This is a genomic window from Georgenia sp. H159, from assembly GCF_035607575.1.
In the GTDB taxonomy this organism is placed as follows: domain Bacteria; phylum Actinomycetota; class Actinomycetes; order Actinomycetales; family Actinomycetaceae; genus Oceanitalea.
This window is the reverse complement of sequence record NZ_JAYDZY010000007.1, coordinates 1-56,187: the sequence shown is the minus strand read 5'-3', so window position 1 is coordinate 56,187 and position 56,187 is coordinate 1. Positions and strand designations below refer to the sequence as shown.

55 protein-coding genes and 1 pseudogene (1 of these 56 only partly in view) are annotated in these 56,187 nt (G+C 70.6%); 33 read left to right on the top strand and 23 right to left on the bottom strand.

Features of this window, described 5'->3' with window-relative positions; genetic code table 11:
* The 5 genes and pseudogenes from VR894_RS10950 to VR894_RS19120 form a co-directional block, all read left to right on the top strand.
* Positions 1-1,856 carry the 3' portion of a bifunctional aldolase/short-chain dehydrogenase gene (locus tag VR894_RS10950; RefSeq protein WP_324651516.1) on the top strand. Its footprint begins 193 nt before the window's first position, so only the last 1,856 of its 2,049 coding nucleotides appear in the window; its start codon lies beyond the left edge, outside the window; the stop codon is at positions 1,854-1,856.
* Positions 1,857-2,146: 290 nt separating this feature from the next.
* Positions 2,147-3,607 (top strand): rhamnulokinase, encoded by a 1,461-nt coding sequence (locus VR894_RS10945; RefSeq protein WP_324651514.1) that lies wholly within the window; start codon positions 2,147-2,149, stop codon positions 3,605-3,607.
* 57 nt (positions 3,608-3,664) lie between these two features.
* Complete coding sequence (locus tag VR894_RS10940; protein WP_324651512.1) at positions 3,665-4,495, top strand: class II aldolase/adducin family protein; 831 nt, start codon at positions 3,665-3,667, stop codon at positions 4,493-4,495.
* 29 nt (positions 4,496-4,524) lie between these two features.
* On the top strand, positions 4,525-5,766 hold the full coding sequence (locus tag VR894_RS10935) for an alpha-hydroxy acid oxidase (protein WP_324651510.1): 1,242 nt from the start codon (positions 4,525-4,527) through the stop codon (positions 5,764-5,766).
* A 141-nt stretch (positions 5,767-5,907) separates the two neighbouring features.
* Positions 5,908-6,728, top strand: a pseudogene (locus VR894_RS19120) (SDR family NAD(P)-dependent oxidoreductase).
* 83 nt (positions 6,729-6,811) lie between these two features.
* Here the strand turns inward: VR894_RS19120 and VR894_RS10920 are convergent.
* The gene (locus tag VR894_RS10920; protein ID WP_324651507.1) at positions 6,812-7,957 is read right to left on the bottom strand and encodes a class I SAM-dependent methyltransferase; all 1,146 of its coding nucleotides are present in this window, start codon (positions 7,955-7,957) and stop codon (positions 6,812-6,814) included.
* A 165-nt stretch (positions 7,958-8,122) separates the two neighbouring features.
* Positions 8,123-8,800 (bottom strand): helix-turn-helix transcriptional regulator, encoded by a 678-nt coding sequence (locus tag VR894_RS10915; protein ID WP_324651505.1) that lies wholly within the window; start codon positions 8,798-8,800, stop codon positions 8,123-8,125.
* A gap of 592 nt (positions 8,801-9,392) precedes the next feature.
* Between VR894_RS10915 and VR894_RS10910 the strand changes: the two genes are divergently transcribed.
* Positions 9,393-9,797, top strand: a complete 405-nt coding sequence (locus VR894_RS10910) for a hypothetical protein (RefSeq protein WP_324651503.1) — start codon at positions 9,393-9,395, stop codon at positions 9,795-9,797.
* A 73-nt stretch (positions 9,798-9,870) separates the two neighbouring features.
* On the opposite strand, the gene VR894_RS10905 is transcribed toward VR894_RS10910, so the two are convergent.
* Positions 9,871-10,695 carry a hypothetical protein gene (locus VR894_RS10905; RefSeq protein ID WP_324651501.1) on the bottom strand — a complete coding sequence of 275 codons (825 nt, stop codon included), beginning with the start codon at positions 10,693-10,695 and terminating at the stop codon, positions 9,871-9,873.
* A gap of 128 nt (positions 10,696-10,823) precedes the next feature.
* Here VR894_RS10905 and VR894_RS10900 point away from each other — a divergent pair, with 128 nt between their 5' ends.
* From VR894_RS10900 to VR894_RS10885, 4 genes are read left to right on the top strand one after another with little or no spacing between them, the layout of a single operon-like run.
* Positions 10,824-12,422, top strand: coding sequence for a S49 family peptidase (locus VR894_RS10900; protein ID WP_324651500.1), 1,599 nt, complete (start codon positions 10,824-10,826; stop codon positions 12,420-12,422).
* A complete protein-coding gene (locus VR894_RS10895; RefSeq protein WP_324651499.1) occupies positions 12,422-12,781 on the top strand; it encodes a hypothetical protein in 360 nt (119 codons plus the stop codon). The genes VR894_RS10900 and VR894_RS10895 overlap by 1 nt, the downstream gene beginning before the upstream one ends.
* Before the next feature lie 45 nt (positions 12,782-12,826).
* Positions 12,827-13,177, top strand: coding sequence for a YciI family protein (locus VR894_RS10890; RefSeq protein ID WP_324651498.1), 351 nt, complete (start codon positions 12,827-12,829; stop codon positions 13,175-13,177).
* 33 nt (positions 13,178-13,210) lie between these two features.
* Positions 13,211-14,416 (top strand): RNA polymerase sigma factor, encoded by a 1,206-nt coding sequence (locus VR894_RS10885; protein WP_324651496.1) that lies wholly within the window; start codon positions 13,211-13,213, stop codon positions 14,414-14,416.
* On the opposite strand, the gene VR894_RS10880 is transcribed toward VR894_RS10885, so the two are convergent.
* Positions 14,417-16,084 (bottom strand): BCCT family transporter, encoded by a 1,668-nt coding sequence (locus tag VR894_RS10880; protein ID WP_324651495.1) that lies wholly within the window; start codon positions 16,082-16,084, stop codon positions 14,417-14,419.
* A gap of 177 nt (positions 16,085-16,261) precedes the next feature.
* Here VR894_RS10880 and VR894_RS10875 point away from each other — a divergent pair, with 177 nt between their 5' ends.
* Positions 16,262-16,651 (top strand): PPOX class F420-dependent oxidoreductase, encoded by a 390-nt coding sequence (locus VR894_RS10875; protein ID WP_324651493.1) that lies wholly within the window; start codon positions 16,262-16,264, stop codon positions 16,649-16,651.
* 23 nt (positions 16,652-16,674) lie between these two features.
* Here VR894_RS10875 and VR894_RS10870 read toward each other — a convergent pair whose 3' ends face one another.
* Positions 16,675-17,451 (bottom strand): LysR family substrate-binding domain-containing protein, encoded by a 777-nt coding sequence (locus VR894_RS10870; protein ID WP_324651491.1) that lies wholly within the window; start codon positions 17,449-17,451, stop codon positions 16,675-16,677.
* Positions 17,452-17,522: 71 nt separating this feature from the next.
* Here VR894_RS10870 and VR894_RS10865 point away from each other — a divergent pair, with 71 nt between their 5' ends.
* Positions 17,523-17,894, top strand: coding sequence for a DUF5997 family protein (locus VR894_RS10865; protein WP_324651489.1), 372 nt, complete (start codon positions 17,523-17,525; stop codon positions 17,892-17,894).
* A 30-nt stretch (positions 17,895-17,924) separates the two neighbouring features.
* Here the strand turns inward: VR894_RS10865 and VR894_RS10860 are convergent, their stop codons facing one another.
* Positions 17,925-18,665: an ABC transporter permease gene (locus VR894_RS10860; RefSeq protein ID WP_324651487.1), complete on the bottom strand. Its 741-nt coding sequence runs from the start codon at positions 18,663-18,665 to the stop codon at positions 17,925-17,927.
* The gene (locus VR894_RS10855) at positions 18,662-19,633 is read right to left on the bottom strand and encodes an ABC transporter ATP-binding protein (protein ID WP_324651484.1); all 972 of its coding nucleotides are present in this window, start codon (positions 19,631-19,633) and stop codon (positions 18,662-18,664) included. Before VR894_RS10855 ends, VR894_RS10860 begins: the two co-directional genes overlap by 4 nt.
* 304 nt (positions 19,634-19,937) lie before the next feature.
* Here VR894_RS10855 and VR894_RS10850 point away from each other — a divergent pair, with 304 nt between their 5' ends.
* The 11 genes from VR894_RS10850 to VR894_RS10800 all read left to right on the top strand — a co-directional run bounded on the left by VR894_RS10850 (position 19,938) and on the right by VR894_RS10800 (position 28,579).
* Positions 19,938-20,663, top strand: coding sequence for a helix-turn-helix transcriptional regulator (locus tag VR894_RS10850; protein WP_324651482.1), 726 nt, complete (start codon positions 19,938-19,940; stop codon positions 20,661-20,663).
* The gene (gene sufB / locus VR894_RS10845; protein ID WP_324651480.1) at positions 20,663-22,093 is read left to right on the top strand and encodes a Fe-S cluster assembly protein SufB; all 1,431 of its coding nucleotides are present in this window, start codon (positions 20,663-20,665) and stop codon (positions 22,091-22,093) included. The genes VR894_RS10850 and sufB overlap by 1 nt, the downstream gene beginning before the upstream one ends.
* The gene (gene sufD / locus VR894_RS10840; protein WP_324651479.1) at positions 22,093-23,328 is read left to right on the top strand and encodes a Fe-S cluster assembly protein SufD; all 1,236 of its coding nucleotides are present in this window, start codon (positions 22,093-22,095) and stop codon (positions 23,326-23,328) included. Before sufB ends, sufD begins: the two co-directional genes overlap by 1 nt.
* Positions 23,325-23,672, top strand: a complete 348-nt coding sequence (locus tag VR894_RS10835) for a non-heme iron oxygenase ferredoxin subunit (RefSeq protein ID WP_324651477.1) — start codon at positions 23,325-23,327, stop codon at positions 23,670-23,672. Before sufD ends, VR894_RS10835 begins: the two co-directional genes overlap by 4 nt.
* Positions 23,673-23,704: 32 nt before the next feature.
* On the top strand, positions 23,705-24,463 hold the full coding sequence (sufC, locus tag VR894_RS10830) for a Fe-S cluster assembly ATPase SufC (protein ID WP_324651475.1): 759 nt from the start codon (positions 23,705-23,707) through the stop codon (positions 24,461-24,463).
* Positions 24,464-24,483: 20 nt separating this feature from the next.
* The gene (locus VR894_RS10825; protein ID WP_324651473.1) at positions 24,484-25,794 is read left to right on the top strand and encodes a cysteine desulfurase; all 1,311 of its coding nucleotides are present in this window, start codon (positions 24,484-24,486) and stop codon (positions 25,792-25,794) included.
* Positions 25,787-26,284 carry a Fe-S cluster assembly sulfur transfer protein SufU gene (gene sufU, locus VR894_RS10820; RefSeq protein WP_324651471.1) on the top strand — a complete coding sequence of 166 codons (498 nt, stop codon included), beginning with the start codon at positions 25,787-25,789 and terminating at the stop codon, positions 26,282-26,284. The genes VR894_RS10825 and sufU overlap by 8 nt, the downstream gene beginning before the upstream one ends.
* The gene (locus VR894_RS10815) at positions 26,281-26,625 is read left to right on the top strand and encodes a metal-sulfur cluster assembly factor (RefSeq protein ID WP_324651469.1); all 345 of its coding nucleotides are present in this window, start codon (positions 26,281-26,283) and stop codon (positions 26,623-26,625) included. Before sufU ends, VR894_RS10815 begins: the two co-directional genes overlap by 4 nt.
* 248 nt (positions 26,626-26,873) lie before the next feature.
* A complete protein-coding gene (locus VR894_RS10810; protein WP_324651467.1) occupies positions 26,874-28,193 on the top strand; it encodes a site-specific integrase in 1,320 nt (439 codons plus the stop codon).
* A gap of 30 nt (positions 28,194-28,223) precedes the next feature.
* Complete coding sequence (locus VR894_RS10805; RefSeq protein WP_324651465.1) at positions 28,224-28,436, top strand: helix-turn-helix domain-containing protein; 213 nt, start codon at positions 28,224-28,226, stop codon at positions 28,434-28,436.
* A gap of 5 nt (positions 28,437-28,441) precedes the next feature.
* Complete coding sequence (locus VR894_RS10800; protein WP_324651463.1) at positions 28,442-28,579, top strand: hypothetical protein; 138 nt, start codon at positions 28,442-28,444, stop codon at positions 28,577-28,579.
* Between the two features lie 199 nt (positions 28,580-28,778).
* Here VR894_RS10800 and VR894_RS10795 read toward each other — a convergent pair whose 3' ends face one another.
* The 7 genes from VR894_RS10795 to VR894_RS10765 all read right to left on the bottom strand — a co-directional run bounded on the left by VR894_RS10795 (position 28,779) and on the right by VR894_RS10765 (position 35,501).
* Positions 28,779-29,792 (bottom strand): hypothetical protein, encoded by a 1,014-nt coding sequence (locus VR894_RS10795; RefSeq protein WP_324651461.1) that lies wholly within the window; start codon positions 29,790-29,792, stop codon positions 28,779-28,781.
* Positions 29,792-30,424, bottom strand: a complete 633-nt coding sequence (locus VR894_RS10790) for a hypothetical protein (protein WP_324651459.1) — start codon at positions 30,422-30,424, stop codon at positions 29,792-29,794. Before VR894_RS10790 ends, VR894_RS10795 begins: the two co-directional genes overlap by 1 nt.
* 2 nt (positions 30,425-30,426) lie before the next feature.
* Positions 30,427-30,924 (bottom strand): single-stranded DNA-binding protein, encoded by a 498-nt coding sequence (locus VR894_RS10785; RefSeq protein WP_324651458.1) that lies wholly within the window; start codon positions 30,922-30,924, stop codon positions 30,427-30,429.
* Between the two features lie 243 nt (positions 30,925-31,167).
* A complete protein-coding gene (locus VR894_RS10780) occupies positions 31,168-32,934 on the bottom strand; it encodes a type IV secretory system conjugative DNA transfer family protein (protein WP_324651456.1) in 1,767 nt (588 codons plus the stop codon).
* Positions 32,931-33,467, bottom strand: coding sequence for a hypothetical protein (locus VR894_RS10775; protein WP_324651454.1), 537 nt, complete (start codon positions 33,465-33,467; stop codon positions 32,931-32,933). Before VR894_RS10775 ends, VR894_RS10780 begins: the two co-directional genes overlap by 4 nt.
* The gene (locus VR894_RS10770; protein ID WP_324651452.1) at positions 33,464-34,546 is read right to left on the bottom strand and encodes an ArdC-like ssDNA-binding domain-containing protein; all 1,083 of its coding nucleotides are present in this window, start codon (positions 34,544-34,546) and stop codon (positions 33,464-33,466) included. Before VR894_RS10770 ends, VR894_RS10775 begins: the two co-directional genes overlap by 4 nt.
* 601 nt (positions 34,547-35,147) lie before the next feature.
* Positions 35,148-35,501: a hypothetical protein gene (locus VR894_RS10765; RefSeq protein WP_324651450.1), complete on the bottom strand. Its 354-nt coding sequence runs from the start codon at positions 35,499-35,501 to the stop codon at positions 35,148-35,150.
* 194 nt (positions 35,502-35,695) lie between these two features.
* On the opposite strand from VR894_RS10765, the gene VR894_RS10760 reads away from it, so the two are divergent.
* From VR894_RS10760 to VR894_RS10750, 3 genes are all read left to right on the top strand, one after another.
* Positions 35,696-36,292, top strand: coding sequence for a TetR/AcrR family transcriptional regulator (locus VR894_RS10760; RefSeq protein ID WP_324651448.1), 597 nt, complete (start codon positions 35,696-35,698; stop codon positions 36,290-36,292).
* A gap of 143 nt (positions 36,293-36,435) precedes the next feature.
* Complete coding sequence (locus VR894_RS10755; RefSeq protein ID WP_324651446.1) at positions 36,436-37,587, top strand: ABC transporter permease; 1,152 nt, start codon at positions 36,436-36,438, stop codon at positions 37,585-37,587.
* On the top strand, positions 37,584-38,315 hold the full coding sequence (locus VR894_RS10750; RefSeq protein ID WP_324651444.1) for an ABC transporter ATP-binding protein: 732 nt from the start codon (positions 37,584-37,586) through the stop codon (positions 38,313-38,315). Before VR894_RS10755 ends, VR894_RS10750 begins: the two co-directional genes overlap by 4 nt.
* A 116-nt stretch (positions 38,316-38,431) precedes the next feature.
* On the opposite strand, the gene VR894_RS10745 is transcribed toward VR894_RS10750, so the two are convergent.
* The 6 genes from VR894_RS10745 to VR894_RS10720 form a co-directional block, all read right to left on the bottom strand.
* Complete coding sequence (locus VR894_RS10745) at positions 38,432-39,031, bottom strand: DinB family protein (protein ID WP_324651442.1); 600 nt, start codon at positions 39,029-39,031, stop codon at positions 38,432-38,434.
* Positions 39,032-39,207: 176 nt separating this feature from the next.
* A complete protein-coding gene (trxB, locus tag VR894_RS10740; RefSeq protein WP_324651440.1) occupies positions 39,208-40,242 on the bottom strand; it encodes a thioredoxin-disulfide reductase in 1,035 nt (344 codons plus the stop codon).
* A gap of 6 nt (positions 40,243-40,248) precedes the next feature.
* On the bottom strand, positions 40,249-40,659 hold the full coding sequence (locus VR894_RS10735) for an arsenate reductase ArsC (protein ID WP_324651438.1): 411 nt from the start codon (positions 40,657-40,659) through the stop codon (positions 40,249-40,251).
* 11 nt (positions 40,660-40,670) lie between these two features.
* Entirely contained in the window at positions 40,671-41,345 is a 675-nt protein-coding gene (locus VR894_RS10730; RefSeq protein WP_324651436.1) for a helix-turn-helix domain-containing protein, read from the bottom strand.
* A gap of 49 nt (positions 41,346-41,394) precedes the next feature.
* Positions 41,395-42,852 carry an arsenic transporter gene (locus tag VR894_RS10725; protein ID WP_324651434.1) on the bottom strand — a complete coding sequence of 486 codons (1,458 nt, stop codon included), beginning with the start codon at positions 42,850-42,852 and terminating at the stop codon, positions 41,395-41,397.
* A gap of 163 nt (positions 42,853-43,015) precedes the next feature.
* Complete coding sequence (locus VR894_RS10720) at positions 43,016-44,404, bottom strand: NAD(P)-binding domain-containing protein (protein WP_324651432.1); 1,389 nt, start codon at positions 44,402-44,404, stop codon at positions 43,016-43,018.
* A 117-nt stretch (positions 44,405-44,521) separates the two neighbouring features.
* Between VR894_RS10720 and VR894_RS10715 the strand changes: the two genes are divergently transcribed.
* The 3 genes from VR894_RS10715 (at position 44,522) to VR894_RS10705 (ending at position 48,742) form a co-directional block, all read left to right on the top strand.
* Positions 44,522-44,899 (top strand): metalloregulator ArsR/SmtB family transcription factor, encoded by a 378-nt coding sequence (locus VR894_RS10715; RefSeq protein ID WP_324651431.1) that lies wholly within the window; start codon positions 44,522-44,524, stop codon positions 44,897-44,899.
* A 259-nt stretch (positions 44,900-45,158) separates the two neighbouring features.
* On the top strand, positions 45,159-46,982 hold the full coding sequence (locus tag VR894_RS10710; RefSeq protein ID WP_324651430.1) for an ATP-dependent nuclease: 1,824 nt from the start codon (positions 45,159-45,161) through the stop codon (positions 46,980-46,982).
* Positions 46,983-47,233: 251 nt separating this feature from the next.
* The gene (locus VR894_RS10705) at positions 47,234-48,742 is read left to right on the top strand and encodes a hypothetical protein (protein WP_324651428.1); all 1,509 of its coding nucleotides are present in this window, start codon (positions 47,234-47,236) and stop codon (positions 48,740-48,742) included.
* A 293-nt stretch (positions 48,743-49,035) separates the two neighbouring features.
* Here VR894_RS10705 and VR894_RS10700 read toward each other — a convergent pair whose 3' ends face one another.
* Complete coding sequence (locus VR894_RS10700; protein ID WP_324651426.1) at positions 49,036-49,488, bottom strand: hypothetical protein; 453 nt, start codon at positions 49,486-49,488, stop codon at positions 49,036-49,038.
* Between the two features lie 461 nt (positions 49,489-49,949).
* Here VR894_RS10700 and VR894_RS10695 point away from each other — a divergent pair, with 461 nt between their 5' ends.
* A complete protein-coding gene (locus VR894_RS10695) occupies positions 49,950-50,297 on the top strand; it encodes a hypothetical protein (RefSeq protein WP_324651425.1) in 348 nt (115 codons plus the stop codon).
* A gap of 57 nt (positions 50,298-50,354) precedes the next feature.
* Here VR894_RS10695 and VR894_RS10690 read toward each other — a convergent pair whose 3' ends face one another.
* Positions 50,355-50,993 (bottom strand): hypothetical protein, encoded by a 639-nt coding sequence (locus tag VR894_RS10690; RefSeq protein ID WP_324651424.1) that lies wholly within the window; start codon positions 50,991-50,993, stop codon positions 50,355-50,357.
* A gap of 350 nt (positions 50,994-51,343) precedes the next feature.
* Here VR894_RS10690 and VR894_RS10685 point away from each other — a divergent pair, with 350 nt between their 5' ends.
* Positions 51,344-51,664 carry a hypothetical protein gene (locus VR894_RS10685; protein ID WP_324651423.1) on the top strand — a complete coding sequence of 107 codons (321 nt, stop codon included), beginning with the start codon at positions 51,344-51,346 and terminating at the stop codon, positions 51,662-51,664.
* A 378-nt stretch (positions 51,665-52,042) separates the two neighbouring features.
* Here VR894_RS10685 and VR894_RS10680 read toward each other — a convergent pair whose 3' ends face one another.
* Positions 52,043-52,510, bottom strand: coding sequence for an HNH endonuclease family protein (locus tag VR894_RS10680; protein WP_324651960.1), 468 nt, complete (start codon positions 52,508-52,510; stop codon positions 52,043-52,045).
* Positions 52,511-54,286: 1,776 nt separating this feature from the next.
* Here VR894_RS10680 and VR894_RS10675 point away from each other — a divergent pair.
* Both VR894_RS10675 and VR894_RS10670 read left to right on the top strand, forming a co-directional pair.
* A complete protein-coding gene (locus VR894_RS10675; protein WP_324651421.1) occupies positions 54,287-54,661 on the top strand; it encodes a hypothetical protein in 375 nt (124 codons plus the stop codon).
* Positions 54,658-55,794, top strand: coding sequence for a M23 family metallopeptidase (locus tag VR894_RS10670; RefSeq protein ID WP_324651419.1), 1,137 nt, complete (start codon positions 54,658-54,660; stop codon positions 55,792-55,794). The genes VR894_RS10675 and VR894_RS10670 overlap by 4 nt, the downstream gene beginning before the upstream one ends.
* Positions 55,795-56,187 lie beyond the last annotated feature (393 nt).

The window sequence follows — 56,187 nt, the reverse complement described above, 5'->3', positions numbered from 1 at the left end:
TGCTGCGCCTCGACCGCCTCCGGGCGCTCGTCGACGTCTACCCGGGCGTGGAGCGGGAGGACGAGATGGTGGCCGCCTTCGACTACTGCCTGCACGGCAGGGGCGGGGCGGCCCCGAGCATCGACACCGCGATGCACGGGCTGGTCGAGGTCGCGCACGTCGACCACCTCCACCCCGACTCCGGCATCGCGCTGGCCACCGCCGCCGACGGCGAGGCCCTCACCCGCGAGTGCTTCGGCGACCGCGTCGTGTGGGTGCCGTGGCGGCGTCCCGGCTTCCAGCTCGGCCTCGACATCGCCGAGGTCCAGCGCGCCAACCCGCAGGCCATCGGCTGCGTCCTCGGCGGGCACGGCATCACCGCGTGGGGGGAGACGAGCGAGGAGTGCGAGGCCAGCTCGCTGGAGATCATCCGCACCGCGGAGCGCTTCATCGCCGAGCGCACCGAGCGCCTCACCAGCGAGGGACGCCACCCCTTCGGTGCCGTCGTCGCCGGGAACGACCCCCTTCCCGACGACGTCCGGCGCGCCCGCGCCGCAGCGCTCGCCCCCGTCGTCCGGGGCCTGGCGAGCACGGACCGGCCGCAGGTCGGCCACTTCACCGACTCCGACGTCGTCCTGGAGCTCCTCTCCCGGGAGAAGCTCGGGCCGCTGGCCGAGCTCGGCACCTCGTGCCCCGACCACTTCCTGCGGACGAAGGTCAAGCCGCTTGTCCTCGACCTACCGGCCGACGCCACGCTCGAGGACGCCGTCGCCCGCCTGCGGGAGCTGCACGCCGCCTACCGCGAGGACTACGCCGCGTACTACGACCGGCACGCCGACGCCGGCTCCCCGGCCATGCGCGGCGCCGACCCGGCGATCGTGCTCGTGCCCGGCGTCGGGATGTTCTCCTTCGGCAAGGACAAGCAGACCGCGCGCGTCGCGGGCGAGTTCTACGTCAACGCGATCAACGTCATGCGCGGCGCCGAGGCCATCTCCACGTACGCCCCGATCCCCGAGTCGGAGAAGTTCCGCATCGAGTACTGGGCGCTGGAGGAGGCCAAGCTCCAGCGCCTCCCGAGGCCCAAGCCGCTCGCCACCCGCGTCGCGCTCGTCACGGGCGCGGCGTCCGGGATCGGCAAGGCGATCGCCGAGCGGCTGGCCGCGGAGGGCGCCTGCGTCGTCGTGGCCGACCGCAACCTCGAGGGCGCCCGGGAGGTGGCCGAGGAGCTCGGCGGACCGGACGTCGCGGTCGCCGTGGGTGGGGACGTCACCGACGAGGACGCCGTCGCCGCGCTCGTCGAGACGGCGAACCTCGCGTTCGGGGGCGTCGACCTCGTCGTCAACAACGCCGGCCTGTCGGTCTCCAAGCCGCTGCTCGACACGACGACGGCGGACTGGGACCTCCAGCACGACGTCATGGCCCGCGGCTCCTTCCTCGTCGCGCGGGAGGCCGCGCGGACGATGATCGCCCAGGGGATGGGTGGGGACATCGTCTACATCGCCTCGAAGAACTCCCTGTTCGCCGGTCCCAACAACGTCGCGTACGGGGCCGCCAAGGCCGACCAGGCCCACCAGGTGCGGCTGCTGGCCGCCGAGCTCGGCGAGCACGGCATCCGCGTCAACGGGGTCAACCCCGACGGCGTGGTCCGCGGCTCGGGGATCTTCGCCGGCGGCTGGGGCGCCAAGCGGGCGGCCGTGTACGGCGTGCCCGAGGAGGACCTCGGCAAGTACTACGCCGGGCGCACCCTGCTCAAGCGCGAGGTGCTGCCCGAGCACGTCGCCGCCGCGGTGTTCGCCCTCACCGGACCGGACCTCGTGCAGACCACCGGCCTGCACGTCCCGGTCGACTCCGGGGTCCCCGCCGCCTTCCTCCGGTGACCCCCGTGCCCCCACCCCCTCGCGCCGACGCGCCCCCACCCCCTCGCGCCGACGTGCCCCCACCCCCTCGCGCCGGCGCGCCCCCACCCCCTCGCGCCGACAGCGGAGTTGTATCCGGGCGCGACGCGTCCGGCACCGACGCGCCCCCAACCCCCGGCACCGACGCGCCCCCACCCCCTCGCGCCGACAGCGGAGTTGTATCGGCCCGCGAGGCGTCCGGCACCGCCGGGGGAGCCAGCACAGCTCCCGCCCGGAGCCGGACGCCTGACGCCGGCGGGCCGCCGACCTTCGTGGCCGTCGACCTCGGGGCCTCCAGCGGCCGCGTCATGGTCGGTCGGCTGAGCGACGGGCGGCTGGAGGCCAGCGAGGTGGCCCGCTTCCCGAACGGACCCGTCGCGGTCCCGGCGGGGGAGCGGGAGACCCTCCACTGGGACGTGCTGCGGCTGTACGACGAGGTCGTCGCCGGACTGCGAGCCGCCGCCCGGGAGCACGGGCCGCTGGCATCGGTGGGCATCGACTCGTGGGCCGTGGACTACGGACTGCTCGACGCCGACGGCGCGCTGCTCGGCAACCCGGTCCACTACCGCGACGCACGCACCGAGGGCGTGCCCGAGCAGGTCTTCGCGCACCTCCCGGCCCCGTGGCTCTACGCACGCAACGGCCTGCAGGTGCTGCCGTTCAACACCGTCTTCCAGCTGGCCGCCGCGACGGGCTCGGCCCAGCTCGCGGCGGCGGAGCGCCTGCTGCTCGTGCCCGACCTCCTCGGCCACTGGCTCTCCGGGGCGGTCGTCGCCGAGGTCACCAACGCCTCGACCACCGGTCTGCTCGACGTCACCACCCGCCGCTGGTCCGACGACGTCCTGTCGGCCTTCGCCGCCGCCTACGGGACGGACGTCACCCGCCTGCTGCCCCGGCTGGTGGAGCCGGGGACCGTCGTCGGACGGCTCCGGCCGGGCGTCGGGGCGGGCGAGGCGGCGCTGGTCGCGGTCGGGTCCCACGACACCGCCTCCGCCGTGGCGGCCGTGCCCGCCCGCACCGAGAACTTCGCCTACGTGTCGTGTGGGACGTGGTCGCTCGTCGGGCTGGAGCTCGACGCGCCGGTGCTCTCCGAGGCCGGCCGGCGGGCGAACTTCACCAACGAGCTCGGCGTCGACGGCACCGTGCGGTACCTGCGCAACGTCATGGGTCTGTGGGTCCTCCAGGAGTGCCTCCGCACCTGGGAGGAGGAGGGCCGCGCCGTCGGGCTGGCCGAGCTCCTCGCGGCGACCCGGGCACAGCCGCCCCTCGAGCGCGTCATCGACCTCGACGACGCCGCGTTCCTACCGCCGGGGGACATGCCCGCGCGAGTGGCGAAGGCGCTCGCGCGTACGGGGCAGCCGGCACCGCAGACACCGCCGGAGCTGGCCCGCTGCGTCCTCGACTCACTCGCGCTCGCCTACCGGCGCACGGTGCGGCAGGCCGCGGAGCTGAGCGGTCACCGCGTCGACGTGGTCCACGTCGTCGGCGGCGGGTCGCGCAACGAGCTGCTCTGTCAGCTGACGGCCGACGCGACCGGCCTCCCGGTGGTGGCGGGACCCGCGGAGGGCACCGCCGTCGGGAACCTCCTCACCCAGGCGCAGGCGGCCGGTGCGCTGTCTCCCGGTCTCGGCGCGCTGCGCGAGGTGGTCGCCGCCTCGACCCCGACCCGCCGGTACGAGCCGCAGGACGACCCCGCACGCTGGCGTGCCGCCGAGCAGCGACTGTGGGGCTGACACCGTGCCCACAGCCCAGTCCTCACCGCCCCGTCCCACCACACCGAAGGAGTAGCGATGCCACCACGCGAACCGTTCCCGGAGCTCGACGACCTTCTCGCGAGCATGGGGGAGGCAGGCTCCCGGGTCAGTGAGATCGACGCCAGCGAGGCGGGCGCGGGCAACGTCTCGGTGTACCTCGGCTGGGACGTCGAGCTGCGGCACCGCTTCCCGGTCCAGGAGGACATCGAGCTCCCGCTGCCGGCACCGTCGCTCGCCGGCCGGACGGTGCTGGTCACGGGGTCCGGACGGCGCCTGCGCCAGATCGCCGGGGACCCGCTCGCCAACGTCGGCGCGCTGCGGGTGCACGACGGCGGCCTCACCGGCACGCTGCACAGCTCGCCCCGGCGGCTGTTCGCCACCCTCACCAGCGAGCTCAACTCCCACCTCGCCGTCCACGAGGACCACGTCTCGCGGCGAGGGCTGCTGTTCCACGCCGTCGTCCACGCCCAGCCGCCACACCTCACCTACCTCAGCCACATCCCCGCGTACCGCGACGACGCGGCGTTCAACGCCCGGGTGCTGCGCTGGGAGCCGGAGTCGATCGTCGCGCTGCCCGAGGGCGTCGGCGTGCTCGAGTTCATGGTGCCGGGCTCGGAGGAGCTCATGGCGGCGAACGTCGCGGGTCTGCGCACGCACCAGATCGTGCTGTGGAGCAAGCACGGGGTCATGGCGCGGTCGGACGACTCGGTGACCCGCGCCGTCGACCGCATCGACTACGCGGAGACCGGCGCGCGGTACGAGTACATGGACATCGTCGCCGGCGGTCGGGCCGAGGGCCTCACCACCGCGGAGACCGCCGACGTCGCCGCCGCGTTCCACGTCGAGTCACCCTGGGTCCGGCCGTAGGGTCGGGCAGACAGCGAGGAGGTCGGTCCATGGTCAAGCGTCAGCTCCCCAATCCGCGCGAGGTGTTCGAGCTGGTCCAGTTCAAGCGGCCGAGCCTGGATGCGCGCGCGCGTCGCCTGGCCGGGGCGTTGACGATCGAGGACCTGCGTGCGATCGCCAAGCGCCGCACACCCGCGGCGGCGTTCGACTACACCGACGGCGCCGCCGAGGGCGAGCTGTCGCTCACGCGCGCGCGGCAGGCGTTCCGCGACGTCGAGTTCCACCCCTCGATCCTGCGCGACGTCTCCACGGTGGACACGACCAGGACCGCCTTCGGTGGCCCCTCGGCCCTGCCGTTCGGGATCGCGCCCACCGGCTTCACCCGGCTCATGCACACCGAGGGCGAGAGCGCCGGCGCCGCGGCGGCCGGCGCGGCGGGCATCCCCTTCACCCTGTCCACCCTGGGCACCACGTCCATCGAGGACGTCAAGGCCGCCAACCCCAACGGGCGCAACTGGTTCCAGCTCTACGTCATGAAGCAGCGGGAGATCTCCTACGGGCTGGTCGAGCGGGCCGCGGCCGCCGGGTTCGACACCCTGTTCTTCACCGTGGACACCCCCGTGGCCGGCGCGCGGCTGCGCGACACGCGCAACGGCTTCTCCATCCCACCCCAGCTGACCATCCGCACCGTGGCCAACGCGGTGCCGCGGCCGTGGTGGTGGGTCGACTTCCTCACCACCCCCAAGCTGGAGTTCGCCTCACTGTCCTCCACCGGGGGCACCGTGGGGGAGCTGCTCGACTCGGCGATGGACCCCTCGATCAACTACGACGACCTCGCCACCATCCGCGGCATGTGGCCCGGCACGATCGTCGTCAAGGGAGTCCAGACGGTGCCCGACGCGGTACGCCTGGCCGACCTCGGCGTCGACGGCATCGTGCTGTCCAACCACGGCGGCCGACAGCTCGACCGCGCCCCGGTGCCCTTCCACCTCCTGCCCGAGGTGGTCCGGGAGGTCGGCAACGACCTCGAGGTCACCATCGACACCGGCATCATGAACGGCGCCGACATCGTCGCCGCCGTCGCCCTCGGCGCCCGCTTCACCCTTGTGGGCCGCGCCTACCTCTACGGGCTCATGGCCGGGGGACGCCAGGGCGTGGACCGCGCCATCACCATCCTCGCCGACCAGGTCCGTCGCACCATGCAGCTCCTCCAGGTCACCTCCCTGGACGAGCTCGGCCCCCACCACGTCACCCAGCTCCAACGGCTCGTCCCACGCCGGCTGGAGAGCTGACCGGCCCGGCGCTGCGCGACACGGGCTGTTCCCGCCAGGACCATGGACCCGCTTCCGGGCATCTCACCCGGGGAGGATGAGGTCAGCCGGCAACCCCGGCAGCTACCCGGCCCAACGGCCACGAACTGAGGGAGAGGCGACATGGAGATCGCCGGCAAGGTGTTCGTCGTCACCGGTGGCGGCAACGGCATCGGTCGAGCCGTCGTCCTGGACCTGCTGGGACGCGGCGCCCGCGTGGCCGCCGTCGACCTCAGCGAGGCCGCCCTCCGCGAGACGGAACAGCTCGCCGCGGGAGCGGGGCGCCTGACCACCCACGTCGTCGACCTCGCCGACCGGGACGCCGTCGAGGCGCTGCCCGCGGCCGTCATCACCGCCCACGGCCAGGTGGACGGCGTCCTCAACGTCGCCGGCATCATCCAGCGCTTCGTCCCGTCAAGGACCTGTCCTACGAGGAGGTCGACAAGGTCATGGCGGTGAACTTCCTGGGCGTGGTCCACATGTCCAAGGCGTTCCTGCCGCACCTGCTCGAGCGGCCCGCGGCCAGCCTCGTCAACGTCGGCAGCATGGGTGGTCTCTCCCCGGTGCCCGGCCAGTCCGTCTACGGCGCCAGCAAGGCCGCCGTGAAGCTCTTCACCGAGGGCCTGTACGCCGAGCTGCTCGACACGCCCGTCGCCGTCACGGTGATCTTCCCCGGTGCTATCGCGACGAACATCAGCGCGAACTCCGGGGTGGGTGCCGAGCGCGACGTCGACGCCGCCGAGCCCGCGATGAAGATGACGACGGCGCAGGACGCCGCCCGCCAGATCACCGCCGCCGTCGAGAAGGGCTCCTACCGGGCGACCGTCGGCCGCGACGCGCGGATGGTCGACCTGCTGTCCCGGCTGATGCCGCGCCGCACCACCGAGATGATCACGAAGAAGATGAGCGCGATGCTCGAGAGCATGGCGCCGAGCAAGGCCTGACCGCCCACCCCCGGTGCACAGCGACGCCGGCCCCCCTCGAGGGCCGGCGCCGTGAGTGCGCTGCCTGAGGTGCCGTCGGTGGCTCAGGGCCGCGCGACGAAGTACGCGTTGAACGGGTCGGCCTCGACGTCCTTCTCCTCGATGTCGCCGAACCCGGCGTCGGCGAGCATGGTCAGCGCGAGCTGCCTGCCCCAGGCGGTCCCCAGCCCGTCGCCGCCGAGCCCGAGCGAGACGCTCATGCAGTGGAACGTCGAGATCGCGTAGAGGTAGCTGGCCCACGGGAGCGCGATGTTGTCCTCGAGGTTGCTCGACGCGTCGATGTCGACCATGAGGAACGTGCCTCCCGGTCGCAGCGCCCGCCGGATGTTGGCGAGCACCGTGGCCGGGTGGGCTTGGTCGTGGATCGCGTCGAAGGCGGTGACGGCGTCGTACCGTTCGACGGCGGTCAGCCGCGCCACGTCCACCAGCTCGAACCGGGCATTGGTCAGGCCGAGGCGCTCCGCCTCCGCCCGCGCGGCGAGGATCGCCCGCTCGGTGAAGTCGTAGCCGGTGAAGCGGCTCCGCGGGAAGGCGGTGGCCATGAGGTTGATCGCGTGGCCGCTGCCGCAGCCGATGTCCGCGAGGTCGATCCCGAACTCCAGACGCTCGACGAGCCCGGGCACGAGCGGCAGGATGCCCTCGATGAGGGCGGAGTCGTGGACGGCCGCGCTCGTCTCGGCCATGTTGCGGTGGAAGTGCGGGTAGTCGGCGTAGGTGAGCCCACCGCCGCTGCGGAAGCGGTCGATGGTGCGCTTCTCCACCTCACCCATCATCGAGATGTGCTGCATGAGCAGGGCCATGTTGTTCGGTCCCGCCGCTGCGGTCAGCACCGCCGCGTGCTCGGGCGGGAGGTGGTAGGCCGCTGCCGACGGGTCGTAGCGGACCACCCCGGCGGTGGTCATGCCCCCGAGCCACTCGCGTACGTAGCGCTCGTCCAGGCCGGCGGCGTCCGCGACCTCGTGGCTCGTAGCCGGGGGAAGCACGGCCAGTGCCTCGAACAGGCCGGTCTGGTGACCGACGCTGGTGAGGAGCGCCAGCGCGGCGTCGTTGAGCACGCCGAGCATGCGCCCGGCGAAGGCGGCAGCGGCGGAGTCGGGCCCGCCGTCGTCGTACATCTCGAGCTCCAGCTCGTCCCCGACGATGACGTCGTCGCCACGCTGCTCGAGGGTGGTGTGGTGGTGCAGGGTCATCAGCGTTCCTTCGGGTCGTCCGGGCCGTGGTGCCCGGTGACCCGACCGTAGGATCGGGGGAGTGCGGCCCACATCGGGCGAACACCCCGTCGTGCCCGCGCACGCATGGGGTGAACGGTGCAGACGGCTGCCCGTGGGTGCCGCACCCGCCGCATCCCGCGCTCCTCACCGCCGCGCGCGGAGCCTGTTCTCGTGGGCCCAGGCCGCGGCCGCCGTGCGCGTGGAGACACCGAGCTTGGTGAAGATGTTGGCCAGGTGCCGGCTCACCGTCTTCTCGCTGATGAACAGCGTCGCCCCGACCACCCGGTTGCTCGCACCGGCGGCGACCAGCGAGAGCACGTCGACCTCCCGCTCGGTCAGCCCGCCGGGCGGTGCCGCACCGTCGAGGCGGCGCACGTCGGGCACGGCACCCAGCGAGCGGTAGATGGTCAGCGCCGTGGCCCTGGCGGCGGCCGCCGCGCCGGGCTCGCCGAGCTCGCCGTGCGCCCGGGCCATCAGCTCGTACATCTGCGCGGTCTCGTAACGGGAGGGCAGCCTGCCGTGCTCCCTGAGCTCCCGCAGCACCCCGAGGGCCTCGCGGTGACGACCCCGGGCGACGAGGACGTGTGCTCGCGCCTGGGCGGCCCACGCCCGCAGACCGGCGGTGGCGAAGGCGTCCGCCGTCTCCTCGAGCCGGGCGCACAGGTCCTCGGCCTCCTCGTCGAGCCCGAGGGACAGTGCGATCTCCACGCCGGAGGCGAGCAGCCGGACGCACGCCAGGCGGTCGCGGCCCGCCAGTGCCGCGCACAGCGCCGTCCAGGCGGTGTCCGGCCGGCCCGTCGCGTGCCGCAGCAGCGACCTCACCGGGCTCGGGCTCGGTGCCCAGGGAACGTGCCCGCGCGTACGCGTCGAGGGCCCCGGGCCAGTCACCGCGCATCCGGCGCAGCTCGCCCAGCTGGTAGAAGGCCTCGCCGGCCACCCAGTTGTTCCGCCCGACGAGCTCGGTCCCGCTCTGCTCGATGAGGTCCTCCGCCTCCTCCCAGCCCCCCTCGAGGCTCTGCAGCTGCAGGCGGTGGATCCGGCAGATCGCCGAGTAGACGACCTCGCCGGGGAACTGCTCGCACCACTGCTCGGTGGCCTGAGTCCACGCCCGCATCCGGGGCAGGTCGGCCACCTCGTGGCAGGCGTGGATCACCGTGCAGTAGATCTCCCCGGCCCACTCCGGCAGCAGCCGCCCGGCGAGCACCGGCAGCATGGCCTCGTCGAGCTGGGCGAGACCGGCCTCCGTATCGCCGTCGTGCACGTCGGCCAGGCCGCTGAGCACGAGCGCGAGGGACGTGAGCTCGGGGGCCTGCAGGCGCCGGCCCAGCTCCTGCAGGCGGGCCGCCGTCTCGCGCGCGGACCGGAAGTCGCGCGCCGCCGCGGTGAGCGACGCCTCGAGGTAGAGGAGGTACCCGTGCTCCGCACGTTCGGGCAGGTCGCGCAGGATCCCGCGGGCGCGGTTGACCCAGCCGGAGGCGATGACGGAGTCACCGCGGATGAACCAGAGCAGCCCGAGGCTCAGCGCCTTCATCGCCGCGCCTGCGGGGTCGTCGTCGTGCTGGAGGCGGTGGAAGACCTCCTCGGAGATCACCAGGGACTCCCTGACCTCGCCGGCCCACCAGGCGGCACTGCCCAGCAGCCCGAGGTCCGCGGTGGTCAGCTCGGTCTGCTCCCGGACCTCGGTGAGGGCGCGGTGCGCGCGCTGCCAGTCACCGCGCCCGAAGGCCTCGCGTGCGCTGTCGAGCAGCGCGGTGTGCCCGTCCATCGCCACCTCGCGGGCCGCGCTCGTGCCAGAAGGCCACCGGTCCCGGTGAGCTGACCGGGACGGCGCCCCGCCCTGGACCCAGGGTACGCCTCACCCCCGGCGGGCCGGGAGCGTCGCCGGGGCGTGGTCAGAGCTCGAAGTCCACCTGGAACTCGACCTCGTCCCAGGCCGTGTACTCGTCGGTGGAGAGCATCTCCATGGTGATCGTCGCGTCGGACGCCACGTCGGTCGCGATGCCGGTCGCCGTCCCGACGACGGAGCCGCCGGAGAACAGCGTGGCCGTGATCGCCACCGAGTCCCGCGCCTGCCCGGTGTTGGTCATCCGGGTCCGGACCTCGAAGTCGCCGATGAAGTCCTCGGAGACCTGGACGTCGGCGAAGGTGTAGCTGCCGGCGGAGTACTCACCGTCGGCGGGCGCGGGTGCCGTCTCGGCCGGCTCCTCGCTCTGAGCGGGGGCGGCGGTCTCGCCACCGCCAGCGGCGAGCTCGTCGCGGGCGGCCTGGGCGTCGGCCTCGGCGGCCGCGAGGTCCTGCTCGGCCTGCTCGAGGGCGGCGTCGAGGGAGGCGAGCTCGCCGTCGCGGGACTGGATCTCGTCCCACAGCTCGTCGACCTCGGCCTCGAGGGCAGCGACGTTCCCGTCGTCGCCGCCTCCAGCCCCGATGCCGACACCGAGCCCGACGACGAGTGCCACGACCGCCGCGGCCGCCAGGTGCCAGCCACGCAGGCCCGTCCTCGGGCCCGGTCCGCCGGGGCGGTTCGGGCCGTGCGCCGGGCCGCCGGGGGAGCCCTGCGCATAGGGCTCAGGCGGTGCCGGGGGACCGTAGGGCTGGGACGTGTAGGGCTGCGGGGGCGCGTACGGGTCGTAGCCCCCGGCTGGGGGCTGCTGGCCGGCGGTGGCCGGTGGCGGGGGCGGGGCGCCCGTGCCGTAGGTGGGGTCGGGAGGGTAGGTCACGGGCTGGTCCATCTGCGAGGGCGGTGGAGGTCGGTCCGAGCGTATCGACGGCGCACCACCAGGTCCGCGGAACGGTCACCGTCCCCGAGGCAGGAGACGCGTGTCACACCGCCTCGTTAGGCTGCACCATGGCCTTCCTCCCCGAGAAGCTCCGTCTCGCCGTCAGCCGCAGCAACGGCGACTCGCACGCCGCTCCCGACTGGGTGGTCCTCGACCTCCACGGCAGCTACCCCACGCACGCCCCGGCGGGTACCGTGCAGGCCCTGCTGCAGCGTGACGAGACCTTCGAGGCGCTCACCGAACGGCTGGAGCGGCTCGCGGAGGCGGACTGGCTCTCCGGCGTCCTCGTGCGCGTCGGGGAGCTCCGCGTCGGGCTGAGCACCGCCCACGCGATCGGTGCGGCGCTCGGCCGGCTCGCGGCACACACGCGCGTGGTCGGCTACGTCCCGCAGGTCTCCATGCGCAGCCTGCTCGTCACCGCGGGTGTGAGCGAGGTCGTCGCGCCGGAGTCCGCCGAGGTCCAGCTGCCGGGCTTCGCCGCCGAGCAGGTCTTCCTCGGGGCGTTCCTCGCCAAGCGCGGCATCACCTTCGAGAACCTGCGCATCCGCGAGTACAAGTCCGCGCTCACCTCGTTCTCCGAGGACCGCATGGACGAGTACGAGCGTGAGCAGCTCACCGCCTACCTCGACTCGGTCGAACGGAGCTGGCTCGCCGACGTTGCGGACGGCGCCGACTCCGTCCTCGGGTCCGGGTTCACCAGCGCCCAGGAGCTCCTCACCGCTGGACTCATCTCACGGATCGCCTACGACGACGAGATCGTCACTGTCGTCGACCAGCACTGGGCGCGCACGATCGAGCTGCTCCTGCCCGACCTCGCGGCCCGCAGGAGGGCGAGGAAGGCCGACGGCGTCGCGGTGGTCCCCGTCGTCGGCGCCATCGTCTCGGGCCGGTCACGCGGGACGCCGCCGCTGCCCCTCGTCCCCGGCCCCCTGGCCGGGTCGGACAGCGTCGTCACGGCACTGCGCAAGGCCGACCGGGACGAGCACGTCAAGGCGATCGTCCTGTGGGTCGACTCCCCGGGCGGGTCCGCGCTCGCCTCCGACGTCATCGGTCGTGCCGTCGCCCGGTGCAGCACCCCCGTCGTCGCCGTCATGGGCGAGGTCGCCGCGTCCGGCGGCTACTACGTGCTCACCCATGCCGACCACGTGGTCGCGGCGCCGTACACGATCACCGGGAGCATCGGCGTCGTCGTCGGCAAGCCCGTGCTGGCCGAGCTGGACGAGCGGCACGGCCTGCGGCCGGAGACGGTCGGTCGGGAGGCCGCGCTGTTCGCCAGCCCGCACCGGCCGTTCTCCGCCCACCAGCGCGCGTGGGCCGAGAAGATGATGGAGGAGGTCTACGAGCGCTTCGTCGACCGGGTCGCCACCGGTCGTCACCTCGGCCGCGACCGCGTGGACGAGATCGGCCGCGGACGGATCTGGAGCGGCCAGGACGCCCTGGGCATCGGACTCGTCGACGAGCTCGGGGACTTCCACGCCGGCCTCGCGGCCGCCCGCCGGCTGGCCGGCCTCGACGACGACGCCCCCGTGCGCACCGTCTCCGCCGGCGTCACGCTGCCCGGGATGCCGACCTTCGCCACGCAGCCCGCCGGGGCCGTGGAGAGGCTGTGGCCCTTCGGTACCGAGACGGTCCTCACCTGGTTCGACCGATCGGTGCGGATCCGCTGATGCGTGCGACGACGAGAGCGACCAGGTGGTCCGCACTGGTCAGCGGCGTGCTGGTGGCCAACAGCGCTCCGCACCTGGCCAGTGCGGTCGCCGGCCGGCGCCACCTCACGCCACTTGCGGGACGGGAGTCCTCGCCGGCGGTCAACGGGGTGTGGGGTGCGGCCAACCTCCTCGGCGGGCTGGTGCTGCTCAGGCGCGTGGCGGGTGCGCCGTCGCCGTCGCGCTGGGACGGACGGCTGCACTGGTTCGAGGTCGGAGCCGCCGGGTTCGCGGCGTGGATGGCGGCCTCGGAGCTGGCGCTGAGGGTGAACACCCCGCGGGCTGTCGAAACCCGGGGTCCCCGTTCGTACAGAGGGTGAGGACGCCGGACGCGCCGGCGCCGCACACCACGGGAGAGAGCAGACATGAGCCAGTACCTGCTGAGCATCTACCAGCCCTACGGCGAGACCATGGACCAGTTCCCCGACCCGGACTTCCTCGCGCCGATCATCCGCGACGTGACGGCGCTCAAGGAGGACATGCACCGACAGGGCGTGTGGGTCTTCGACGGCGGCCTGCACGCACCCACGACCGCCACCGTCCTGCGGCCGCAGGGCGAGGACGTCCTCACCACCGACGGCCCCTTCGCCGAGGCCAAGGAGCACCTCGGGGGCATGACGGTCATCGACGTCGAGGACCTCGACGCCGCCCTGGCGTGGGGTGAGCGCCTGGCACGCGCGACCACCCTGCCCGTCGAGGTGCGGCCCTTCCAGTAGGAGGTGCGGCCCTTCCAGGAGGCAGGAGCGTCCATGGTCGCGGACGTCGACAGGATCTTCCGCGCCGAGTACGGCCGGGTGGTGTCGATCCTGGTCCGCGCCTTCGGTGACATCGACCTCGCCGAGGACGCGGCCCAGGACGCCTTCGTCGCCGCCGCCGGCACGTGGCCGACGTCGGGACTGCCCCCCAGCCCCGCCGGCTGGCTCGTCACGACGGCCCGGCGCAAGGCGATCGACAGGCTGCGTCGCGAGTCGTCGCGGCAGGACCGGCACGCGCAGGCGACGCTGCTGCACGCCGAGCAGGACTCCAGGGAGGTGGGACCGGTGCACGACGACCGGCTGCGGCTCATCTTCACCTGCTGCCACCCGGCGCTCGCCCCCGAGGCGCAGGTCGCCCTCACGCTCAAGCTGCTCGGCGGGCTGAGCACGGGCGAGATCGCCAGGGCGTTCCTCGTGCGGGAGAGCACGATGGCGCAGCGCCTCGTGCGAGCGAAGGGCAAGATCCGCGACGCCCGCATCCCCTACCGGGTGCCCGACGACGCGGACCTGCCCGAGCGGCTGCGGGCGGTGCTCGCCGTCGTCTACCTCGTCTTCAACGAGGGCTACGCCGCCACGTCCGGTGACGGGCTCGTCCGCGCCGAGCTCACCACCGAGGCCGTCCGGCTGGGCCGGCTGCTCGTCGAGCTCATGCCGGACGAGCCGGAGGCCTGCGGCCTGCTGGCGCTCATGGTGCTCACCGAGTCCCGGCGTCCGGCACGCGTGGACGACGACGGCCTGCTCGTGCCGCTGCCGGAGCAGGACCGCTCACGCTGGGACCGCACGCTCGTCGCCGAGGGGCAGGACCTCGTCCGCCGGTGCCTGCGCCGGGGGCGTCCCGGCCCCTACCAGCTGCAGGCGGCGGTCGCCGCGGTGCACTCCGACGCGCCGAGCGCCGCCGAGACGGACTGGCGTCAGGTCCTGGCCCTCTACGACCAGCTGCTCACGCTGGCCCCGAGCCCGGTGGTCGCGCTCAACCGCGCCGTGGCGGTGGCGGAGGTGCACGGCGCGACGGCGGCGCTCACGCTGGTCGAGGGGCTGGACCTGCAGGGGTACTACCCCTTCCACGCGGCGCGCGCCGACCTCCTGCGGCGGCTGGGTCGCCCCGAGGAGGCAGCCGCCGAGTACGTGCGCGCAGCCGAGCGGACCGGCAACGCCGCCGAGCAGGCGTTCCTCCGGCGGAGGGCGGCGTGGCTGGCGTGATCAGCCGGCCGGGTCGGCCTCGCGCTTCTCGGTGGCGCGGGACTGCTCCGGGTCGCTCAGCGGGCTGGAGCCGGTGACCTCCTCCTCCGAGGGCGCCGGTGGTGGGGCGATGATCCGCAGGCGTTGGATGCGTTCCTGCTGCAGACCCCGGGCCAGGGCGAAGGCCATGGCGAAGACCATGATGAAGATCGGCAGCCCGACCACGGTGATGACCTGCTGCAGCGCCTCCAGCCCGGTGTCGCCGGCGAGCACGATGAGCAGCGCGGCGAGCAGGCCCTCCGAGACGCCCCAGAAGACGCGCTGGCGGACCGGTCCCTCCTCGCCGTCGCCCGTGCACAGCATGTCCACCACCAGGGAGGCGGAGTCGGAGGACGTGGCGAAGAAGATGGCGACGACGACGATCGCGAAGCCCTGGACGAGGGTGGTCGCGGGGAAGTTCTCGAAGAACTCGAACATGGCCAGCGGGATGCTCTCCGCGACCGCTGCGGAGATCTCGCCGCCGTCACCGCCGATGCCGTCGAGGTCCATGGCCGACCAGCCGAAGATGGAGAACCAGACCAGCGTGAAGGCGGACGGTGCGAAGAGCACCGCGAGGACGAACTCACGGATCGTGCGGCCCTTGGAGATGCGCGCGACGAAGATGCCCATAAACGGTGCCCACGTCACGGTCCACGCCCAGTAGAAGACGGTCCACCCGCCCTGCCAGCCCCAGCCGTCGTCGTCGGTGTAGGGCGCCAGCGCGTCGTTCCAGAAGGACAGCGGGATGATGTTCTGCGCGTACAGCCCGATGGTCTCGATGATCTGCCGGGCCAGGAACACGGTGGAGCCGGCAAGGAAGACGAAGATGAGCAGCCCCACCGCCATGCCGATGTTGATGTTCGAGAGCCGCCGCACGCCGTTGTCCAGGCCGGCGACGATCGAGGTGACGGCGACCGCCGTGAGCGCCGCGATGATGATGACCTTGGTCAGCACCGAGTCCGGGACGTCGAGCAGCTCGCTCAGCCCGGCGTTGATCTGCGAGGTGCCCAGACCGATCGAGACGGCCAGGCCGAACAGCGTGCCGAGGATCGCGAACACGTCGATGGTCTTGCCGATCGGCCCGTAGATCCGCTCCTTGAGGAACGGGTAGAACACCGAGCTCACCCGGACGGGCAGCTTGTAGCGGTAGATGAAGTAGGCCAGCGCTAGCCCCGGCAGCGTGAAGATCGTCCAGGTGTGCAGCCCCAGGTGGTAGAGCGAGAAGCTCATCGCGTCCTGGGCGGCCTCCACCGAGTAGGGCTCCACACCGTCGATCGGCGGGTTGGAGAAGTGCGAGATCGGCTCGGCGACACCCCAGAACATGAGCACCGTGCCGATGCCTCCGGCGAACAGCATGGTGAACCAGGAGACGTTGCCGTACTTGGGGCGGTCGTCGTCGTCGCCGAGGCGGACGTTGCCCCACTTGCTGAACGCCACGAGCAGCAGGAAGAGCAGCCACAGCGAGACGCCCATGATGAAGAACCACCCGAGGTTGGTCACCACCCAGGACCTGCTGACCGTGAAGACGGCGTTCGTCTCTCCCGGGTACAGGAGCAGGATGATGAGGATGACGACCATGAGGGCGGCCGAGACGAAGAAGATGGTCGGGTTCGTCCGCAGACCGAGTCGTACGGCGAGTCGTTCGAGCATCGTTGCCCCTCCCTACGGTGTGCGCGACGTCGAACCGCGCAGGTCAGACCGTCAGCATGACGGTGATCCAGGTCACACACAACAAGGAGCGCCGCCCGCGTGTCGCCGACAGGGGGCGTGACGGCGGCGGGGACGTGGCCCTCCCGCGCCGGACGGAGTGCCGACTACCCTCCCCTCATGGCAGACATCCCCGCGGACCTCGTCGACCTCCTGGAGCACCCGGTCGTCGGTCACCTCGCCACCGTGCGCCCCGACGGCGCGCCGCAGGTCGAGCCGATGTGGTTCCTCTTCGACGGCGAGCACGTCCGGTTCACGCACACGACGACGCGCGCCAAGTACCGCAACCTCCAGCACAACCCGCGCATGGCGCTGACGGTCACCGACCCGGAGAACCCCTACCGGTTCCTCGGCCTGCGTGGGCGCCTCGTCGCGACCGAACCCGACCCCACCGGCGCGTTCTACCAGCAGCTGGACACCCGCTACACCGGCGCGGAGCACCCGCCGCCGCCGGACTCCGCCGACCGCGTCGTGCTCGTCATGTCGGTCGAGAAGGTCGTGCGCAAGTAGGCAGGGCCGCGCGGACCCCGGGCTCAGCGGCGCCGGCCGCCGCGCCTGGGGCCGGGCCCCTTCGAGCCCCGACGGCGGTTGCCGGCTGCACCCTGACCGCGCCGGGCACCGGGCTGCGTGCCGTCGCTGCTGCCACCTCGCCCGCGGGTGCCGTCGCCGCGAGCCGGGCGGGCGCCGTCGTCGTCCACCGTCGGCTGACGGGAGCTGCGCGGCGTGCGGCCACGGACGATGCCGATGAAGGTCTCCACCCGCGGGTCCTCGTTGCCGGCGAGCCAGGCGAGACCGACGTGCGACTCCGCCACGCCCGTCACCGGCCGGTAGCGCACGTCCTTGCGCTGGTGCAGGCGTGCCAGCGACATCGGCACGATGACGATCCCCGCGCCGCTCGCGGCGACCTCGATCGCCTGGGCCACCGTCATCGGCGGCGGTTCCGCGCGGGTCCCCGCGCGCACCTCGTCGGCGACGGCCGCCCACTCCGGGCAGTCGGCGGCGTCCTGGAGCAGGTGCTCGCCCGCGAGGTCGGTGACGTCGAGCTCGTCGAAGGCGCTGACCGGGTGGTCCTTCGCGGCGACGACCACCGGCGCCTCCGCGTACAGCGGGATGACGTGGAGCCCGTCACGGTCGAGCGGCAGGCGCACGAAGCACATGTCGAGCTCCCCGCCGGCGAGCAGGTCACGCTGGGCCTCGAGGTCCACCTGTCGCGGCTCGAGCGGGGAGTCGGGGAGCCGGTCGGCCCAGGTGCGCAGCCACTTGCCGGGGCTCACACCGGGTACGAAGCCGACGCGGAAGGGCTCGGCCATGGGGCTCCTCGGGGCAGCGGGGACGGACGCCGACGAGACTAGCGGCCGCCCGGGTGCTCTACCCTGCAGCAATGGCCAAGGCGCAGATGTTGAAACCCCTGACCGCCGCGCGGAAGCTCGGTGTGCTGCTCTCCGCGACCCCGGAGGACTTCCAGGGCCGTGGCGTCTCGCGGGACGAGCTCAACGAGCTCCAGGCGAACCCGCCCGAGTGGCTGCGGGACCTGCGGCGCAACGGCCCGCACCCGCGCCAGGAGGTCGCGCGCCGACTCGGTGTCTCGGTGTCGGGCCTCGCCCGCGCCGGCATCACCGAGCCGCTGACCACCGACCAGATCAGGGCGATCCTCGACGAGCAGCCCGCGTGGCTCGAGACGGAACGCGCCACGCAGGTCAAGGTGCGCGAGGAGGAGGCCCGCCTCAAGGAGCGCCGGGCCGCCAAGGCCTAGCCGCCCCTCGTCGTCGCCCGGCGTCCCGGCTCAGGCGTCCCAGCGGAAGGCGCGGGTGGCGAGCACGCCGCCCAGCACCGCCCACGCGGCGAGCACACCGAGGGCGACGAGGTCGACGGCCCCGTCGGTGAGGAGCGTCCGCAACGCCTCACCGAGGGCGCCGGGCGGGAGGTAGGCCAGCACGGCGTCGAGCGGCGCCGGGAGCATGTCCAGCGGGAGCACCAGCCCACCGCCGAGGACCATGAGCACGAAGAGCAGGTTGGCGATCGCCAGCACGGCCTCCGGGCGCAGCGTCCCGCCGACGAGCATGGCGAAGGCGACGAACACCGCCGCCCCCACGACCGCGAGCGCCGCGGCACCGGCGACCTGGGCGAGCCCGAGCCCGCCGGGGTCCCAGCCGACGCCGAGCGCGATGGCGCCGAGCAGCAGCACCTGGACGACGAGCACCGCGAGCACCGCCCCGAACTTCCCGGCGAGGAGGCCCCGCGGGCCGAGCGGGGTGGTCGCCAGCATCCGCAGCACGCCCCAGCGGCGGTCGAACGCGACGGCGATCGCCTGCGACGTGAACGAGGACGCCACCGCCATCGCCACGGCACTGCCCAGTGCCGCCGCCGGCCGTGGCTCCGGCAGTGCGACGACGTCGGTCGTCGCGAGCACGACGAGCGCGATCGCCGGCAGCAGGATCGTCAGGAGCAGCTGCTCACCGTTGCGGAGCACGGCGAGCGTCTCGAACCAGGTCTGGGCCCAGACCCGGCGCGTCGGTGCGCTCATGCGGCGTCGACCCGCAGCGCGCGGCCCGTCAGCGCGAGGAAGGCGTCCTCGAGGGTGGGCCGGGTGAGCGCCACCTCCGCGTCGTGGTACCCCGTCCGCGCCAGCGCACCGGCGACGACGGCGAGGGCAGCGGCGTCGAGGTTCTCGTCCGTCGTCGCCGGTCCGGCGACGACGACGACGGTCCCGCCCTGCGTCGTCGTCACCAGTCCCGGGTGGCTCGCGAGAGCCGCGTCGAGGTCGGCGGCGAGGGTGCGGGGGTCCGTGCCCCCCGGCGCGGTGATCCGCACGTGCGCGGTGCCGCGCAGGTCGGCAGGGGTGCCGGCGGCGACGACCGTGCCGCGGTCCACGACGACGACGTGGTCGGCGAGGTCCTCGGCCTCGGTCATGAGGTGGGTGGTGAGGACCATCGAGGTGCCGGCGGCGCGCAGCTCGCGGATGAGGTCCCAGACGGCCAGCCGGGCCTGCGGGTCGAGGCCGGCGGTCGGCTCGTCGAGGAAGACGAGCTCGGGCTCCCCGACGATCGCGCAGGCGAGCGCCAGGCGCTGGCGCTGCCCGCCGGACAGGTGCCGCACCCGGGTGCGGGCGACCTTGCCCAGACCGAGGCGCTCGAGGAGCGGCCCGGCGGCGTCGGGGCGGTCGTGGAGCCGGGCGACGTGCGCAAGGACGTCGCCGGCGCGCGGGGACATGGGCAGGCCGCCCTCCTGGAGCATCACACCCACCCGGTGGCGCAGCTCGGCGGCGGCCTCGGGACGCGAGCGGTCGAGGCCGAGGACCTCGATGTGTCCGCCGTCGGGACGGCGCAGCCCCTCGCAGCACTCGATCGTCGTCGTCTTCCCCGCGCCGTTGGGGCCGAGCACCGCGGTCAGCTCCCCGCGCCCCGCGCGGAACCCGAGGCCGTCGACGACGTCCCGGTCGCCGTAGCGCTTGCGCAGACCCTCGACGAGGAGGGCGGGGGAGTCGGGTGGCACGCCCCCAGGGTAGACCGGGCAGGACGGCAGCCCTGCGGCCGCCGGCCCGTCCACCACGGCGCCGCGACCGCGGCGCGGCCCGGGATCCGGGGCACCATCGACCCGAGCGCCCGGCCGACCTGCCGCGCGCGCCGTGACGCAGCGCACGGCCCACCGGACGGGGCGCAGCGTCGGGTTGACGCGGCGTGAACCTGCCCACGGTGAGGTATGCCTTGCTTGCCGGGAAGCATTTCAGCAACGAGACTGTTCCCTAATGTGTCGGGGCGTGCGAGTGCGCCCCTGAGGGACCGGAGAGGAGCGAGCCGTGAGCGACACCAGCGTCGAGTCCGACGTCACGACCCAGGATCGCGTCCTCCGCCTCGTCGTCGAGAACGGTCCGATCAGCGCTGCCGAGCTGGCCCGCCTGCTCCACCTCACGCCCGCCGGCGTCCGTCGCCACATCGCGGCCCTCGAGCGCGAGGACCGCATCGTCGTCCACGAGCCGAGCGGACCCGAGCAGCGGCGTCGCGGACGGCCCGCGCGCCACTACGTCGCCACCGACACCGGCCGCTCCGGCCTGTCCCACGCCTACTCCGACCTCGCCACCCACGCCCTGGACTTCATCGACGCCGTCGCCGGCTCGGGTGCCGTCGAGCTCTTCGCCAACCAGCGCGTGAGCGAGCTCGAGGAGCGCTACACGCCGGTCGTCGAGGCAGCCGGACCCGAGGTCGAGCACCGCGCCGAGGCCCTGGCCGCCGCCCTCACCGAGGACGGCTACGCCGCCACGGTCCGCAAGGTCGGCCCGCGCGGAGGCCTCGCCGTCCAGCTCTGCCAGGGCAACTGCCCGGTGCTGGCCGTGGCGGAGTCCTACCCCCAGCTGTGCCACGCCGAGACCAGGGCGTTCTCCCGGCTGCTCGGGGTGCACGTCCAACGGCTGGCTACCCTGGCCCGCGGCGGATACGTCTGCACCACCCACATCCCCACGACTGTTCCGATCGGCCGCCCCAGCACGACCACGTCACCGCGTGGTGACGACACGGAAGGAAACTGATGACGAGTACGACCGACACACCGATGACCCAGGACGAGACGATCGCCTCGATTGGGAACTACCGGTTCGGGTGGCACGACAAGGACGACGCCGGTGCCACCGCGCGCCGCGGGCTGAGCGAGGACGTCGTCCGCAACATCTCCGACCTGAAGGACGAGCCGGAGTGGATGCGCAAGCGTCGCCTCAAGGCCCTGCGGCTCTTCGACAAGAAGCCGATGCCGAACTGGGGCGCCGACCTCTCCGACATCGACTTCGACAACATCAAGTACTTCGTCCGGTCGACCGAGAAGCAGGCCACCAGCTGGGAGGACCTGCCCGAGGACATCAAGAACACCTACGACCGCCTGGGCATCCCGGAGGCCGAGAAGCAGCGCCTCGTCGCGGGCGTCGCCGCCCAGTACGAGTCCGAGGTCGTCTACCACCAGATCCGCGAGGACCTCGAGCAGCAGGGCGTCATCTTCCTCGACACCGACACCGCGCTCAAGGAGCACCCGGAGATCTTCGAGGAGTACTTCGGCACCGTCATCCCCTCCGGTGACAACAAGTTCGCCGCGCTCAACACCGCGGTGTGGTCCGGTGGCTCCTTCGTCTACGTCCCCAAGGGCGTCCACGTCGAGATCCCGCTGCAGGCCTACTTCCGGATCAACACCGAGAACATGGGCCAGTTCGAGCGGACGCTGATCATCGCCGACGAGGGCTCCTACGTGCACTACGTCGAGGGCTGCACCGCCCCGATCTACCAGAGCGACTCGCTGCACTCCGCGGTCGTGGAGATCATCGTCAAGAAGGACGCCCGCGTCCGCTACACGACGATCCAGAACTGGTCGAACAACGTCTACAACCTCGTGACCAAGCGCGCGACGGTCGACCAGGGCGGCACCATGGAGTGGATCGACGGCAACATCGGCTCCAAGGTGACGATGAAGTACCCGGCCGTCTACCTCATGGGCGAGCACGCCAAGGGCGAGACGCTGTCCATCGCGTTCGCCGGTGAGGGCCAGCACCAGGACACCGGCTCCAAGATGGTCCACATGGCGCCGCACACGTCCTCGTCCATCGTGTCGAAGTCGGTGGCCCGCGGCGGCGGCCGCGCCTCCTACCGCGGCCTCGTCCAGGTGCTCGAGGGCGCCGCGCACTCCAAGTCCACCGTGCTGTGCGACGCGCTGCTCGTCGACCTCATCTCCCGCTCGGACACCTACCCCTACGTCGACGTCCGCGTCGACGACGTCGAGATGGGCCACGAGGCCACCGTCTCCAAGGTGAGCGCGGACCAGCTCTTCTACCTCATGTCCCGCGGCATGGAGGAGCCCGAGGCGATGGCGATGATCGTCCGCGGCTTCGTCGAGCCGATCGCGCGTGAGCTGCCGATGGAGTACGCCCTGGAGCTCAACCGCCTCATCGAGCTGCAGATGGAAGGGGCCGTCGGCTGATGACCGCCCCGACCGACACGACCAAGGAGACGACAGACACCCAGATGAAGACCGACCACTCCCGCGCCACCACCGACGCCGCCCACACCCACGGCGGCGGCGTCGTCCCGGAGGCCTCGCGCGCCGACCGCGGCACGTCCTTCGAGCTCGCCGACTTCCCGGTGCCCACCGGACGCGAGGAGGACTGGCGCTTCACGCCGGTCGACCGCCTCCAGCGCTTCTTCGCCGGTGAGCTCACCGGCGCGGCCCCCGAGCTCACCGTCGAGGCCGCCGACGGCGTGAGCGTCGAGCGCGTCGGCCGCGACGACTCCCGCCTCGGCCAGGTCGGCGCCCCCGGCGACCGCACCGCCGCCGCCGCGTGGGCCTCCTTCACCGAGGCCGTCGTCGTCACCGTGCCCAAGAACCACGTGGCCGACGCCCCGACGATGGTCACCGTCACCGGCCGCGGCCGCGACGAGGTGGCGGCCCAGCACGTCCTCGTGCGCGCGGAGCAGCACAGCGAGGCGATCGTCGTGCTGGACCACCAGGGCCTGGCCGACCTCGCCCAGACCGTCGAGGTCGACGTCGCCGACGGCGCGCGCCTCACCGTCGTCAGCGTCCAGGACTGGGAGGACGGCGCCCTGCACCTGGCCGCCCACCGCTCCCGCGTGGGCCGCGACGCCTCCCTCAAGCACATCGTCGTCACCCTCGGCGGCGACGTCGTGCGGGTGACCCCGGACGCCGCCTTCGCGGGCACCGGCGGCAACGTCGAGATGCTCGGCCTGTACTTCGCCGACGCCGGGCAGCACCAGGAGCACCGCCTGTTCGTCGACCACAACGAGCCGAACTGCGTCTCCCGGGTCACCTACAAGGGCGCCCTCCAGGGGCAGGACGCCCACGCCGTGTGGATCGGTGACGTCCTCATCCGCGCGTCGGCCGAGGGCACCGACACCTACGAGCTCAACCGCAACCTCGTCCTCACCGAGGGCGCGCGCGCGGACTCGGTGCCGAACCTCGAGATCGAGACCGGGGAGATCGAGGGGGCCGGCCACGCCAGCGCCACCGGTCGCTTCGACGACGAGCAGCTGTTCTACCTGCGCTCGCGCGGTGTCCCGGAGGCCGAGGCCCGCCGTCTCGTCGTGCGCGGCTTCTTCGCCGAGCTCATCCAGCAGATCGGTGTCCCGGTCGTCTCCGAGCGCCTCATGCAGGCGATCGAGGAGGAGCTGGACCGCACGATGGAGCACGCGTCGGCATGAGTGCCCAGTACGTGTGCGACACCGGCGACCTCGAGCCCGGCGAGGCCATGCGCGTCGACCTCGAGGACGTCGACGGCCGGCCCGTCCCGGTCTCCGTCGTCCGAGACGACGACGGCCAGTACCACGCCATCTCCGACACCTGCTCCCACGGACAGGTCAGCCTGACGGACGGTGAGGTCGAGGACGGCACCATCGAGTGCTGGCTCCACGGCTCGCGCTTCGACCTGCGGACCGGCAAGCCGCTGAGCCTGCCGGCCACCCAGCCCGTGCCCGTCTACCACGTGTCCGTCGAGGGCGACTCCGTCCTCGTCGACGTCGACACCACCGTCCCGGCCAACGCCTGACCCCCCAACTCCAGGAAGAGAAGTAACGACGAATGTCCACGCTTGAGATCAAGAACCTCCACGTCAACGTCGAGACCAACGACGGCCCGAAGCAGATCCTCAAGGGCGCGACCCTCACCATCAACAGCGGTGAGATCCACGCCGTCATGGGCCCCAACGGCTCCGGCAAGTCGACCCTCGCCTACGCCGTCGCCGGCCACCCGAAGTACGAGGTGACCGAGGGTGAGATCCTCCTCGACGGGGAGAACGTCCTGGAGATGAGCGTCGACGAGCGCGCCCGCGCCGGCCTGTTCCTCGCCATGCAGTACCCGGTCGAGGTCCCCGGCGTCACGGTCTCCAACTTCCTGCGCACCGCCAAGACCGCCATCGACGGCGAGGCCCCCGCCCTGCGGACCTGGGTCAAGGACGTCAACGCCGCGATGGAGAAGCTGCGCATGGACCCCGTCTTCGCCCAGCGCGACGTCAACGCCGGCTTCTCCGGCGGTGAGAAGAAGCGCCACGAGATCCTCCAGATGGAGCTCCTGCGCCCCAAGTTCGCCGTCCTGGACGAGACCGACTCCGGCCTCGACGTCGACGCGCTGCGGATCGTCGCCGAGGGCGTCAACCGCGTCCACGGCGAGACCGACGCGGGTTTCCTGCTCATCACCCACTACACGCGGGTGCTGCAGTACATCAAGCCCGACTACGTCCACGTCTTCGTCGACGGCCGCGTCGCCGAGGAGGGTGGCCCCGAGCTCGCGGACCAGCTCGAGGCCGAGGGCTACGACAAGTACGTGACGGCCGCGGTCTGAGCCGCCCGGAGAGGATCCTCATGAGTGCACCGGTCACCGCCGGCTCGGGCGCGCTGAGTGCGGCCGAGCTGGCGGCCGTGCGCGCCGACTTCCCGATCCTGGGACGGACGACCCGCAGCGGGAACCCGCTGGTCTACCTGGACTCGGGGGCCACCTCGCAGAAGCCCCAGTGCGTCCTGGACGCCGAGCAGGACTTCTACGAGAAGCGCAACGCCGCCGTCCACCGCGGCGCCCACCAGCTCGCCGAGGAGGCCACCGAGGCCTACGAGGGTGCCCGGGCCGCCGTCGCCGCCTTCGTCGGGGTCGACCCCGACGAGGTCGTGTGGACGAAGAACGCCACCGAGGGGATCAACCTCGTGGCGTACGCGATGTCCAACGCGACCGTCGGGCGCGGCGGCACGCGCGCGGAGGAGCTGTTCGCGCTGCGTCCCGGTGACGAGATCGTCGTCACCGAGGCGGAGCACCACGCCAACCTCGTGCCCTGGCAGGAGGTCTGCGCGCGGACGGGTGCCACGCTGCGCTGGATCGGCGTGACGGAGGACGGCCGGCTCGACCCGGCCACCTTCGACGTCATCGGTGAGCGGACGCGGCTCGTGGCCTTCACCCACGCCTCGAACGTCACCGGCGCGGTCAGCCCGGTCGCCGAGCTCGTGCGCCGGGCCCGCGCGGTCGGTGCACTCGTCGTCCTCGACGCCTGCCAGAGCGTGCCGCACTTCGCGGTCGACCTGCGTGCCCTGGACGTGGACTTCGCCGCGTTCTCCGGCCACAAGATGCTCGGGCCCACGGGCGTGGGTGTGCTCTACGGGAAGCGCGAGCTGCTCGCCGCGATGCCGCCGGTGCTCACCGGCGGGTCGATGGTGCAGGTCGTGACCATGGAGCGCACCACCTACGCCGACGCGCCGCAGCGTTTCGAGGCGGGCACGCAGATGGTCGCCCAGACCGTCGGCCTGCACGCGGCCGTCGACTACCTCGCCGAGCTGGGGATGGACGCCGTCGCGGCGCACGAGCACGCGCTCACCGAGCGGCTGCTCGAGGGCATCGCGACGGTGCCGGGTGTGCGGGTCCTGGGGCCGACCGACTCGGCCGACCGGCTCGCCGTCGTCGCCTTCTCCGTCGACGGCGTGCACCCCCACGACGTCGGCCAGGTGCTCGACAACGCGGGCGTCGCGATCCGCGTCGGGCACCACTGCGCACAGCCGGTGCACCAGCGGCTCGGGGTGCACGCCTCGGCGCGTGCCTCGGCGTCGATCTACACGACCGAGCAGGAGATCGACACGTTCGTCACCGAGCTCGGCAAGGTCAGGAGCTTCTTCGGGGTGGATCATGGCTGACGCGATGGAACAGCTCTACCAGCAGGTCATTCTCGACCACTCGCGCGCACGGCACGGGGCCGGGGAGCTCGACCCCTTCGACGCGGAGTCCTTCCAGGTCAACCCGACGTGCGGGGACCAGGTGACCCTGCGGGTGCGGCTCGCTCACGACGACGGCGGCCCCCGCGTCGACGCCGTCGGCTGGGTCGGTCAGGGGTGCTCGATCTCCCAGGCCTCGCTCTCGGTCCTCAACGACCTCGTCGTCGGGAAGTCGATCCACCAGGTCGATACGCTGAACGAGACCTTCCGCGAGCTCATGCACGGCCGGGGAGTGGAGCTGGCGGAGGACAAGCAGGACGCCCTGGGGGATGCCAGTGCATTCACCGGGGTGGCGAAGTACCCGGCGCGCATCAAGTGCGCACTGCTGGGGTGGATGGCGCTTCGTGACGCCCTCGCCCACGCACTGACCAGCGAGCCCGCCTCGGGCGCGCAGGAGGAGGACGAACGATGAGTGACACCGCTCAGGCACCGACCAACCCGAGCCCCACGACCGCCGCGGACGTCGAGGAGGCGATGCGGGACGTCATCGACCCCGAGCTCGGCATCAACGTCGTCGACCTCGGTCTCGTCTACGGCGTCACCGTGGACCAGCACAACAACGCGGTCATCGACATGACGCTGACGTCCGCGGCCTGCCCGCTGACCGACGTCATCGAGGACCAGTCCGCCCAGGCCCTGGACGGCCTGGTCAACGACATGCGGATCAACTGGGTCTGGATGCCGCCGTGGGGTCCGGACAAGATCACCCCCGACGGCCGCGAGCAGCTCAGGGCCCTCGGCTTCAACGTCTGAGTTTTTTGGCGGTGTTCCGCTGATCGCCAGATCAGCGGAAACCCTGCCTGACCTGCGACGACAGCATTTTCCGTCTGGGACCCAAGTGGACTGAAGGGCCCTCTCAGGGCACTTCATTCCCCCACAGTTCCCCCACGGATCTCGCTACGTCTGCGCGGGTCGGAGCTCAGATCGTCGGTGCTGTCGGGTGTGCGATTCCCCCACCACAGGAGGTCCCGGCGGGACACCTGATGGGTGGAGGAACACCCATGACCGAGAAGCAGGGTCGAAAGCGGACCTTCGGCGAGCTCGAGCGGCGCAAGAGCCAGCAGGCTGGCGCGGTCACCAGTTGGCGCGCCCGCTACACCGGGCCCGACCTGAAGCGCCACTCGCGCAACTTCGGTGACAAGATGGCCGCCGAGGCCTGGCTCAACGCCGAGCGGCTCCTGATCGACCGCGACCTGTGGACCCCACCGCGTGAGCGGGAGCGCCGCGCCCGGCTGGATGCCCAGCGCGAGATCACGTTCGCCGAGTGGGCCGAACGATCAGTCGCCGGCAAGCGATTGCGCCCCTCGACCCGTTATCGGTACGAGCAAACGCTGCGTAAACGCGTGCTCCCCGATCTCGGCGACATCCCGCTGCGGGACCTGACGCGGTTGGACATCTCCAACTGGTACACGAAGCTGCGTGCGCAGCTCGCCGCCGAGGCCAGGGCCGCACAACGCAAGGGCGAAGGCCGTGGCGCGGCGTTCTCCGCCTACCAGGTCCTGTCCTCGGTGCTGAACGACGCCGTGGACCACGAACTCCTCGAAACCTCGCCGGCTCGCGTCAAGGGGGCACTACGGTACGACGCCGTCCACGAACCCGTGGTGCTCACACCAGAGCAAATGTGGACGTTGCACGAGCTGATGCCGGACTACCTGGCAGCGCTGGTGCCGCTGGCGGCGACGACTGGACTGCGTCACGGCGAACTCCGGGCACTGCAGCGCCGGCACCTGCACCTGGACGACCCGGCACGCGCCATAGTCCAGGTACGGGGGACCGCGGCCAACAATAGGGCCACTGGCAAGTACAACCAGATCGGAGATCCGAAGACGAAGGCATCCAGGCGCGACGTTGCCATCCCGTCGTTCGTCGTGCCGATCCTGCAGGACCACCTCAAGAACCACGCACAGCCCGGCGACAACGGCTTCGTCTTCGTCGGGCGAAATGGCGCAGTGCTGCACGCGTCCGTCGTCGAATCGAACTGGCGGTCAGTGCGCAAGCAGGTGGGGCTGGACGACCTGCACATCCACGATCTGCGGCACACGGCCCTGACGTGGGCCGCGCGCTCGGGTGCGACGCTGGCGGAGCTCATGGCGATCGCGGGCCACAAGAACCCCACCATCGCGCTGCGATACCAGCACATCGGCGACGAGGAACGTCGCCACGCCATCGCGGAGAAGGTCGGGGCCGCCTTCACCGACGAGCTCGCCCAACGGCGTGCTCGGCGTACGAGCGGCGTCGAAGGGGCTGGACAGTCGGTGGCCTCAAGGGGACAGGGGAGCCCCGAAGGGGCAGGACCGCACACCTCCGATATGACGGACTGAGAGCGCCGTCCACATCACCAGGAGGCCCAGATGAGCACGAATCGGCGGGCGACCACGCGGGTGCCGAGCGGCAAGCTCGTCACACTCGCAGACGCCGCAGCAGAGTTCAGCGTCTGCACGAAGACGATCCGGCGACGCATCGCCGACGGCACCGTCACCGGATACAAGGTCGGCCGCGTCATCCGGGTCGATCTTGAGGAACTCCGCCGTTCACTCGTCATCACTATTCCAACGGCGCGGTGAATGTGGTGGGCAGCGGCCCGGTCTGGCAGCAAGAAGCGAACGACCCGAAGACCATCGATGACTGGAACGTCGATGGGGAGGCCTTCCGCTCCGTCACCAGCGACTGGGACCTCGAGGTTCTCCCCGGGACACCCCACTACTGACCCCGCCGCCCGGGGTCGGTAGGCCAGAGCTGCGCTTGGGGACCACCGGCGTCTCGCCGTAGCCGGCGCCGCGCATTGATCAGCCCGGCGGCAGGAGCGACCAGCCGACGGGCTGGTGACGTGCTTTCAGGCGCGCGGTGAGCTGCGTGACGGCGGTCAGCGTCGCAACCTCCGGGGCGCTGGCCGATGTCACGTGTCCTCATCGCTCGAGTCCGGTGTGGCGGTGAGTACTGCGGGGGTGGGGGCGTGGTGGCGGGGGCGCTGCCTGACGGTCGCGCTGGCGGATGGTCTCGGCGACGGACGGCGGTTGGGGTTCACGATGGGTGGTGTCTGGCGTGTAGGCCAGACCGGCGCGGAGTGCTTCGGCAGTGACGTTGCTGAGGGCTTCGGCCAGGTCGCGGTCGAGTCGGTCGGGTGTGTTGGAGACGGTGACGGCGGCGGGTCCCCAGGCCAGGGGGTCGGCGCCAACCGTGCCGAGCACCTGGCCGATGTTGTTCTCGAAGTAGGTGTTGATCTCCACGTCGCGGCCGTCGACGTGGATGGTGGTGGTGTGCTCGAAGTCCTGCGACCGGCTGCTCTGACCCTCGGGCCGGTGCCGAAGAACAAGCAGGTCGGTGGGCATGTCCAGGCCAGGGAGCCTGCGGTGCGCGCCAGCAGGGAGGCGGACCGCACCGAGCAGGTCGGCGACCAGATGCAGCTGCCGGCGCGCTTCGGGGAACGGCTGGTCCATCAGGTCGTGGGAGGCGAGGAGGATCGTGTACCCGCCAGGGCGGGTGAGACTGTGCAGGGCGAGGGCGAGCTGGGCTTGGACGGCGCGCCGTACCACGACGTGCCCAGGGTCTTGGAGACGCACGTCGTTGTAGGGCAAGGACGCGATCACGACATCGAACCGGTCGTGCGCCTTCGGAAGCCGCAGCTGCACCGGAAACTGGGTGCCCGGGGTGTGGGCATCGGTGATGTCCGCGAGCACGGACAAGGACGAGTAGCCGTCGGTGTGCGGCAGCCCGATGAAGGTCGCGGCGTCCTCACCGACGGCCAAAACCCGCCCCTCGGTGAACCCGAGATCACGCAGCATGGTCCACAGGTGGGTCGCGATGATCCGGTGCGCGGGCTGCGCGGAGGTCGCGACGTGGTCCTCCAGTGCGATGTGGTCAGCTTCCAGGCGCAGAGCGTGCGGGTCGTTCGCGTCGTCGCGGTAAGGCTCGCGGGTCATCACACACCTCGCCTCTGCCCGGGCGGGCGGGTTGTGCGGGCCGCGACCGCCCTGGCGGCCCGGCGGGAGTCGAGGTCGGCGGCGACGAATGCCGCGAAGTCGGCCTGCCGATCGGTGATGGGCGTCTCCTCGGCCGGGGCCACGGCGGGCTCGCCGGGCCAGGAGGTGGTGCGGGTGGGCCGGTCGCGGTCCAGGCGGGTGCCGGAGGTGGCGACCCACTCGCGCAGGCGCTCGCGGGCGTCGGCGAAGTCGGCGTGCCAGGCGAGCGGTCCTGAGCCGGAGCTGCCGGGTTCGTAGCACGCCAGCCGGTGGGTGTGGAGGGCGGAGAGCTCCTCCACCAGCTCGGGATGGCGGTGCCACAGGGGCGGGACCACGGTCGGCGGCAACCCGTAGGTAGTGCGCAGCCAGGTGACGAATCCGTCCAACGCCCGCCACTGAGCCTCGGCCTGGGCCTCGGTCAGCGTCCGCCAGTCGACGGGCTCCACCGGGCCGTCCCAGTCACCCGGGCCGCCGAGGCGGTCGAGGTCATCGGTGAGTTCGGCCTCGAAGATTGTGAGCTGCCCGTCAGAGACGGGTTCTCCGGGCTCGTCGACCGGCTCGGTGTCGAACTGCCAGGGCACCTCGCCGTCCATGATCAGAACCCGATTCCCGGGCTGGGCGAGGTGCCTGAGCGCGGCGCGGTCGGAGGCGTTGCACCCGCTGGCGGTGTCCTCGGCGTGCGCTGTGCTGTGGTGCTGACCGCGGCCTGTTCGAGATGGTGAGGATCTTGTCGTGCGGTGGCGGGGGTGCGGTTGACGTCATAGGCCGTGCGCGCCAGGTCGTGCCCGATCTTGCGGGCGATGAACACCTCGGAGGGCCGGGCGGGCGGCTCGGCGGGTCGGGTGTCGACGTAGCCGTGGGCGACGAACTGGTCGCCCTTGCGGAACCGTGCTGCGGCCCGTTCGGCCGTCTTGCCGAAGATGAGGAGGTCGTGGAACGAGTTGTCGAGCTTGGTGAAGGTCCCGTCCTGCTCGCGGCGCCAGTGCTCAACTCCGACGCGGAAGTGAACTCGGGTGATTCCGGCATCGGTGAACGAGACGTCAGCGTCGCTGGCGATGAACCCTGCCAGGGACTGCTGCACGGGGATGGTCATGATGCACCGGTCCTCATGTCGGGCGGCGCCCCCTATCTGGGCGACCGCTTCGACAAGCAGGTGCGCGACGTTCGACACGGCCACTTCTCGGGTCGGAGTCGTGGCCTCACGAGCAGGGCGCCGGCGTCTTCGGAGGCGGATCACCGCGCAGCCAGTAGAAGCGGTGCTGGCGGAGCCCCTTCGCGCCGAGCACTGCATCGCACAGGTCGATCACATAGTGCTCATCGCTGTCCGCCGCTGACGCTAGGCCCGACGCAGGGTGTGTTCGATTGCTGCGCGCTCGGCGAGGAGCTGTTTGGCGTCGGGGCGTTTGGTCCAGGGGTGGAGGTGGGTGACGAGTGGGGGTGCGGAGCGCAGGAGCACCAGGGCTGTGCCGAAGGGCAGCATCCGGATGGTCTCGGGTGGCATGACCGGGACACGGCGCACGGATCGTTGGACGGAGCGGGCTCCGTGGTCGCCGGTGGAGATGGAGTGGGTGACCTCGTCGCGTTCGCCGAGGAGGGCGGAGACGTCCTGGAGGTCTTTGGCCACTGAGGCTCCGCCGAGGACGACTTTGACGATGGAGGCGTCCCAGATCGCTCCGGCGTTGTGGTCACCCCACCTGGCGCGGGCTTGGGACATGGACTGCAGGACGGGCATGGTGGTGATGCCGGTGCCGCCGCCTTCGGCCATGAGCACGGGAAGGGACGGCAAGGGGGAGAGGTTACCGATCTCGTCGAGCGCGAGGAGCAGTGGTGGGTCCAACCGGGCACCTGGCGAGGCGGCGGCCAGCGCGCGGGCGGTCTCGACCAGGTCCTCGAGGAAGGCGGCGACGAGCGACCAGGACGCGGAGGCGCCGGCTCCGGTGGACAGCAGGTACATCGTGCCGTTGTCGCGCAGGAACTCGGCGGGGTCGAACGACTCACCGGGCCCGGGGGAGACGGCGTCCATGACGCGCGGGTCCGCCAGGCAGGTCAGTGCGAGAGAGACGCCCATCCAGATCGAGTCCCGGGTGCGGGGGTCAGCGTGAATGGTCGATTCCAGCGACTCGGCCCAGCCCGGTGCGGCGTGCGGCTGGGAAGACAAGATGGCGACGGCGTCGGCGGCGGCCGAGGGGGACAGGGACCAGGCGAACAGGTCGCGCGGTGAGCAGTGCCCGAGGGCGGCGGCGTGCAGGAGGGCCTGCAGGGCGGTGCGGGTCTTGCCCTCCCAGAACCCGCCGGACTCGACCCCGCCGGTGGACAGCCCTGTGGCCGAGCTGAACCCGGTCGCGCGGATCATCGCGGTGAGCGGGTTGTCACACCCGCGCACCGGTGACCAGCGCAGCCCTGTCGGCAGTCCTTCGGCCAGGTGCTGGGGATCGAAGACGGCGACCGGGCCGCGCCGCTCGCGGGCCGTCATGGTGGCGGTGAGGTTGTCCGGGCGGGTGGAGGTGGTGATCACGGCCCCGGGCGCGTCGAGGATCGCGTTGATGACCAGGTGCAGGCCCTTTCCGGATCGGGGCGGGCCGAGCACGAGCACGGAGTCCTCCACCGAGGCCCACACCTCCGTGCCCTTGGAGGAACCGAGCAGATAGCCGACGTCGGAGGGAGCGGGGTTCGGGTGCGAGGGCCGCAACGCTGCAGAGCGGGCGAGCAGTGCCCTGGTGGATGCCACCTTGGCGACATCCCGGCCGGTGGCGGTTCCGACGAGCCTGTGCGGGTCACGCGAGCCCCGGGTCGTGTCGCGGCGCAACAGGCGCCACAACCCGTGGGCCGTCGCGCCGAGGCCGGTGAACAGGACACCAACCACTGCCCAGTACAGCACCGGGTTCAATCCGGGTGCGTCCAGGGCCAAACCGGGGTTCTGGGGGGAGAGGAGCACCCTCATCCCCGACGCGACGCCCGACGTCGGTGGGTCGATGCCGGTGATGTACGCGGCGGCCGTGCCGGCCACCCGCAGAAGTGCGGCGAACGCAACCGCGGCGACGAGCACGATCAGCCCGACGTTGGTCAGCTCGTCACCGCCGCGGGGGGAGGACGGGACGCTCACGCCACACCGCCCGCCAGAGCATCCACGGCGGGGTCGTGAACGACCAGGGTGCCCGACGTGCGGCCGAGCAGCACGAGCGTCGACGGGAGCTGCTCGAGGAGTGGGGTGGGCAGTGGGAGGGCGGCCCGGCCGTCCGCGTCGGCCTCACGCGCAGCGACCACGACGGCGATGCACACCTGCTCACCGGGCAAAAATCCCTGACCGACGATCCCGAACGGGACCTCGAGAAGGGGCACGGCCTCCGAGCGTGGGACCGGGGCCGCGCCCACGACCGGGTGGGGGCTCGGGAAGGGGTCGGGTTCGCAGATCTGGGTGTATATCCCGCCCTCGGGGTTGACCGCGACCACGTGCACGGCCTGGCCGAGCTCGAGCGCGACCAGCCGTCCCACGTCCCGGGGGTCACGCGCGTTGATCGGCACCGGTGCCTCGGGCAGCTCGTACGACTTGCCGGCCACCGTCACCGCCGGGGTCCAGTCCGGCTGGTAGTCGATGCGCACCTTGGCCAGCTCTGTCTTTGGGGCGCTGCGGTTCATCGGGTCACCACCATCGTTCGTGTGCTGGGTCCGCGCCGTCTGGCGGGCCGGGCGGTCTCGCGCTCTCGCGCGGAACGCTGGTCGCGGGCAGCGGCCATACCGGGCGGCTCACCGTTGCTGACCTGGCGGGTGTTGAGCGTGTCGAGGATCGCGGCCGCGGTCTTGCGGGCGCGTTCCGCCGTGGCCGTGACGACGTCGAACACGGTTCTGTCCGGCACCGAGCTGGCCCACGACGTCACGTACGGCACCGAGTACTCCGAGGTGTCCAGGCCGTGCGCGGCACCGATCATCAGAGCGACCGCCTCGGCCTCGACCTCGACGATGCCGCGGTGGGCGCGCGCGTCGGCCGCGTCGGGGGAGTGGAGCCGCACATGCCCCAGCTCGTGCGCCAACGTCTTGACCCGCGCGGCCTCGTCCATGTCACCGCGGACGATCACGGTCTTGGCGCCATAGTCGGTCAGGCCGTTCGCCCCTGCGACGGCGCCCGCCGTCGGGGCCCGAAGAAGCGCGTACCCCTCGCCGACAACCTGTGCGGCCAGCCCGTCCCACAGTCCCTCCGGTGCCTCACCGCGCAGCAGCTGTGGCATCGGTTGTTGCGGGATCGGGTCGCCCTCGGTCTGGGTCACGTCCCACACGTAGACGGGTTTAGTGCCCTTGAGACGCTCGCGCACGACCTCGCCCGGCCCAGGCCGCTCACCGCGGGCCAGAAGCCGCCACGGCCCGCTCGCGGGGTTCTCGGTTGCGAACTTCGCGGTGACCGGAGCCAAGATCACATACCCGGACTGGCCCTTCATCACCTGCCGGCCCAAATGCTGCCACTGCTGATATCCGGCGACGAAAGCCGGTTCCGCCGACGGCACCCGCCCCGCACGGTATGCCTCGGCGTGCTGAAGCATGATCAGCAGCGTGTTCTTGAACGAGCGGGTGCGAAACCGCGCCGCAAACTCGATCGCCCGCCGAAAACCGTCACCGCTGGCCATCGCGTCGACCGCGGTGGCAAGGCGCTCGTGCGCCTCGGCGAGCTTCGCGTCACGCGCCGCGGCCGCGGCCTCAGCGTCCCCTTGCGTCCAGCGTCCCATCCCGCACCTCCGGCCAGTGTTCGCTGGCTAGGTGCGCGCTCGCCACCACGCGAGATGACAGCGCCTCCAGGACGCGCATCTGCGGCGCCGGCAGCTTTCACGTCGTCCCGGCACTCTGCCGGCGGCTCACATAGGCCCCCATCACCGGACACCGCACCGGGCGGGTCATTCGGGACGAGCTGCCGTGAATCCAGTGAGCGCGGGCGTCAGCGCCTGGTCCAGCGGCGGTCCGTCCGGTACGCGTTCGTTCCGGAACGGCCGGGTCTGCCGATAGTGCGGTCGCGTCGATAAGTCGTGGAATGATCTCGCCTAGTCGTGCAATGCCCAGGTGCTTGCGGCCGGAAAAGCAGGTTGCCCACGATGCGGCAAGGAGAGTGCGCCTCATGAGCGAACAGTTCTACGCGCATGCGAGGTTGTACGACCGATTGTTCCCCGTAGACGAACAGGCCGTCGGCTTCTATCGGGCCGAGGCCGATCGGCAAAGCGGGAGGGTTCCTCGAACGGATTCCCTGTCGAACAGCTTCCGGCGGCAAGGCTGGATCGGTAGGTGCGTCGGGGAGACGACGGGATGCGGTAGGTCGCGTCAGCCCACCGGGGTCAACTACCAGAAGACGGCGATCGCTACGTTGAGCAAGGTCAGGCCTCCCACGCCGTGCGCGAGTCCGATTGAAACATCCTCACCGCGCGTGGCCTTCCGACGCCCGAGGACCGCTGCCACGAGTATGGCGATGAGGACCAGGAGCTTCACGGCGATCTTGGTGTGGTTGACCGGGCCGGCGCCGTCGCTCATCTCAAGCAGGCCGACGAGGAGAACGCCGGAGACCAGCTGGACCCATGCGCCGATGAGCTGCCAGCGCAGAACGGTGGGCTTGTTGAACGTGGCCAGCCATCCGCCCAGCAGGGCGGCAACACCCACGAAGTGAGCAAGCAGCGCCAGGGAATGCAGGAATGTCATCGGACAAACCTAGCCTTATCCCGACACCCTGTCGAAAAGATCCCGAGCAGGGCGGCACTGCGCAGCGGCGCTGGGTGACGGTGGCGAGGGGTGAGGGCGCCGACGGGTGGCAGCGCTCCCGCGTCTTGTGGGGTGTAGCGGAAGGGGCGCACCTCACCGGTGGGGCAGCCGAAGCGAGCGTAGAGTTTGGGCCCATGCCCAAGATCTCCGCGGCGACCGTCGCCGAGCACCGCGCCGCGCGCGAACGTGCTTTGCTCGATGCCGCGCACGCGATCCTGTTGGAGACCGGGGAGCCGCCACGCCTGGCCGACGTCGCCGCCCGCGCCGGCCTGGCCCGGACCAGCGCCTATCAGTACTTCGGTTCGCAGTTCGACCTGCTCAAGGCCATGGTCCAAGACGTCTACCCGCAGTGGACCAAGCGCATCCGGGGTGCCATGGCTGCCGCCCCGACAGACGCGGACCGCATCCTTGCCTACGCAGTAGCCAACGTCGAACTCGTGGACGAGGGCGCCCACGCAGTGGGTAGCGCCCTCGCCGCACTCGACCCCGACGCGGCGCTCGACGAGGAGGCCGTCCGGATGCACCGCGAGGTGCAGGAACCCCTCATCGCCGCCCTGACTGCACTCGACGTCGATGCGCCCGCGGACGTCGCCGGGTTGGTCAACGCCGTCGTGCACGGGGCCACCCTGCTGCTCGAAGCCGGGCAGGGGCTCGACGCCGCCCTTGCTCGCCTCAACACTGTCCTGGGCCCTTTGGTCCGCGAGCTCGGGGGCACCGGCCGCATCGAGTGAGCCGAAGGCCACACCGCTCGACCTCCCCGACGGAGCGCGGTTGTGACACGATGTCGACATCTTCCCGACAGCGTGTCGGCAACCGGTGGCGGGCGTACGCCCGGGGCGGTGACGGCGCGAGCACCTTAACCCGAAGGACCCTCATGTTTCTCGCACTGCGCGAACTGTCGTTCGCCCGGGGCCGCTTCAGTCTCATGGGCGTGGTCATCGCTCTGATCGCCGTCCTCATGGTCCTGCTCTCCGGCCTGTCCGCCGGACTGGTCAACGACGGTGTCTCCGGTCTGAAGTCCCTGCCCGCCTCCACCTCCTTCGCCTTCGACGCCGGCACGAAGCAGGACAACGCCTTCTCCCGCTCGGTGGTGGACGATGCCCAGCTGGCCGCCTGGCGCAACCACGCCGAGGTGACCGAGGCCTCACCGATGGGCGTGTCGATCGTCAACGCAGTGACCGATGCAGGCGAGCAGGTGGACCTCACCCTCTTCGGCGTCGAGCCCGGCTCATTCCTGGCACCCGAGGGGCACGGGCTGGAGGACCCGGCGGGGATCGTGGTCTCGGGAACCGCCGAGGGCCTGGAGCTCGGCACGGTCGTGACGCTCGACCGCATCGACACCGAGCTCGAGGTCGTGGGGTTCACCGACGGGCAGGCCACGTTCGGTCACGTGGACGTCGCCTACCTCCCGCTCCAGACCTGGCAGCTCATCGCGGCCGGTGAGGCTCCGACCGGCTCGGCGCCCACCGCAGCCCAGGTCGCAGCCCTCGACTTCGACGAGTACTCCGTCATCGGGCTGCTGGGTGAGGCCGGATCCGCCCTGGCCGACGGGGACGCCGAGATTCTCGCGGCCGGGGACGCCGCCGCCGCGACAACGACCATGTCCCTGGAGGAGTCCTTCAACGCCTCCCCGGGCTATCAGGCCGAGACCCTGACTCTGAGCATGATCCAGTGGTTCCTCTACGCGATCGGCGCCCTGGTCGTGGGTGCCTTCTTCACCGTGTGGACGATCCAGCGCAGTCACGAGCTGGCCGTGCTGCGCGCCATGGGGGCATCTGCCCGCTACCTGCTCCGTGACGGGCTGACCCAGGCGGCGATTCTCCTGTTGGTGTTCACCGCCGTCGGGGTCGGCATCGGGGTGGGACTCGGGGCTCTCATGCCCGAGGGCATGCCCTTCGCACTCGAGGCCCCGGCGATTGCCGTTGCCTCCATCCTGACCATCCTCCTCGGCCTGCTCGGTGCCGCCGTCGCCGTCCTGCGGGTCACCCGCATCGAACCGATCACTGCGCTGGGAGGCGCCCGATGAGCACCCCGCTGAGCACGACCCACCCTGCCCCCTTCGACGGCGCGCCGGCACCGGGCCTGCGGCTGCGCGACGTCACGCTCGAGGTGGGCGACGGCGCCGGCAAGGTCCGCGCCATGGACGCCGTCAACCTCGACGTCGCACCCGGTGAGCTCCTCGCCGTCGTCGGCCCGTCGGGCGCCGGCAAGTCCTCACTCCTCGCCGTCGCCGGCGCTCTCGCGGCTCCCACCTCCGGCGACGTGCACGTACTGGGCCAGGACTTGTCCAGGCTCCGCAAGCGCGGCCAGGGCACCCTTGCCAAGTTTCGCCGTCAGCGTCCGGGCTTCGTCTTTCAGTCGGGCAATCTCATCCCCGCCCTGACCGCTGCGGACCAGCTACGCCTGGCCCACCGCATCTCGGGGCGCCCGGGCGGGCGAGGCTTCGACCCGTTGTCGCTGCTGGACGCCGTCGGCATGAGCCACCGGGCCGGCCACCGCCCCGGCGAGCTCTCCGGAGGCGAACGCCAGCGGGTGGGCATCGCCCGCGCCCTGGTCAACGACCCCGGCCTCCTCCTGGTCGACGAGCCGACCGCGGCGCTTGACCGCAAGCGCAGTCACGAGATCGTCGAGCTCCTCGCCGCCCGCTGCCACGAGCGCGGCATCGCCGTCGTCATGGTCACGCACGATCACGACGTGCTGAACCATACCGACCGCGTCGTGGAGATGGTCGACGGCAAGCTCGCCGCGGGATGAAGCTGACAACTCACCTGCACCCGCCCTCGGACCGGACCTGCGCACGGATCCATTCCCCGTCTCCCATGGTCAATCGACGCCCTGCCGGTAGTGCAGCTTCGCCAATCTGGCCAGCGTCAGGGGTGGCCGGGCGCTCGGCGCACACGTCCTGGCGTCCAGTGCACCCCTTGGATCGGGAGGGTCAGCTGGCCACGGTGGTGGTCGTAGTGCTGCACCGGGTAGGCGTAGACCTCGGCCAGAGTCATCACGTCGGAAAAGTATGGGTCCCAGCTGGTGGGGAAGGGCATGCCGCGTGCCAGCGTGCGCTCATGCTCGGTGTGCAACCGGAGGGTCAGCGCGGCGATGGTGCGGTCGCACAGACTGCCCATCCGGCGGTGGTTGAAGACCAGCGTGGCGCCGCAGCTGCCGAGGTAGTTGATGAGGTGGAAGGGGCGCTGTCCGGCGTTGAGCAAGTGGGCGAATCTGCGCCCGACAGGCTCGGGTAGGAGGCTGACGAACCGGACCAGCGGCACCAGCCGACGCACGACAAGAAATCCGAAGACCATGTGGAAGAGCAGCTGCTCATTAGTCCATCGGGTGCCCTCTGAGCCGGCGCGCAACTGTGCGGGTGAGGCGGTGGCCAGCAGCGCATGAAGGTCGGCTCGTGCGCGCTCCAACTCGGCGGCGATGCCAGCACGGTCGACCGGGCCATCAAGGTTGGAGGTGGCCGAGTCCATACTTCTGATCATCCTCGCTACCGGGTATGTACGGCGAGCCCCTGCGAATGTCACGAGGTGTCTCCGCAGAGGGATCGGCGGTGCGAACCGGGAGGTGTGAGCGACGGCAGATGGGTGGTGACCTTCACCGAGCGTGGTAGTGCGCAGGACGTGGTCGGTGTCGAGCAGGGTGGGCGTCACACGAGGACGGTCCCCTGCGGGGTCTGGGAGGCGTCAGTGGCCGGCTCGGCGGCCGCACCCAGGGCGGCGAGGTAGCGCTCGGCGTCCAACGCGGCGGCGCACCCCGTGCCGGCGGCGGTGATCGCCTGGCGGTAGGTGTGGTCCACGGCGTCACCGCAGGCGAAGGTGCCCGGCACGCTCGTCGCTGTCGACGGCGAGGTGACGACGATGTACCCGTTCTCGTCGAGCTCGACCTGCCCGACGAGCATGTCGGTGCGCGGGACGTGGCCGATGGCGACGAACACCCCGGTGGCATCCAGCTCACGCTGCTCACCGGTGACGGTGTCGCGCAGCGTCACGCCGCTGACTTTGTCGCTGCCGTGGATCGCGGCGACCTCGCTGTTCCAGGCGAAGTCGATCTTGGGGTTGGCCATGGCGCGGTCGGCCATGATCTTGGAGGCGCGCAGCTCCTCGCGGCGGTGGACGACGGTGACCTTGGAGGCGAATTTGGTGAGGAAGGTGGCCTCCTCCATCGCGGAGTCACCGCCGCCGACGACGATGATGTGCTGCTCGCGGAAGAAGAACCCGTCGCAGGTGGCGCAGTAGGACACTCCGCGGCCGGTCATCTCGCTCTCGCCGTCCAGGCCGAGCTCCTTGTAGGCCGAGCCGTTGGCCAGGATCACCGCCCGGGCCCGGTAGATGTGACCCTCGGCGGTGGTCACGGTCTTGACATCGGCGGCGAGGTCGACGGAGGTGGCGTCGTCGTAGATGACGGTGGCGCCGAACTTCTCGGCCTGGGCCTGCATCTTTTCCATGAGCTCGGGTCCCATGACGCCCTCGGGGAACCCTGGGAAGTTCTCCACCTCGGTCGTGTTCATCAGCGCTCCACCGGCCGTGACGGCGCCGGCGATGATGACCGGGGCGAGGTTCGCGCGGGCGGCGTAGATCGCCGCGGTGTAGCCCGCCGGACCGGAACCGACGATGACCACTTCGTGCACGCGACCGGAGTCGGTCTGCTTGGCGGCGGGGGTGAGGCTGCTCAGCTCGATCATCGGGGGTCAGGCCTTCGCGGGGAGGAGCTCGGCCAGTAGCCCCTCGATGCGGCCGCGGATGTCGTCGCGGACCTGGCGGACGGTCTCGATGCCTTGGCCGGCGGGGTCGGTCAGCTCCCAGTCCTCGTAGCGCACACCGGGGAAGTACGGGCAGACATCCCCGCAGCCCATGGTGATGACGACGTCGGAGGCTTCCACGGCGTCGGGGGTGAGGATCTTGGGCTTGTTGGCGGTGATGTCGATGCCCATCTCCTTCATCGCCTCGACAGCGACGGGGTTGATCTGGTCGGCCGGGGCGGACCCGGCGGAGCGGACCTCGACCTGCCCCTCGGACAGGGCGGTCATGAAGCCGGCGGCCATCTGGGAACGGCCGGCGTTGTGGACGCAGACGAACATGACGCTGGGACGCTGGGACATGGGGGTCTCCTTCAGTGGGTGGGGGTCAGGCGGGGGGCCAGGGTGGTGACCCTGCGGGTGAGGTCGGCCAGTGCCTCGTCGAAGGCCTCGGCGTCGCCGGCGGCGACGGGGTCGGGCACTGACCAGTGGATGTCGATCGGGGTGGTGAGCTCCTCGTGGGCGCTGTCGCACACGCTGATGACCAGGTCGCCCGCACTCAGCACGCCCTCGACGTGCTGGGGGGCCACGCGGGGCAGGTCCAGGCGGTGGCGGCGGGCCACCTCGAGGGCGAGCGGGTGGATCTGGTCGGCGGGGTGGGTGCCGGCCGAGGTGACGGGCACCGCACTAGCGCGGCGCCACAGCGCCGCGGCAAGGTGGGAGCGGGCGGAGTTGCGGGTGCAGACGAACACCACGCGGGCCACCGCGCGCTGGTCGCGCGGGGTGATGTGGTCCAGGGCGCCGGGGACGAGCTGGACGTAGTTGCGTCGCCGGTCGGCCTCGGACTTCTTGCGGCTGACGATGCCCTCGCGCTCCAGGACGCCCAGGTGGTGGGCCACCAGGTTGGAGGGCGCGGTGAGGATCTCGGCGAGCTCGGAGGGGGAGGCGTCCCCCAGGCTCAGCACATCGACGATCCGCAGCCGGGCGGGGTCCGCCAGCGCGGCGTGCAGCCGCGCCCGCCCCTCCACGTCACTCCAGTCAGCGTTCATTGACTCAATGATGACTGACTGATTCGCGATTGTCTAGCCCCGGTGCGGCTCAGGGGCCGAGGAGTGTGAGCCAGCCGGCCAGGGCGAGCAGCGTGACCGCGAGGACGGGGATGGTGAGGACGATGCCGACCTTGAAGTAGGTGCCCCAGCCGATGTGCATGCCCTTGCGGTCCAGGACCGAGAGCCACAGGAGGGTGGCGAGTGACCCGATGGGGGTGATCTTGGGGCCCAGGTCGGCGCCGATGACAGCGGCGTAGGCCATCATCTGCTCGGTGAGCCCGCTGGTTGCGGCGGCCTCGATGCCCAGGGCGGCGATGAGGGTGGTGGGCATGTTGTTCATCACCGAGGACATCCCCGCCACCAGGAACCCGGTGCCGGCCGCGGTGGCCAGGCCACCGTGCTCGGCGATGCCCGCGAGGACCTGGCCGAGGTAGTCGGTCAGGCCCTCGTTGCGCAGGCCGTAGACCACCAGGTACATGCCCAGGCTGAACATCACGATCTGCCACGGCGCGGACCTGACCACCGACCACACCGCGATCGTCGGCTCCGAGGTGGTGATGGTCCCCGCCGGTGCGGGGGTGGCCCCGCCGCCAGGAGCAGAGGTGGCGCCGGACGAGGGCCGGCCACCACCACCGCGCACCGGGACCGTCACCAGGTCGTCGTCGGTGGCGGCGGGACGGATCTGGGCGCCCCGGAAGAGCGGGCGCGGGCGGCGGGCGGCGATGAGCGCCAGGACGACGGCACACAGGGCGCCCACGGCGGCCACGGGGATCCCGATGGCGTCGGCGGCGAAGTAGCCGACCAGCAGCGCGCCCAGGACGACGACGCCCGCGCGGAACGTCGTCGGGTCGGTCACCGCCTCGGCCGGGCGACGCAGCGCCGTCACGTCGTAGCGGCCGGGGATGGACTTGCGGAAGAACAGCCGCAGCACCACCAGGCTCGCGCCCAACGAGACCAGCGCCACGGGCACCATGACCAGGGCGTAGCGGGCGAAGCCGATGCCGAAGAAGTCGGCGATGACGATGTTGACGAGGTTGGACACCACGAACGGCAGGCTGGTGGTGTCGGCGATGAAGCCGGTGGCGATGACCAGCCCGAAGGCCACCGCCGGGGAGAACCGCAGCGCCAGGATCATCTGGAAGACGATCGGGGTCATCACCAGGGCCGCGCCGTCGTTGGCGAACAGCGCCGCCACCGCCGCCCCGAGGACGACGATGAGGTTGAACAGGGCGCTGCCGTTGCCGCGCGCCCAGCGTGCCACGTGCAGGGCGGCCCACTCGAAGAAGCCGGCCTCGTCCAGGATCGAGCAGATGATGATGACCGCGACAAAGGTCAGCGTCGCGTTCCACGCGATGTCCCACACCACCGGGATGTCACCGAGCTGGACCACTCCGGCGATGAGCGCGACCGCTGCGCCGCCCAGCGCGCTCCACCCGATACCGAGGCCCTTGGGCTGCCAGATCACCAGGACCAGGGTGGCGAGGAAGATCCCCACGGCTAGCAGCACGGCGCACCCCCGACCGCGAAGCGGGAGGTCCCGGCCGGCTGGGCGCCGGGTGCCTCATGTCGGGGGTCGAGTGCGGGTGTCACCGTCTGGTGTCCTTTCGTCGCGCGGGCGAGCCCTGCCCTCAGGGGGAGGGCAGGGCTCGACCTGTGATCGTCGAGTTCGTTCAGAGGGCGGTGCGGCCGTGGGCGAAGCCGGTGGGGAAGCCGATGAGCGCGGGCTCGGCCGGCGCCCCGCAGCAGTCACCGGCCGCCTCCGGGGCGATGCTCAGGCTGCCGTCGGCCTCCACCACCGGGGTCGCGGTGGAGCACACCCCGGTCTCGGGCAGCTCCAGCTCTAGCGTGGACGCGGCGGCGCTGTCCCCGGCGAGATGGGCGACGATCGAGCGCACCTGCTCATACCCGGTGGCGAGCAGGAACGTGGGGGCGCGGCCGTAGGACTTCATGCCCGCGATGTAGAAGTCGGGCTCCGGGTGGGCCAGCACGTCCGCGCCGTGCGCGGGAACCGTCCCACAGGAGTGGAACTCCGGGTCGATGAGCGGAGCCAGCCGGCTCGGTGCCTCGACTCCCGGGTCCAGGTCCAGGCGCAGCTCACGCAGCATCGCCAGGTCCGGGCGGAAACCCGTCGCGCCCGCGACGGCGTCCACCGCCAGTCGGCGCTCACCCTCGCGCGTGGCGAGCGTCAGCTCCAGCCGGTCCCCGACCGGCCGCATCGCGGTGATCGTGGCCGACGCCATGAGCTCGACCTCACCGGCCTCCACCGCCCGCCGCAGCTGAGAGCCGAGCATGCCGCGGGCCGGCAGCCCATCGGCGTCACCGCCGCCGTAGGCGCGCTCGACCGAGGAGCCCCGCACCAGCCAGGTCACCCGGGTGCCCGGCTCGGCGCGACGCAGCTGGGCCAGGGACAGCAGCGTGTTCGCCGCCGAGTGCACGGCGCCCACGACCACGACGTGCTTGCCTGCCGCCCTCTCCCGGTCCCGCCCGAGCACGTCGGGCAGTGGACCGAGGAGGAAGGAGGCGGCGTCGGTCTCGCCCGGTGCTGGCAGCCCGGCCGTGCCCAGCGGGTTGGTCTGAGACCAGGTCCCCGAGGCGTCGATCACGGCCCCGGCCCGGTAGTCCACCACCTCGCCGTCGACCGTGGCGCGCACAAGGAACGGGCGCTCGGCGCGGCCGCGGCCGTGGGTCTTGTCCAGGCCATCGCGGCTCACCGCCACCACCCGTGCCCCGGTCACGATCCGCCCCTGCAGGGCGGCCGTTCGGGCCAGCGGCTCGAGGTAGTCACTGACAAGCTCACCACCGGTGGGCAGGCGCTTGGGGGCCGGCTCCTGCCAGCCCTCCGCCTCCAGCAGGCGGCGCGCGGCGGCGTCGACGTTAAACTGCCACGGCGAGAACAGCCGAACGTGGGCCCACTGCCGCACCGCAGCGGCCACCGAGTCCCCGGCCTCCAGCACCAGCGGCTCCAGGCCCCGCTCGACCAGATGGGCTGCGGCCGCCAGGCCCACCGGGCCGGCGCCGATCACGATCACAGGCAGCGACGTCGTTGTAGTCGAGGACATGGCTGGTCCCTCCCCAGAGGGCACGACCCGCGCCCTCACATTGATGGTTCTCGATGAGACCAGCGCAGCATGCCAGAATGTATCGACAGACGTCAATGTGTAGGGAATGATGGTGTCATGACGGCGATCCAGGGCACACCAGAGCTTGAGGCAGCCTGCTGCGCCCCGCTCATCCGCGAACCCCTCGCGGATGCTGAGGCCCGCGATCTCGCGACGATGTTCAAGGCGCTGGCCGACCCTGCTCGCCTGCGTCTGCTCTCCCTCATCGCCTCCCACCAGGGGGGCGAGGGGTGCGTATGCGACCTCACCGAGCCGGTCGATCTGTCCCAGCCGACCGTCTCTCACCATCTGAAAATCCTCACCGACGCCGGGCTACTCACTCGCGACAAGCGCGGCAAGTGGGCCTACTACGCCGTCGTCCCCGACGCCCTCGACGCCCTCGGCGAGATCCTTCGGGTCGAACACCAAGGCAACCGTCCCACCAGCTGCTGCTAACGACGCTCCGTCCCGGTGAAGGATCCCCTGCGGAACGCGGCCGGCCTCCGCTTCGAGGAGGACTACGAGGTCGTGTGTACGGACCCGTGGGCGGTTCCTCAACCGGGAAGCGCTACTGGGGCGATTGGGAAGTGCTGGCTGCCATGCGCCCAGGATGGCGCCGCTAGCGCTATCGATGCTCGTGAGCCGACGTCAAGTGCCGGACAGTTGGCTTCCGGGTGAGGGAGAGTAGTGCGCCTAGAGTCAGGAGGAGCAGGCGATGCCGCCACGGATCGAGAAGTTGAGCGTCAAGAACCTGCGCTCCATCGGAAACGAGAGAGTGACGATTCGCTTCCCTGAGACCGGTGCGCTTGTCCTGCTTGGTGAGAACAATGCAGGCAAGAGCAACATCACACGTGCCCTGGATTTTCTCTTCGGGGACTACTGGCCTGGGACGCGCCGCTTGGAGGACCACGACTTCCACGGGCGCGATAGCGACGGGATCGCGGTCGAGATCGGCGCATCGGTATCTGGCATCGCGTGCCCCTACTGCTCGGGGGGCAGGGCTGAGTACTTCCGTTGGATCTACGACACTCAGGACACCGGGCCTGACGGTAACCCCGTCACCTACCGCTTCACGTGCAGCAACGCACACTGCACGAGGTCCTGGCCAAACAACGTCATGCGGTCGGCACTCGCGGCCGCCGTCCTCGACGCCGACCGCAGGCTCGACTACCAGTTGAGTTATGCGAGCAAGTACACGTTGCTCTCCAAGCTCATGCACCGATTCCACGAGCGTCTGCTCCACGATCCGAAGCGGAAGGCGCAGCTCGCCGCGATCTTCGGTGGTCTGCTCAATGAGTTTGGCGCGGTGCCCGAGTTTGCCAATTTTAAGAAACTACTCGCTGACACGGCAGAGGAGTTCGGGCAGAATCTCCCTTACAGGCTGGACGTCGACTTCAGCGCCTACGACCCGAGCAATTTCTTCCGATCGCTCCGGATCCACCCCTCTCTCGATGGAGAGGTGAGAAGCTTCGACGAGCTCGGCACTGGCCAGTCGCAGGTCCTCGCACTGGCATTCGCCTACGCCTACGCGATGGCTTACGGGCAATCAGAAGGCACGGTGCTCGTGATCGATGAGCCGGAGGCGAACCTTCACCCACTGGCCCAGCAATGGTTGGCGACGAGGTTAAGCCGCCTCGCCGCCCCCGGGCTTCAGGTGGTGGTGACGACCCACTCGCCGCACTTCGTCGACCTAGCGAAACCCGAGAATCTGGTGATGGTCAGAAAGAGTGAAGACGGCGCGACCCAAGTGGTGCAGAGGTCCCTCGACGACTTGACGACGAACCTGATCGAGCGGGGTGCGGACCCGGTGAGAACGCAGCCCGAGACGGTCGGACCGTTTTACGCGGCCGGCGCCACGACGGAGATCGTCAGCGGCCTTTTCGCAAGACGTTGCGTCTTGGTCGAGGGACGTACCGAGTCCTTGGCGCTGCCCGAGCTGTTCAGAACCCGCGGCCTTGACGTGCTCAAGGAGGGCATCGCCGTGATCCCGGTCGAAGGCATCGGCAACATCGCCAAGTGGCACAGGCTCTATACCGCCCTCGGTATCGAGTGCTTCTGCATCTTCGACACTGACTCCGACAAGGGCAGCGATGAGCACTTGCTTGCTAAGAGGATGGACATCGCCATGGCGCTCGGCCGCGAGACAGACCCAGGCGAGCCCGCAGTGATTCTGGGCGAACCGCTATACGTTGGTGACCGCTACGCCACGTTCGAGCCGAACTTCGAGGGCGGGATGGAGGCACTGTTCGGCGACGCGTGGAAACGTCTTCACGACGAGGCCGTCTCGTCTGTGGGCGAGTCCAAGCCGCTTCGCGCGCGGTACGCCGCTCAGAGGATAGGCGACTTCATGACCGGAAACGCCGGCGGGCGGATCGACGCGCTCATAAGAGCCATCCGTGGGCAGGGGCCAGCCGACGGCCCGGGCGACGATAAGCCGGATGACCCGTTGAGCGACCGTCCATGGGAGTCGGGCGATCCCAACCCGTGGGATGCGGACGAACCCCCGTTCCCGTGGGATGCGGACGAACCCCCGTTCTGATGGGGCACTCCGTGGTCAGCTGGCTGGGCGTCCGACCGCCGGCGAGGGAGTAGGCGAGACCGAGGTCCCAGGGAAGGGTCCCATACGGGGCCGGGACGCCGCACTTACGCGCGGCGTCCCGCCGTCGCTTCGGGTTGACTTTCGGAACGCCAGCAGCACGGCCGACCGAGGGCCGTACCAGGCTCGGGTATCAGCCGGCTCCAGCGAGCAAACGAGCCGATGTACATCCCGCTGTGCGTAGATTTGAGCTCGTGTCCGTGACTACCGATCCGACCTATCGTGAGGTCGCCCGTCGTGTTCAGAAGTACGATCCCGAAAAACTCTTGCGCGAGATTGCAAGGATGGCCGCCAAGGAAGCCCACCGCCGAATCGGCGGCGCGACCGTCGAACCTCCTGAAACGTCGTTCGCGTTCGCGGCGGTTGCCCGCACGGCGATAGCCGAAGCACGGGCGTCAGCCGGCTCACGGTCGCGGAAGCGGAAGAAGGGACGCGGAACCCGAACGCCTGGGCCACACCAAGTTCGTCAGCTGTGCGACAAAATAATCCGAGTGTGGTCGCCTGAACACGAGGCCGCAGCTGCAACGAGTCTCGGGTTGCTGATGGCACCGCTCGCCTTCGAGCAGTTCGGGCAGCAGTGGTCCGCGATGGAGAATCTGGCACGCGCGCACAGCCTCTTCGTTGATGGCCACGCTAAGCACCCCGACCTGCCCGACGGTGCAGCATGGGAGGGAGCTCTCGGGGTTAGCTTGGACGGATTCATGCGCACCGGCTTCGGGCTGCACGTCGCGATGCTGCAAAACGAGGGCCAGGTGTCCCGTGATGTCCTCGCTCGCAGCGACGTCCGACCCATCTGGGAAGAACCCCTCAATCCTGCCGAACTCTTCACCGTGATCGACGCGCACTTCGCACAAGATTTCGCCAAACACCGCGCGATCAGCATCGACGCGCAGAAGCCCGGCTGGGAGAAGTGGTCGTTCAACTCGCTCACCGCGAGACCCCTCATCAGCTTCGAGAACGACCTCGTTGGACCTGTACCCGACCTTCTCCTGGACCGGATCAGTTCGACCGGTCTCTGGTACATCGGGCAGGAGACATGGGGCGCCAGCTTCACCGATGCGGTCGGAGGCGCGTTCGAGGACTACGTCGGCCAGAACCTCCGCCTCATCTCCGCTGCGACCGTGCTACCTGAGATCAAGTACTCGACGCCAACTGGCGACGCATTGAGTTCTGACTGGTTCGTGATCACCGACGAAGCCGTCGCCCTGGTCGAGGTGAAATGCGCTCGGCCGCTGATCGGTAGCCGCACCGGCGAAATCGCTGCTTTCGATGACGCGGAGAGGAAGATTGGAAAAGCCGTACAACAGCTCGAGAGTACCGCCACCCTCATCAAGGACCGGCACCCTGCTTTCGTCGGCATCCCCCACGATCGCCCCCTCCTCGGACTGGTGGTCACTCTCGAGCCGTACTACCTCCGCGAGACGTTCCGCGACGACATCCTGGGAAGTTCCGTGCTGCCCATCTCGATCGCTTGGGCCCACGAACTCGAGAACGCCGCTGCCCAACTCCAGAGCGCTTCCGACGCCGGCAGGCAACTCCTCGAAGCGCTGACACCGAGCGCCGGCCCCCCTAAGGTATCCGGAACGCTCTCCAAGGTCTCGCGCGCCACAAAGCCAGCACGGAATCCCATTGTCGACGCAAGCTGGAAATCGTGGGCTACTTGGCCAGCCATTGAGCGACTCCGGAGCAAACCTTCAAGTTGAGTCCCGCCGTATTGGGGGGCCGGCAGTGTCCGTCCGCGCCCAAGAGCGTAAGGGGACCCGTTCGGTACTCCGCGGGGAGACGATCGCTTTCCCGGAGCATCAACGAAGTCCGACAGGTGTGCTCGATCTCTCTTGCCCGAACAGCGCGTGCCGGTCGGGGATCCCCTGTGGAACGTCATCGCCTCCGGTCCCGAGCCGCCCGCGCGGCGCCGTGGCGGGTTCGCTTATGGGACGGTCCCACTGCGGCCGAGCTACCTTGCCTGTCGACGGCCGCCCAATACTCCACCAGGGATTTACGTAAGCGGCGCGCCGTCGGTCGTCTCGTGGTCCTGGGAACTTCCAACCTCGCGACCGAAGAATACGTCGGGGAACCGCCAGCCCATCACCGTCCACCCATCTTCGACGAGTCGAGATGCTTCGTCGGATATACCCACTGCCCGGGTGTACTCGTGCGAAGTTCCGACGTGGAGCAGCTCCAGACGTCGCACACCGACCCGTGCCAGGCGGTAGCCCTGAGCGCCAAGCGCATTCAGATCGCGGAGTTCGTGGCGTCGAGAGGCGGCCACTGTGACTTTGTCGCCTGGCACGCCTGACTCCTGCCCAAACCGTTTGTGCACCGCCTGCCGGGTCTTTCCCAAGACGCGGCCGAGCTCTGCCCAGCTTGCCCCGTCGGCGCGAGCACCAGAGACGGCCTCGATCATCATGGAGTCCAGCATCGCGGCCGTCTTCGTGATCGCCACGACCACGTCAGCACCAGAACTGTTGGCCGGGGTGTAGCAGGCAATCGCACGCCCGAGGTGCAAACGCACCTCGTCGGGCTCAGCCTCACGAGTCCAGATCGAGCGCCCGCGCTTTCGGGTCTACTTTTGGACCGGCACGGCTTCCGAAGAGTACGAGCTCAGCGGAACCGATGTGCATGGAGCTGTCGAGTGGGCAGAGGGCCGGTGCGGAGACCGGACCTACACCCTCTACGCCTGTGCCGATGTCGATGGTCTGGGCCTAATTCGCCTCGCAGGCGTCGATCCTTCGGCTGAGCAAGCCAGTGAGCAAGGCGTCGTGTCATCGCTGGAGATCCCGTCAGACCTCCCCGAGGGGCGTACTTCATAGCCGTAGTGATCTGTGCCCTTATCTTCCGCCCAACTGAGTCCGCGGCATCTCGGGTGACGATCCCCTTGTAGAACGGGGCCAGACACCAGACGATGGCCTGGTGACCGAGCCTGCTAAACGGCCGACAGTAGTGCTGGTGATGTTCGAGTGGAGCGTCGAGCACCCGCTGTGGGACCGTTCTGCCGGCGGGCTCGGTCTCGTGGACCCGGAGGCGCTCGGTGTGTCGCCGAGCCTCGCCCAGCGACTCCGCGCCTGGAACGACGAGCACAACAACGCCCCAGACGGTCCCGAGAACTTCACGTGGCCGAGTCCGCAGGCCGGTGTCGATTGGCGGCGACGAGGACTCAGCCTGGCCTACGCGCTACAGGACGAGCTGGGGCCCGACCTCGAGGTTCTCTACTTCGAAGACGGCGACGACAGACCTGTCCGCGGACGCCGTGGCGCATAACCGTTCGACGATCGGCGAAGGGCGACGTTGACGGGGCTTGACTCTGGGAAGGCTCGCTTAGTCGCCCTCGCCCGGGAGTTCGATGTTGCGGGCGATCGGAAGTACCTCGAGGCCGTCTGACCGCATGGCTTCGAGAAGCGCCGCAGCACCGCTGACGTACAGGGAGTCGTGGTAGAGGGGGCAGGCCAGCAGGAATGCACCGTCGTGCGGCCACACGAAGACAGGCAGCCTCGGATCCAGGGTGTCCTCGGTTCGCTCCAGCAGCCAGGAGAGCGGGGCGGTGTGTAGGACGTGGTCCCGCCCGGCCAGCGCAGAGAGATGTGGTGGGATCACCTCCGGGTCGAGGTCGTCGATGTCCCCGGCGTAACCCGGCCACAGGAAGAAGTAGCAGCGTCCGGGCGTCGACGTGGCGGCCGAGAGGACGTCCACAAGTCGTCTGAGCGTGGCCGGGGAAGCGACGGCAAACGGTGGGGTGAGCTCCCGCTGCAGCGCTGCATCGAGCCGGCGGACCATGACCGACCAGCGTAGGTCCGCAGTGAGGGGCACGCCCGCGTGTGCCGTGAGCTCCCGCCAGGTCATCGCCGCGCCCGCCGGTCCGTCCGCGGGGAGAAAAACGCGTGACGTCGTCTCGTGACTATCAGTGGTGAAGGCGGCGACTTGCGTCTCATCGCTGCTCAGTCCCGTGGGTGTCTTCACAGCCGCAGTCTCTCAGTCACCGCGGACCACCTCGGCCCTTACGGGCGTCGCGCAGGGCGCCCCAAGACGCTTAGCCCTTCCTGGGGATGAGCGGGCGCCCGCGGCTGATGCGCGCTCGGTCCCGCTCGTCGATCGTCCTGTGGGTCGCCGAGCGCTACCGTCTGTAAGTAGGGAGACCCCGCGACAACGAGGGAGTTGCGCACGTGCGAGCTCGGATGAAAAGCAACGGTTCCCGCTGGATGCCTGCGCTGGTGCTTGCCGTAGCGTGCCTGGCGGCTTGCAGTGGATCTGCCGAAGGCGCCGCGGACGGGCCGGTTCTGACGTCTCCTCCCGGGTCCGGAGGTGACGCCATGGAGGCCGAGGTGCGCGGGACTGTGGAGATGCGCGGTGAGTGCTTGGTGCTCGTCCAGGAAGACGCCCCGGGCGCGCCTGCCTATCCGGTGATCTGGCCAGCAGGAACCGTCTGGCAGGAAGATCCGCCCGCCGTCGTGCTTGAGGGCGGCGACGTCGTGGAGCTCGGCACAGCCGTTCTCGGCGGTGGCGGTTACCTCCAGCGTGATCACATCGAAGAAGGTGTGGGGTCCGCGGTGGCCGACGCAGCCGACCGCTGTACGGGTGAGACCGGCGAGATCGCCTTCTTCAACAGAGGCAGCGACGTCCAGGTGTCGTGATCGGCGAGCAACTCGCTCACGACGGAACTCACCTGGTTCGGACGTTGGTGCAGCGTCGGTAGGGGATCCCCTTGCGCTCTATTTGTCGAGGTCGGGTTCGGGCACGCGGGCCGGCGGTCGCCGGCCGCTGGACGTTCACCGTGGCTCTTCCCGGGCTCGGTGGTGGGGGTGACCGGGAGGTCCCTCTGCGGATCGCGGATCAATGCAGCCCGCGTCTCTGTTTGGCGGTGATGGCGCTGCCGGGAGCCTTCTCCTCCGAAGCTACTCCAGGCCAGTTAACCCGACTGGTGTGCTGACGTTCGCCGCAGGCATGCCGGGCCTTCATCGCCGAGCCGGCCCTGGCCGTCCGGCTCTCCAAGCTTTGTGATCCCGAATACCTCAAGCGAGGGGGAACCGCTCGATGACCTTGTTCGCCAGTACCGTCGACCGCTCGTCGATGTCGTCGGCTGTCCACGAGTCGCGCGTGGCAAGTTCGGTGTTCAGCGAGAGGCCGTTGCGGTAGCCGATGTACCGACCCTTGGAATCCTCGCGGTCACGCTTCTCGATGAATGACTTGTTGCCGAGGTTGCTGTTGTAGGCAGTGATTGTCAGGTTCCCGAGCCTGTGCCGGTGCTCCTCCTGCACCTGGGCCGCGACCTCCTTGCCACCGAGCATCTCCTGCCATGCGGATGGGGCCGCGCCCACGCCGAGCGGCGAACCGGCCGCCATCTCTGAGCGCGTCGCAAGAGCCTCGACGGTCCTGGGCAAGATCGACCGCGGACCGTACGGACTTAGCGCTTTGATCCGGGCAAGTTCCGCGGTAGTGAGGAACGGATTCTCGATGGCAGGTTCGGCGCACATGGCCATCACGTGCGCGCCTCATGTCCACCAAGGCCGGCGTCACCGTACGGCTAGCGGGCAGAGTCGGCCTCGGATGCCAGACGCGCATAGTAGTTTTTCCAGTGGCTCTCGGTGGATGGTCGACTCGAGGCGTCGACCGTCGTCTGTGGCAGGACTGCGAGGTGCGGCAGCGAAGACAGCGGGCGAGGGTGAAGTGCCTGCTGGTCGTCGAGGCGATTGCCGGCTCTGTGCCGTCCGTGGACTGGGCAGTTCACAGCGCGGCCGAAGGCCTATGTCTACGGAACGGGGGCAGCGAAGGTGCCCTACCGCGCAGGTCCATGCGCGTGGAGCAATCCGCACAACCGGGACGCGCCGGATCGGGATGGTCCGGCCCCTCTGGTCTGTCCGATGCCGGGCGCACACTCGGCGCCGTGGAGAACCAGGAACTGCTCGCGTGGGATTTGCACCGGCACTCGGTGGCAGCGGTTGCCTAACTTAACGAGCAACCGATCCCCGCATGCGGCGTGGGCTCAAGCGCCGGTTCGAGGCCGCCGGTCATCGCCTCGCTGCGATTGGCGGAGGTACGGCCCCGCAGCCCGCCCGTGAACCGATCAGTCGGAGCGTCGGGCGCACGATCCGCACCGTGCACGACCTCTCGAGTCTCGCCGGCCGGCTGCCGGCCCGCCGGCCCGGAGCCTCGGCCGCGGTGGACGACTCACCCCCCGCGCACCGCCCCTCCCCGGTGGCCTCAACCAGCACCGCACCTCAACTCCCCGCGGCCCGAAGCCCGCAGCTCACCGCCGCACCACCCGCGCCGCCACCATCTACCTCCGCCAGCGGCCAGCCCGACCCTGGTGCTGGACCGGCAGGGACCCCCCGTCGAGCGCTCGACAGTCCCGCACGCGGGGATCGGCGTGCCATGGTGCGAAAGGTTCTGACCAGTGCCGCTGCCGCCGGAGCAGTAGCTGCAACAGGAGGGGCCGCGGCACCAGGAGCGGCGGCAGCCGTCAGCGGCACATCCACCGCCGGCGCAGCGGCAGCTGGTGGGGTAGCGAAGACCGCTGCTGGCGCTACCGGCAAGGCCGTCGCGACACAGGCCGGCAAGGCAGCTGCAAGGGAGGCGGGGAAGGTCGCGGCTAAGAAGGCCGGCGGCGCCGCTTCCAGCTCCACCACGGAGCCGACTGGGACCCATGGGCAACCAGCTGCTGGCGCTGCGCCACCGCCAGACAGCTCACGAGGCGCAGACCGCGCGGCAAGGAGCGCGACGGCCAAGACCACCCCGGGTGCGCGCACGGTACGGAACGAGGCACTGCGGGCACGACTGGCGAAGGTTGAACCAGTCACCTACTCCTCCCACGGTGCTGGCGTTCGGGACGAGAGCACGGGCATCTCCTACACGAGAGCCGCCCCAGTGCGCACGGGCGGAGTCGAGGTCCTCATTCCGCAGCGGTCCGAGCCGCACCCCGTCGAGATTCCATCCGCCGGCAGTGATGCCGGTCGGCGGCTCGCGGATCGCCTCCGCCGCCGTCGGAATGACGCCGGGGGTGCCAGGTGAGCCGTTCTGTGGCTGCGCCGGCGGCTCTGTGCCTCGTGCTGCTCCTCACCGGAGTCGTGCTGCTGTGGCGCCCAGCTTCGGACGACACCCCAACCCCGGACACGACGAGCGCGTCGCCGCCGGCAGCACACGGCTCCTCGTCCCAGCCGGTGGCAGAGCCGCAACCAGTGACGACGCGACGTCCGCAGCCGGCTCCATCGGTCACGTCGGACCCGCCTACCGACGGGGGCGAGCGCCTACACCGTGATGTGCCCGAGGAGCAGGCGAGCTGGCTCCCCGCCGAGTGGGATACGACCGCCAGAGAGCAGGCCGCCCGGATCGCCAGCGACCTGATCAGCGTCTGGCTGGCAGTCGATGAGCTCACCGAACCCACCTGGAGGCGGCAGAGCTCAACGCTGGTGACCGCCGACGCCGCCGAGCTCCTCACCACGGTCGATCCCGCGGAGCTGGCGCCCGGGGATGTCACCGGCCCGGCACAGATCCTCCAGAGCCCCAGCCCGTACCTTGTCACCGTCGCGGTGCCGACCACCCAGGGCCAGTGGCAAGTGACCCTGGTCCGAGAGTCGGGCAGCGATCCCTGGCTGGCGCAGCGATGGGAGCCGCTGCCTGAAGGCCGACCATGAAGTTCGTGGGTATCGCGCTGGCCGTGGCCCTCTGCGCCGTTCTCGCTGTAGTGGGCGTGGTCATGGCCGGCGTGGCGGGGTTCTTCGCTGATGAGGAGACCTCGGGCCTGGCCGCCCAGGTATGCGACTCGGCAGCTGCCGTCACAGCGAGCACCGACCAACTGCCCACCGTGCCAGGATTCAGCACCGAGCAGCTGACGAACGCCGGCCACATTCTGGCGGCGGGCGCCGACCTCGACGTCCCCCTGCGGGCTCAACAGGTCGCCGTGATGACCGCGTTGGGAGAGTCGAGCCTGCGCGTCCTGGACCATGGGGACAACGTCGGCCCGGACTCACGCGGTCTGTTCCAGCAGCGCGCCAACGGCGCATGGGGAAGCTACTCCGACCGCCTGGACCCACATACGAGCGCGACCAACTTCTACCGCGCGCTGCTCAACGTGCCCGGCTGGCAGGCGCTCGAGCCCACCATCGCCGCCCACCGGACCCAGCGGAACGCCAACCCCTGGCACTACGAGAGCTATTGGCCGGACGCGACCGCCATCGTCGACGCCTTCCAAGCCCAGACGACGGCAGCGAGTCCCGCAGTGGACCTGGTCTCACTACCGGACCAGCAGGCGGCCAATCGCTTCGGACGTGCCCCCTGCGCGGGCGAGGTGTCCACCGGAGCCATCAGCCCCCAGGGCTGGGCGAACCCGACCAGCGGCCACCTGACCTCCCCGTTCGGATACCGAACCCACCCGATCACCGGTCAACACCACCTCCACACGGGCTCCGACGTCGCCAACGCCTGCGGGTCCACTCCCGTGTACGCAGCAGCCGACGGGGTCGTCATCTGGCAAGGAGCCGGCGGCTACCAGGGCCGCACCGGCAACCAGATCGTCATCGACCACGACGGCACCGGAGGAGTGATCACCCGGTACGGACACGTCCTGACCGGCTCGATCCTGGTCCGCACCGGCGACCACGTCACCGCCGGCCAGCAGATCGCCAGCATCGGCGGAGACCCACAGCTCGACCCTCAGGGCGCCGGAGGCTCGACCGGCTGTCACCTCCACTTCGAGGTCAACCTTCTCGGTGTCCCGGTCGACGCCCGCGACCATCTCGCATCCTTCGGCGTACAGCTGGGGTCATGATCGGTTCGTCTCATCGAGACTCAGCATCTTGTCGGGTTCTTCGGAGTCGGGTCGCCAAAGCATGATCGACCCGGCCCGGTCTCCCCGCTGGGGCGCCTCCCGCCGGCGGCGGCACCGACGCCGGGGCCCCGTGTGGGATGCCGATCTTCGCTTCCGCTGACGCCGCGGTCTACGCCCGGGCCCGGCCCCCACCCGCGCTTGGGGCTGACGGGGGCACGTGGTTGTCATCGACCACGGCGCCGGGAGACAGACGAGCCACAACCACATGTACGCGGGCGGAGTGGGGTGCGCGTGTGGGGCAGCGGGTGGATGGCGGTGAAGCGTCACGGGTTTGATGCCGCATCTTTCTGAGTCCAGGAGGATGAGGACATGCCCAAGAAGATCGATCCTGCG

Bases quoted from the DNA above. Each gene is read 5' to 3' on its own strand.
- VR894_RS10940 (WP_324651512.1), top strand. From the start codon at position 3,665: ATGCCACCACGCGAACCGTTCCCGGAGCTCGACGACCTTCTCGCGAGC.
- VR894_RS10935 (WP_324651510.1), top strand. From the start codon at position 4,525: ATGGTCAAGCGTCAGCTCCCCAATCCGCGCGAGGTGTTCGAGCTGGTC.
- VR894_RS10920 (WP_324651507.1), bottom strand. From the start codon at position 7,957: ATGACCCTGCACCACCACACCACCCTCGAGCAGCGTGGCGACGACGTC.
- VR894_RS10900 (WP_324651500.1), top strand. From the start codon at position 10,824: ATGGCCTTCCTCCCCGAGAAGCTCCGTCTCGCCGTCAGCCGCAGCAAC.
- VR894_RS10895 (WP_324651499.1), top strand. From the start codon at position 12,422: ATGCGTGCGACGACGAGAGCGACCAGGTGGTCCGCACTGGTCAGCGGC.
- VR894_RS10890 (WP_324651498.1), top strand. From the start codon at position 12,827: ATGAGCCAGTACCTGCTGAGCATCTACCAGCCCTACGGCGAGACCATG.
- VR894_RS10885 (WP_324651496.1), top strand. From the start codon at position 13,211: ATGGTCGCGGACGTCGACAGGATCTTCCGCGCCGAGTACGGCCGGGTG.
- VR894_RS10880 (WP_324651495.1), bottom strand. From the start codon at position 16,084: ATGCTCGAACGACTCGCCGTACGACTCGGTCTGCGGACGAACCCGACC.
- VR894_RS10875 (WP_324651493.1), top strand. From the start codon at position 16,262: ATGGCAGACATCCCCGCGGACCTCGTCGACCTCCTGGAGCACCCGGTC.
- VR894_RS10870 (WP_324651491.1), bottom strand. From the start codon at position 17,451: ATGGCCGAGCCCTTCCGCGTCGGCTTCGTACCCGGTGTGAGCCCCGGC.
- VR894_RS10865 (WP_324651489.1), top strand. From the start codon at position 17,523: ATGGCCAAGGCGCAGATGTTGAAACCCCTGACCGCCGCGCGGAAGCTC.
- VR894_RS10860 (WP_324651487.1), bottom strand. From the start codon at position 18,665: ATGAGCGCACCGACGCGCCGGGTCTGGGCCCAGACCTGGTTCGAGACG.
- sufB (WP_324651480.1), top strand. From the start codon at position 20,663: ATGACGAGTACGACCGACACACCGATGACCCAGGACGAGACGATCGCC.
- sufD (WP_324651479.1), top strand. From the start codon at position 22,093: ATGACCGCCCCGACCGACACGACCAAGGAGACGACAGACACCCAGATG.
- VR894_RS10835 (WP_324651477.1), top strand. From the start codon at position 23,325: ATGAGTGCCCAGTACGTGTGCGACACCGGCGACCTCGAGCCCGGCGAG.
- sufC (WP_324651475.1), top strand. From the start codon at position 23,705: ATGTCCACGCTTGAGATCAAGAACCTCCACGTCAACGTCGAGACCAAC.
- VR894_RS10825 (WP_324651473.1), top strand. From the start codon at position 24,484: ATGAGTGCACCGGTCACCGCCGGCTCGGGCGCGCTGAGTGCGGCCGAG.
- sufU (WP_324651471.1), top strand. From the start codon at position 25,787: ATGGCTGACGCGATGGAACAGCTCTACCAGCAGGTCATTCTCGACCAC.
- VR894_RS10815 (WP_324651469.1), top strand. From the start codon at position 26,281: ATGAGTGACACCGCTCAGGCACCGACCAACCCGAGCCCCACGACCGCC.
- VR894_RS10810 (WP_324651467.1), top strand. From the start codon at position 26,874: ATGACCGAGAAGCAGGGTCGAAAGCGGACCTTCGGCGAGCTCGAGCGG.
- VR894_RS10805 (WP_324651465.1), top strand. From the start codon at position 28,224: ATGAGCACGAATCGGCGGGCGACCACGCGGGTGCCGAGCGGCAAGCTC.
- VR894_RS10795 (WP_324651461.1), bottom strand. From the start codon at position 29,792: ATGACCCGCGAGCCTTACCGCGACGACGCGAACGACCCGCACGCTCTG.
- VR894_RS10790 (WP_324651459.1), bottom strand. From the start codon at position 30,424: ATGGACGGCGAGGTGCCCTGGCAGTTCGACACCGAGCCGGTCGACGAG.
- VR894_RS10785 (WP_324651458.1), bottom strand. From the start codon at position 30,924: ATGACCATCCCCGTGCAGCAGTCCCTGGCAGGGTTCATCGCCAGCGAC.
- VR894_RS10775 (WP_324651454.1), bottom strand. From the start codon at position 33,467: ATGAACCGCAGCGCCCCAAAGACAGAGCTGGCCAAGGTGCGCATCGAC.
- VR894_RS10770 (WP_324651452.1), bottom strand. From the start codon at position 34,546: ATGGGACGCTGGACGCAAGGGGACGCTGAGGCCGCGGCCGCGGCGCGT.
- VR894_RS10765 (WP_324651450.1), bottom strand. From the start codon at position 35,501: ATGACATTCCTGCATTCCCTGGCGCTGCTTGCTCACTTCGTGGGTGTT.
- VR894_RS10760 (WP_324651448.1), top strand. From the start codon at position 35,696: ATGCCCAAGATCTCCGCGGCGACCGTCGCCGAGCACCGCGCCGCGCGC.
- VR894_RS10755 (WP_324651446.1), top strand. From the start codon at position 36,436: ATGTTTCTCGCACTGCGCGAACTGTCGTTCGCCCGGGGCCGCTTCAGT.
- VR894_RS10750 (WP_324651444.1), top strand. From the start codon at position 37,584: ATGAGCACCCCGCTGAGCACGACCCACCCTGCCCCCTTCGACGGCGCG.
- VR894_RS10745 (WP_324651442.1), bottom strand. From the start codon at position 39,031: ATGGACTCGGCCACCTCCAACCTTGATGGCCCGGTCGACCGTGCTGGC.
- trxB (WP_324651440.1), bottom strand. From the start codon at position 40,242: ATGATCGAGCTGAGCAGCCTCACCCCCGCCGCCAAGCAGACCGACTCC.
- VR894_RS10735 (WP_324651438.1), bottom strand. From the start codon at position 40,659: ATGTCCCAGCGTCCCAGCGTCATGTTCGTCTGCGTCCACAACGCCGGC.
- VR894_RS10730 (WP_324651436.1), bottom strand. From the start codon at position 41,345: ATGAACGCTGACTGGAGTGACGTGGAGGGGCGGGCGCGGCTGCACGCC.
- VR894_RS10720 (WP_324651432.1), bottom strand. From the start codon at position 44,404: ATGTCCTCGACTACAACGACGTCGCTGCCTGTGATCGTGATCGGCGCC.
- VR894_RS10715 (WP_324651431.1), top strand. From the start codon at position 44,522: ATGACGGCGATCCAGGGCACACCAGAGCTTGAGGCAGCCTGCTGCGCC.
- VR894_RS10710 (WP_324651430.1), top strand. From the start codon at position 45,159: ATGCCGCCACGGATCGAGAAGTTGAGCGTCAAGAACCTGCGCTCCATC.
- VR894_RS10685 (WP_324651423.1), top strand. From the start codon at position 51,344: ATGGAGGCCGAGGTGCGCGGGACTGTGGAGATGCGCGGTGAGTGCTTG.
- VR894_RS10680 (WP_324651960.1), bottom strand. From the start codon at position 52,510: ATGGCCATGTGCGCCGAACCTGCCATCGAGAATCCGTTCCTCACTACC.
- VR894_RS10670 (WP_324651419.1), top strand. From the start codon at position 54,658: ATGAAGTTCGTGGGTATCGCGCTGGCCGTGGCCCTCTGCGCCGTTCTC.